Genomic DNA, 57,671 nt, shown 5'->3' with positions numbered 1-57,671 from the left:
CATGCTTGAAAAGACAACGCCAACACAAGCAATGGGAATCTACTTGGAACATGCCCGAGAAATGTTCGCTGTCTTGGCAAACCAAAATGTTCAAGCCGCTGAAGCAATGGACTTGCTTGCCGCAATTTATCTCGGTCGGAACGACCCGGCGACAATGCCAACAAGCACTTCACTATGCCTGCGTCGCGCGGCACTTCAAGGACAACCGACCAATGCCAACTTGGCTTCGCGTTTGGGTGTTCAACTTGCGAAAATCGGACTACTTGGCGAATCACGACGAGTGCTGGAGCATTCGCTATCCATGCGGTACGACCGTGATACTCAATTGGCGTTGGCCCATGTGATGCGAACTTCGGGACAACCCCAATTAGCAGCCGCCCAACAAGCCGAGCATCGGCAATCGTTCGATAAGATACCTCGAAAGCTTCCCGTTCCCGAAGTCATTCAGCTTTCGCCGGAAGCCTTCGCTGCTGTTTCGCCATCCATCATTCCACAGGGAGCGATTCCCATGAATCAGTCTCCCACGATGCAGAACACAGTAGCCCCGACACAAGAAACCGCAAACGCCACGCGGCCTATTCAAGCCAAAGCAGTGTCATACCGCATGGCGACACCCGCAGACGATTCGGTCAAACTACCACAACAATCTGCTACGGACGAAGCGACAACGGAATCACCGATTCGCCGAACCCTGCAAACCATGCGGAATTGGTGGTAACAAACTCATGCAACAACCCAACTACGAAGTCGACAGACGTTTCCCCACACCGATTTCGGCGACGATGGACAACACGATCATGACAAGTCGAATGGCCTGGTTGCTTTGGATGACACTTGGCTTAACCAGCCTATGGGTTACACAAGCGAGCGGCCAAACACAACCTGTAACTGCAAACCACTCCTTTGCTGCGGCCCCGTTCCTTGCGGCAGAGCCTATGGCCGGGCAATACTCAAGTGGTCCACACATGCAGAACGAATCATGTGCATGCCGAAACGTCCCCGGTGGGTACCCATGCACAACGACATGCAATCGTTGCATGATGGGAGTGGATTGCGCCGACGGTTGCGGAGGCGAACTGCGCTGGGAAGATTTCCGCCCAATGACGTTCGACGCCTATGGCCCCGGGGGCTACGCGGGCCCTTCGCGATTGGCTCACTTGAGCCAATACCGATTGCGCCCCGGTGACGAGATATTGGTCTTCTACTTGATCACTCGCGCTCAGGCCAAGGGCGTGTATCGCTTGACCCCCGGCGACTCAGTGTTGATTGAATCGTTGACCAACGAAGAGTTAACGCGTGGGACACTCGAAAATGGACTTGTGATCCAACCCGATGGAACAATATCAGTTCGGATACTTGGCCAAATCCGTGCGGCGGGCATGTCGGTCAGTCAGTTGAAAGAAACGCTCAACGAGACCTACAAGAAGTACTACGACAAACCCGATGTGGACGTAACACCGGTCAAAACGAATACGTTAGCAGAAGACATCCGTGCCGCCGTTGGTGGTCAAAGTGGATTCACCCAGCAAGCGATCACCGTTCGCATAATGCCCGATGGAAAAGTGCGTTTACCTGGCATCGGCGAAGTATGCGTGCAAGGATTTTCTCTCAACGAAATGAAACGAGAGATTAATCTAAAGTATGGCGAGATCGTCGTCGGGTTAGAAACGGAGCCCATTTTGGCGGCCCAGGCACCTCACTTTGTCAACGTGCTTGGACGCGTTGGATCGCCCTCGCGAATCGAACTCGATGGCCCGACAACCGTGCTCGGAGCCATCGCGGCGGCCGGTGGCCATTTGCCAACTGCAAACATGAGGCAGGTGGTGATCTTCCGCCGTGCAGAAGATTGGCGACTGATCTCGACAATGCTTGACTTACAAGGTGCCGTCTTTGGCAAACGCCCTACGCCCGCGGATGAGATCTGGGTACGTGACGGAGACGTGATCATTGTTCCCGAACGTCCAATCGTACGATTCGACAATTGGGTGGATCAAGTCTTCACCAGCGGAATCTATGGATTGGTCCCACCGGGGGCTCAGTTTGACATAAATCCCTAAACCGAAAGTAGACTAGCGAGCTCAATTGAGCGTCGGTTTTTCAGGATGAACTCGACACCACCAAACGACGGCGGCGCCCCACAACCGATCCGAGCCAATCTTAATGCGATCGGCGTTTAAGCGATCGTTTGCTTTTCGGAACCTTGGGCAACCGCAGCTTGTTCTTCGGCCCGTCGAAGCGCGGTCTCAACGCGTGCGAGCAAATCATTCGAGCGATCGATATGTTGACAGCCATCGCTTTGAGCCGATGCAACAAATTCCGCGTTACAGTGTTGGCACGCCACGGTACAACCCAAAAGCGAAGCCCGAATTTCCACACGACGTCCACAGACGGGACAGGACTGGGTGAAGCGAACGCGATGAGAAGATGTCATTGTCAAAATCCTTGTAGCTGACGTAGTCCATTGCCGAAGTCGTGATTTTAACCCTTGAGGGCATTTAAGGCAAGGAAAAACCCTCAAGGGGTAATCCAGCTGGTGCCATTCGCCGCATCCAAATTGCAAACACGGAAACCACACAGCCACCCTCGCACCACTCCATAGGGGTACAGCTAGTGTATCCGAACTTGCAAAGTTCCAAGGTTAAAAATTGTGAATTTTCTGAAAAGTTGCATGCTATTATCCCAGTAAAAATCGCCTTTTTAGGTGCAAACGTCCACTACGGGTCGCCCATCCGAGCCAAGTGATGGCAAGCGTCCTTGCTGGCTGCATCGCAGGCTGCCTGGGGCTGCGATTAGGCCCCAACCGAGCCTTGTGTGGCGTATTGCCGCAGCCGCCGATTTAGAAGCTCTTGCCCGCACGGTCAGGCTGTTTTGACTTGCAACTCCTGGTTGATCCTGAGGGCTCCGCTGTGCAACCACTCAGACACGCGAGCTCAGAAGGAACTCGATGGATTTCTTGATGGATTTACAGAAAAAGCGGATTCGCAGAGAAAGCCTTGCCAAGGACATTCCTGGTTTCATCCATACCCGATTTCGTCGGACTGGTTTCGCGAAGTGGCCAAAGCCCTTAACATCTTTAGCACTGTGATAACCTGTTTCGAATCGGCCTCTTAGGAATCGGTCGCCGGATCATGGCGTCCCTTAATTCAATGTCCAAACGCGTCTTGTTTGTTTGTATGGGAAACATCTGCCGATCGCCTGCGGGCGAAGCGGTAATGAAACGCTTTGCTCAAGAGTATGAAATTGACGTCGAAGTCGATTCGGCGGGCACGCACGGCTACCATATTGGCAAAGCGCCGGATTCGCGGATGTGCGATGCGGCCGAGTCCCGTGGCTATGAATTAACCAGCCGAGCGAGGCAGGTCACTGCACAAGATTTGGAACCTGGGCAATTCGATTTGGTTTTAGCGATGGATGCGGACAACCACGCGGATCTGCATCGATTGGCGAAAAGTTCGAAATTGCACATCCGCATGTTTGGGGACTATCTTGACGATAACTGGCCCAAGGATGTACCCGACCCATACTATGGTGGCGAAGAGGGCTTCTCGGACGTGCTCGACATGCTCGAAGAAGGTTGCCCTTTGATCCTACAAACGCTGGCGGGCGAGGATATTTTCCAGGACGATTTTGATGATTGAGAGACTATGCGAATCCTTTTTTTGGGCGACCTCGTTGGCAAGCCTGGTTACACAGCGATGCACCAGCAAGCCCAAATTTTGCGCAAAGAATTATCTCTTGATGCATTAGTTGTTAACGCCGAGAACGCGGCCGACGGATCGGGATTGACCAATCGCCAATTTCGGCGACTTATCGATTCAGGCATCGACGCGATCACGATGGGCGACCACATTTATCGTCAGTGGGAATTGGCCAAAACCCTTCGCAGTAGCGACAAGATCGTGAAACCTGCGAATTTCCCTGCCGATTCGCCTGGGCGATGTTGGACGATCGTACCGACCAGCGACGGCGGATCGCTAGCAGTGGTCTCGCTACTTGGACGCGTCTTTATGCGGCCCGTCGACTGTCCGTTCCAAGCGATCGATCGAGCGCTTGACGAGATCGGCGATCAAACCCAACATATTTTGGTTGACATTCATGCCGAAGCAACAAGCGATAAACAAGTGATCGGCCGCTATCTTGATGGTCGCGTTTCCGCAGTCATCGGAACGCACACGCATGTGCCGACTGCCGACGGATGTATTTTTCCTGGTGGAACAGCGTTCCAATGTGACGTCGGAATGTCGGGAGCGTACGAGAGTATCATTGGACGCGATATCGAACGAGTGACTTTGACAACGCGAACAGCCGAGCCGACCCATTTCAATGTCGCGACAAGAGATGTTCGGTTGTGTGGCGCAATCGTTGATATCGACAGCGAGGGTCAAGCAATCTCGATCGAACGATTCGAAAAACGGATCAAGAAATCACACTCTTAACGTTTGCGTATTCAATGCTTGCTCGCTGCTGCCCCATGTTTGCCTTTTTGCTTTTGTCGGAAATTACTGCGCGACTTAACGGCTCGTTCGGCTTGCCGATGCTGTTGCTTCGGGTTTTCGTACCGTTGGCATTAATCGTCTATTTCTATCGGCGTGGCGAATACGGGGAATTGCATTTCCGTTTTTCACGCATGTTGCTGGTGGACGCATTGCTTGGGATTGTGCTTGCCGCGACGTGGATCGCGCCTTTTGTTATTTTCCCTTCCATGCGGCCCACCGGCGAGGGCATTGCTTTTGATCCTGCGCTGGCAGGCGTGTCGGCGATTCCTTTGGTTTGCTCGCTACGAATGATTGGCTATGCGTTTGTGACACCAGTCATGGAAGAGTTGTTTATGCGTAGTTTCCTGATTCGCTTTGTTGATGTGTTCGATACAGGAGACGATTTCCGCAGTATCAAGATCGGAACTTTTTCGTGGCAAAGCTTTCTGGTCGTCGTCGCTGTTTTCCTAGCAACGCACACACTATGGGAAGCCCCGGTCATGCTTCCTTGGGCAGTGATAACAACACTATGGTTCTATTACCGCAAAGATCTGCTCGCGGTCATCCTCGTCCACGCGGCAACAAACGCGGCAATCCTTCTCTCCGCAATTTTCTTAAGCAACACGTTCAATAGCGGCAGCGGGGAGCCGTTGTCATTATGGTTCTTTGTGTAGTGACAATCATCGCCAAGTAATCCATAATTCGTTCGCTATGAAAAATTCCATCGTCGTCGCTGCGCTCTACCGATTTATTCGATTACCGGACTTTGAAAACCTCAAATCGCCGATACTCGAAACCATGATTGCTGCGCAGGTGCGTGGCACGCTACTACTAGCAAGTGAGGGGATCAACGGCACCATCGCGGGAACTCGCCAAGGCGTCGACGCGGTGATTGCTTATCTGAAACAAGACGCTCGTTTTGCTGACCTTGAAGTGAAAGAATCATTGTGTGACACCACACCCTTTAAGCGGTCTCGCGTTCGACTCAAAAAAGAGATTGTCACGCTTGGAGTCGAGGGGATTGACCCGAACGATTCGGTAGGAACTTATGTAGCCCCAGAGAATTGGAACGACTTGATTTCGGATCCCGACGTGGTCGTGATCGACACACGCAATAAGTACGAAGTAGCGATCGGAACCTTCCAAGGGGCGACCAACCCGGAAACGGACACATTTCGCGAATTCCCGAAATTCGTCGATGAAAACTTGGACCCGAAAAAACACCCCAAAGTCGCAATGTTTTGCACCGGAGGGATTCGTTGCGAAAAGTCGACGGCTCTGTTAAAGAAGCGAGGCTTTAAAGAGGTATACCACCTTCGCGGCGGCATTTTGAAATACCTCGAAACCGTTCCCAGCGAACAATCAAAGTGGAACGGTGATTGCTTCGTCTTTGACCAACGGGTCGCGGTTTCGCATGGATTGCAGGTTGCGGACCATTTGATGTGCTTTGCTTGCGGTTGGCCAGTCGACCAAGAGGCTCGACAGCATCCAGACTATGTCGCGGGGATTCATTGCCCGCATTGCGTCGATACGATCAGCGATGATCAGAAAAAGCGATTTGCCGAGCGGCAACGCCAGTTGGACCAGGCAGCGAACGATTCGCAGACCTAACATCGTTTGGTGATTCGCACACTATTACGTGCACAACGGCGTGAAAACACCTATTCTCGATCGATTGGTTTGCACCCAATCGGTAGATCACGGCTTTTATGATACAATTTCAAGATTAGGGCAGAGGGAAACACAATGGTAAACTCCAAACCGAGCGACCCGCCCTGTTTTGTATCCACGACTTACGAGGAAAATTGATGGCGGATTCGGAAACGGAAAACAAAGCGAACGAGGCTGAGCAAACACCCGAGGAAGCGGTACAGCCACTGACGCTTGCGGATATCAAGGCATCCCCCGAGGATATGGACGAAGACGGCTTTGTTAGCCTTTGGAATATTGCGTCTCATACTTGTGACCAAGACATCGTTCAAGCTCGTGAATTGGCGTCGAAGCTGCTTTGCTTTCTTTGCAAGAAGAACTGCGATTTCGTTGTCACTAGCAGCACGAATGCTCAGTACCTCGACGAGTGGTTCGAACGCGATACAAAGATCTTGTACGACTGGAAACCTGGAAGTGAGTTGGTTGACGTGGTTGCGCAGCATGCCGAGGTGCCTTACGAGCCATTCCGATCGTTTTTGACCAACCAAAAGTTTGTTCCGACGACCGCAAAGTACACCGCTACGCGAAACGCTCGAGTAGAGTGGTTCCAACAAATGTGGTGCGTGGGCTAAGGACCAGAAATTGGTTTCGTGAACCGGAGCAAGTTGGCACAAGTCGGTGCTAATGCAAAATGAATGACATGCCCACCAACAACGGTTCCGAGAGGACAAATTCCCCCGAAACACTAGGTCCCCCGCCAGTCGAAAATAGCTCAAAGGGGTGCTGCCTTTATGGATGCCTTGGCGTAGTACTCTTCTGCATCGGTACGGTGGTTTGTGGAGGTGTAGGAACGTTTTGGTTTCTTTCTAGCCAAGTCGAAAAGTACACGGCCAACAAGCCTTCAAAGTTGCCAACGGTTGTGTATGCCCCCGAGGAAATTACGAAACTCGAGACCGAAATCGAATCGTTTACCGAATCGATTGAAAATGAAGCCCCCACCCCGAAGAGTCTTGTGCTTTCGGCGGACGACATCAATGCGTTAATCAGCCGGAACAAAGATCTGCGAGGCAAAGTTCACGTCGAAATCGCCGATGGCAACATCAGCGGGGATGTCAGTGTCCCGACCGACGCGATCCCCGGCGGCAAAGGGCGTTTCTTTAACGCCAAAGCGTCGTTTGATGTGTCGTTTGAAAACGGAGTACTGATCGTCACATTGGCTGCAGCCACAGTTCAAGACAAACCTGTGCCGAATCATATCATTGAGGCAATGTCAGAGGAGAACTTGGCCAAAGATCTCTACAATGATCCCAAAGCGGCGAAATGGATCAGCCGGTTTGAAAGCCTTCGCATCGAAGAGGACAAAATCATCCTGACGCCACATGCCCCGAAAACGTCTGATGATCCGGAACAGCCGAGCGAGGAAACCAACGCGGAATCCAGCGAGGAACTCACAGCAGAAGCCGAAGCGATTGATTTGTAACCCGTTAATCCGCGTGGCCTTGCTTTATGGCCCTTGCTTGACGGATGCTCGCTTGACGGATGCTCGCTTAACGGATGCTCGCTTAACGGATGCTCGCTTAACGGATGCTCGCTTAACGGATGCTCGCTTAACGGATGCTCGCTTAACGGGCCCTCGCTTTACGGGCCCTCCGTTAACGAAGCGATTCCAGCGGTGACAAGCGAATCGATTTCATCCTGAGCCTGTTGGATCGCTTCCTTCTGTGCAGGAGACACAGGCACGCGTCCGCTTCCCAGATCCCAACCGCGTGATCGCGCACCGCCACGAAACCCTTCGGGAAATTCGCCGACACCGAGCATGGTGTCAAACAGCGGAAGAAGCCGGTACTGCAACCGTATCGCGTATTCAATATCGCCTGCTTTCACTGCCCGATGGATGGCGCGGGTCAATTCTGGCACCACGCCACTCGACGCGTTGGTCCCTCCGTCAACACCGGCGATAAGCATCAAGGCCAACGATGAATCCCATCCCGTCAAAAAGGAAAAGTCGTCTCGTATCGGGCGGATCGCTGACATCATTCGCATCATCCAAGCAATGTCGCCGGTGCTGTCTTTGATGCCAATCACTCGCGGACACTCCGACGCAAGCCGGATAACGGTCGGCAAATCGATTGGCGAAGCAAATAGCGGAATGTTGTAAAGTGTCACGTCAACGGAGACCGAATCGGCAATCTCGCGATAATACGCGTAAACCCCTTCGCTGCTGAGCCGGTAATAGAATGGCGCAACGATGGCCACCGCGCGAACTCCCATTTCACCGTAAGCATCACACGCAGCGATCGTCTCCTTTACGTTCTCTTCCGCGGCTCCCGCCAAAACGGGAACGCGGCCAGCTGTCTGATCCACGACGATCCTTACGATGCGGCGGCGTTCCTCGGGATTGAATCGAACGAACTCACCCGTACTGCCGTTGGGATAGAGCCCGTCGACGCCGCGCTCGATCAGCCAATCGATATACTCTCGCAACCGGTCTTCATCTACACGGTCATTGGAGTCAACGGGCGTTAAATGGGGCGTCAGAATTCCGGTGATGCGATTCATATTATCATTTGGTTGGCCCGCCACGGAATGACTCACTCAAGAGTTGATGCAGAGCAACGACAGGTTGATAACCACGTCGATGCCCAACCACCTTGCCTTCGGGTGCTCCAATCAGCGTGGTCGGATAAGTATCTACTTTAATGCGTCTTAGCGTGGCTTCATTTTGCTCCGGTGTCAAATGAATCGCGACAAAATCGCGGCCAAGTCGTTGCCGGATCGACGAATCGCACCAAGTATCCCGCTGCATCGCCTCGCAATAAGAACAATTGTCACTCGAAATATAGATCACCATGGGCACATTTCGACGAACCGACTCACGCCATCCAGCTCGAAAATCCCGAAACCACGAGACTTTTGCCGTCTCTCCATTTGGCGAATTTGTAGCTGAGGCACGCGATGTCACATTGTGGACTCCAGCAAACACCGAGGTCTCGCCTTGGGCAATATCCGCATCGAAAAGACAACTAAAAATACACACCAAAAACGCGGTGACGACCACGGGGGACACCGAAATCCACTTCGCTGAGTGAATTTGAAAAATAGCAACTCTTTCCATGATAAGAATCGTCTCCTGAGAATAGCAAAACGCTAAATCTAGGTGGGAAAAACAGGGGTACCAGTCACAACCAAAGCCATTCATCAACACGCGTAAGCAGCCTAAATGGCGGCTCCGCCATAAGCAAATGTCTAAATGGGCGCACTGCGCAAGAAATGCAAGAAAAACAGAATGCGGTATTCAGGTCAATCACTGAGCGGTTGTTTCGTACCCTTGAAGCCACCACTCCACTAAGCCACCGGTAAACCACTAGCGGCTGATGCCAACACCGATTCACAACGATCAACATGCGTGAGGCTCCCCCCCCCACCGTTCGCCACCGTTCGCCACCGTTCGCCACCGTTCGCCACCGTTCGCCACCGTTCGCCACCGTTCGCCACCGTTCGCCCAGCCGTGACTTGATGATGCCCACACGCCCCAAACCAGTCACGTGTTTTTATTGAGCGCGCAAACAGTGAAGTCTCACCCCCGACAACCAAGCTCTTAAATTCTTTGAATTGCATTTTTCTTCATGGGCCATTTCCAACTGCAAGGCGGCCACATTGGTTCTTCCACTGCCTGTTCCACAGTAGCACTATGCTTTATCATTCGGCCCCCACAATTTTTTTCATCTAAACGCGATGAGTTATGGCTTCTCTGTTTGTCGTTCGAGGACGTGACCAAGGAAAACACTTCCCACTGAGTGGCGAATGTGTCCGTATCGGACGTGATCATTCTAGCACCATACAATTGCTCGACACCGAAGCTTCGCGGTCACACGCCGAAATCCATATCGACCGTGCTGGACGGTGCGAATTGGTCGACATGAAGAGCAGCAACGGGACGCTTGTCAATGGCTCCCGTATCGATCGCCATCGTTTGGCGAGTGGCGACAGAATCGAGATTGGGGGTACGCTTCTGATTTTCACCAATACAGGAAAACCGAGTGCGATTGCCGCCGCGCACGGGGTCGACATTGTTTACCAGAGCCACCAAACCGACGGCAGCCGAATCGTCTCGTCGATCGCGCCACAATCGGGAACCTTTCGGAGCGGCCCTAACTTCGGCGGTGACAGTACCAATAAGGCTGCCCCGACACAGTCGGACGCTGACCGGTCCCTCGAAGTGATGTACCGAACCGCGATTGCAGTTGGACGGACCGACGACATTGGCCAATTACTTAATCGAATTTTGTGGCTCGTATTCGATTGGGTAGAAGCCGACCGTGGTTGCGTGATGCTTCGCGATAACGAATCAGGCCAATTTCAACCCGCAGCGCGGTGTGACCGCGAAGAGAGTGATCGGGCGGAGAACACGAACCAAGATTCTTCGTCGCGAAAAAATGAAGATGACAAACGCATTTCAATCAGCCGTACCATCTTGGACTATGTCCTTGAACAAAAAGAAGGGGTCCGTACGAGTGACGCGGGTGACGATGCACGCTTTGCTTCGGCCGCGTCGATCGTCACCGCGGGCGTCCGCGAGGCGATCTGCGTTCCACTGCAAGGACGCTACGATATCGTCGGTGCCCTATACGTCGATACTTACACCAACCCCAGCCAAATGATCGCTCGCGATTACGCATCCCGGTTTACCGACGACCACTTGCGTTTAATCACTGCAATCGGACATCAAGCGGCGTTGGCGATCGAAGACACGTTCTATTATTCGGCGCTTCTGCAAGGCGAACGTTTAGCCGCAATGGGCCAAACGATTGCGACACTATCGCATCACATCAAGAACATTTTGCAGGGAATCCGCGGTGGTAGTTACTTGATTGAAGCCGGGTTAAAACGAGATGACACGGACGCGGTTCGTCGTGGTTGGAGAATTGTCGATCGCAACCAAGATCGGATTTCGAACTTAGTCCTTGACATGTTGACCTTCTCAAAAGAACGCACGCCCCAACGGGTTGACGGGGATCTAAACGATACCGTCCGCGACGTGGTGGAGCTGATGCACCCGCGGGCGGAAGAGATGGAAGTGAAGCTTTGCTGGAAGCTCGCGGAAACGATGCCCGAAGCGTCGTTTGATCCCGATGCTTTTCATCGAGCGGTATTGAATTTAGTGACCAACGCAATCGATGCCACCAGTGAATATGCCAAAGCGATCGCGTTGGAACAGCAACCAGATGAGTCTGTCGGCGAAGACCGCTATGAAGCAACGATTGAGGTGCTTACTCAATTCGATTCAGTCGAGGGTTGGATCGTCGATGTGATTGACAATGGCCCGGGCGTACCCGAGGAAGATCGACAAAAGATTTTCTCACTGTTCGAATCGCGCAAAGGAGCTCGCGGGACTGGCTTGGGTTTGCCCGTAAGCGCAAAGATCATGGACGAACACGGCGGCAGCATCCAAGTTCTAACACCCCAATGTGGCCGCGGCAGTTGCTTCCGCCTGAGACTCCCGACGATGAGCACCGACACGGGCGAAACCATGTCCCGCTAGTCTTGCCAGTCCGACGGCTAAAACGAAAACGCCTCATTCCATTCATGGCCATTTTGGGGAAACGAACATCATGTCGATTTTGATGAATGCCTACTGCACGGTTCGAGATCCCATCGCCCTAACCTTTGACACCGAATCGCTGAGTTATCGTGACCGATCCGATCCTGAAGTGGGGGATCACTTAGATGGATTCATTGGTTTTATCATGGAGGGGGGCAAGCGAGAGATGACGCAATCGCTTTACGCGGTGATGCGGCATATCGAACGAGTGAAACATCATTTTTCGTTCGTTGTCAGCGAATCTCAATTGGAACAGGTAGCGGGTTGGGCATGGGAAAACAACGCAATCCTGTTCTATCCCGATTCTTCGGTACGTGATCCGGCAGGCAACGTCCTTGTCGATCCAACCACAGGCGAGCCAGACGAAGAGGCACAAATCCCGTATCCCCCAGATTCTCGAGAGCGCAAACTGCGGAGTGAAGTGATGCTCCGCAATCGTCTGATCGATACGCCGGATACTTTGCCACCGGTCGTCGGGGCATCGGAACTTGAGCTACGCGACGCCGACGAAGTAGCGTGGCGTACCTTGGCGTTGTTCATGGCAGCGGTACGAGCCGAATCGCTCGCTTCGGAAAACCCAATTCCTGTTGAAAAGCTCCGCGCAAAATCACCGATGGCCTTTGAAGCTCTGAGTCCTGCCGAAGCTGCATTTCTTGGCACCGAGTCGCCTAATCCCCAAACGGTATTTAACTTTGTTTGGCGCTACGAGGCGTTGTTTACCTTGCAGTGGGCGCTGGGGTTGCACAACGACATGCCGTTTGCAGACGCAATTTGCGATGTACCGCTGGTCGCTCAATTGCAAATTGCCCAACCCAATCGAGAACGAATCTCGAATGCGAAACTTCGCCCAGCGGGCGAGATACTCGACGCACTCGATTTGAATTACCGGTTGCTCTGGGCCGCACGTGAAGCACAGCAGCAAAAGCGTGAAGCCCCGGCATCGATCGATGGCGGAGTCTTGAGCGAGCGGCAACATGCACTCAATTGGTTAGTACAATTCCAAAACGCCGATTGGGACGAAATCGATATTCCATCGTAAACGATGCCGGTTGCGTCGGCGATCAAAGACGATCTTCTGAGCGGAAGTCAGTAATCAGATTGACGTCGGCTTGACGTTTTTGAAACGGAGGATGCTGCAAATGCGAAATCACAACCGTTTGAGCGTTCACTTGATTCGCACTTGGAACAACCGTCATCCCTGGCACCGATGCATCGATCCTGGCCACCATACGGGACGAGGATGGCGGCATCGATTCGGCACGCAACAGACGGCTCATCAATTCCGTTGTCTGCAACGGCAAATCACTCGGTACCTTCACTCTCCGATCACTCGAAAAACGCATCTTCGTCTTGGATCCTGCGGATACGGTACCGACTACTGCGACGGACGATTTGGATGCAGCATCACGTTCGACCACAATCGCCTCGAGAAACTCGTAATCGCTCTCGTTGATCAAGTCATCACCACTGCGGTAAATTCCTCCACCAAGGTCGACCACTTGTTCGGTGCGGACTAACTGCGTTTGATTACTGCCCACGGCAACCCCACTAAGCGAAGGCCCTTCCTCAAAGTCAGTGCGAAAGACCATGGTCGGCGCATCATTCGCTTTCGCTTTGTCGGGAATCACGTCCGCCACAGCATCGACCGTCTTGAATTGAAATTCGTACGTACTCGATAATGAATTATAGATCGCAACCATTCGCGACAAATGTGCACGAGGATAGTCCGCTTGCGTTTCAAGAATCGCAATCTCGGTTTGACTTCGCGCGAACCCAATGTCAAGCCTTGCCGTGTGCGCAACCCATACGGCGCCAACGATCGAAATCACCGGAACCGCCATCCACGCGTACTCCAACCGTCCGATCAAACGGAACAACAGATAGTTCAGCGGCACTAAAGCAATTAAATAGTAACCAAGCGACCAAATCACCAATCGAGAACGGGGGATTTCAATCCCCGATTCGCTGCGAAGAATTCGTTTGAAAATCTCACTTGCATCACTATAGCCCCCCCAGCCACTCGTACCGGTCACCGGGTCGGAGCGTGTGAATGGGTCCAGGTTGGAACGCACCGTCGTAGTTGCATCACGCTTCGTCTCATCACGCTTCGTCGCATCCGCATCCGCATCCGCATCCGGCGAGTAAATAAGGCTATCACGACTGAACAAGCGAAACTTCGAATTGATCGTCGGCACCGCATCGGCGATCCCTAAATCCGGATATTGGTGGGTCGGCATCTCCATTTCGGATGTAGCGATCAGCTTCCGGCGAGGCCGATCGAGCATCACCGCATTGAAGAAACTATCGAATGATTGCCAATTGGTGAACCAATCACTCGTCAAATCGAACCGCGACTGGACGACTCGACCTCGGCCAAGTTGTCGGCTCAGAATTAACCCGCCGGTACTCTCGATTGGCTTCGCATCTCTTGCAAGGGATCCGTCGATCGCAATGCGACCTGATTGGCTTCGAAGCAGCGCAATTTGTTTCTGCGTTGATCGATCCGAGGCAACCGACCAATTTGAGAGCAACTCGCTGCCCGCGTCGGAATCCAACTCGACGTTGCCTTTAGGATCCAAAGGCAAGACATCGTGCAAAGTCGAATTGGCGATCGCCTCTGATGCATCCGATCCATTAACGAGCAATTGGCCACCAAATCGAACCCAATCGTTGATTGCTTGAAATTGTCCGGGAGTTAACGCATCGGAGGAAATGTCATCCCACAGAACCACCGCCGTGCTAGTCCAATCAAGCATCGTTTCGGAGAGTGGCAATAATTCCCCGCTTTGAGGGATCACGATTCGATAGTTGGCCGACTGGTTATCAAACTCCAATTCCGAGCGAAATGGTTTCCGCCAATCAGCGACCTGCAATTTTGCGAACCGCTCGGGCCGCGTGGTCAAAATCACGAAGAAGTATTCTTCGTAGGACAACGTATCGAAAGGCTGGGAAAGGGTTTCATAGGTGCTTGATCGATCCGAAGCGACAAATGAACTTCGCAGTCGTGATCGAGCATTGGTCGTGCCTACCCGAGGAGCCAAGATGCGATAGTCAAATCGGCGACCTTGCCCTTTGGGCAAGGTGACAGGTCGAAGGTTGGCGACGCGACCTTGGATCGACTTGTTCGTATCATCACTCTCAACGTTTGCCCCGTCCGACGAGTCATTGATCGGTCTGCCGAACGATAGACCCGTCACCACATCGATATGACTTTCCAATTCGCCGCGGCGATCTTCCTTGTTGCTCTTGAGCGACTGAGATGCCGTGAACCAGTGGCCTGGTTTGATTGCGCCACCGATCACACCTTGATCGTCGGGAAACGTTTGTGCAGGCGCCGACGAAAAATCCTGTATCGGTATTTTGTTCTTCTCTTTTTCTGCATCAGCCGACTCATCGCGGCAACCTTGGCAACCAACGATCAGCGGAACACAGAGCAGAGCAAGCAGGAGAGTGAAACGCATAGAAAAGCGGTGACGGGGGAGCGTTCAGCGAAACCCTGTTAGCAGTCCAAACACGACCAGCTATCAGCTAAATGAGCTGATAGCTGACATCCAATATCTGACAGTATTTCTACCAGCCCATCACCATGTTCGATTCGATCGCTTTTCGCGCGTGTTCCAAATCGCTGCCGGTTTCCATGCGATAGAGGCGGATGGCATTGACTTTATCGCCAGAAGATCGGCTCAGGCATTCGCGAGCGATTGCACATGGGTCGGATGCGGTATTCGTCAACCCAAGTGCTCCCTTACTGATAACCCATGTATCACGTGGGCGTTTGGTTAACCGGGCGATCTCATCGCTTGGGTATGCCTCGGCGACGACCGCACGGGCTGCGTCCTCGTCTTCGGCCCACGTGATCAAAATGTGTGAATCGGTTTCAACCTCGAACAGTGGCATCGGAAAGCTCCTTAAGCAGAGTCGGCAATTCGGTGATGTGGTAGTGAATCCACCACACTGAGACAACTTAATGATACCGCTATTACAGCCCGATGCAAAGTTTAGGAGTCCAGTAACGACAGATTCTTACCCAGTTTTCTGCCTGCTCAATGGGAAGGCACGGTTTTGGTTGTTTTTGCCGGGGGGGGGTCTCAAGATTGTTGTATCCAAAGATCGTTTCCACCGCTGCGTGTGGCGAGCTCGCGTCTATCGACGGATCGCGTGTCCCTTGAGACACAGAAAGCCAAATGCCACGGCACATGCAGACAGAATTCCCCATTGGGTCACGTTCATATGGTTGAACCCATGTACGATTTCATGGATGCCATCACGAAACCATTCGGTGATCGAGAACGCGAAGAGTGATTCTTGGAACATGATGAACCTGTCGAACGGATGAGGGGCGGTATCGGGCTGTGGCTACCTATGGTCGATCAATACGACGCACGATGAAAAAAATCTCGACCAGGTTCCATCAAAGCCTAGGTTTGATCGACGAAAGAAAGACCAAGAAATTGTCATTCGCAACACGAAAATGTACTAAAACCCGCCCTTTTCCCTTGCAACCGGCACAATCGCACCCCAAGTCACCAAGTTCAAAAAAGTTCTTTGCAAAGGTGACTTGCAGCGATAACCGTGACCGATATAATCTGCCTCACAACAACAGTGATCGCCATCGAAATGGCATCACAGTTAGAAAAGAAAGTGCTCCAAGCCATCTTCTTTTTCCCCAAGTTGCTGACGGTACATCCGACAGCCCCACGGATAGGAAAAATGACAATCAAATGGCGCGGTAGCTCAATTGGTTAGAGCCCCGGACTGTCGATCCGGAGGTTGCGGGTTCGAGTCCCGTCCGCGTCGCTTTCTTTCGTCTTTCCTAATTTGCAGTATCGATTCGATACTTGCCAAATTCTTCTAGGCACGTTTTTGAGTGTGCATGATAGGAATTTTCCGCCCCCTCAGCATCTTGGGGGCGCAGTCGCAGCTCAGGGCCAGTGTATCTTCACTACGACTCGCGACGCAGCCAAGGTTGGACCTATTCCTCGACCGACAGCCATTGCACCGCATCAACAATGACGTGACCGTCTGCGTCTGTATTACTGATGATGACAAAGCTTTGTTGGGAACATTCGAATTTCCCCAGGCTTATCCATTGATTTTGGATCGGTGGTGATTTTCGCTGGTTTATGCTTTTGGTAACCAGACCCGCTGTCGATTCGATCGACACCGAAACATTGGTCGCTCGATTCTCATGCACTGAATAGGCAACCCGAATTTCGTATCTGCCCGTCTTCGGTAACTTGGCTTTAAACGCCGCAGTCATGTTTTGATGACTGTGTCCATCGTGAGCATAGCCAACACCTATGTACGGCCGCGTCGACGAAGAGTGCTGCCAATCGCCCGTCAATTCTGCTTCCGAGTCATCGACAACGAAGCCCGGCAAGTCCTCCGGCAGGTCAGATGCGAGATCGAGGATTTGTCCTTCCCTTTCTAGTTGAGCTTTCAATTGCTCATACGAGACTTCTTGCACCGCGATATTTTGATCAATCGCTATTCCCGCGGCAGCTGCAGCCGAGTGACCAAGGATCATGAAAACCGGCTCCATTCGAATGGAACCGAACGCGATATGACTGGACGAAGCGCAGATTGGCACCAACAAGTTTTCGCATTGGCCTTGTCTAGGAACCAGCGCCCCGTAAGCAATTTGATAGGGCCGATTGATACGAACTCCGATATCGCCTTCATTTTGAATAAAGCCATCGTCTTTGACATATCGCTGAACATTGTGTGAATCCAACGTGTAGGATCCCATCCCGATCGGCTCAGGAGTTTTTCGATTTCGAAAACAATCCGCTTCGGTCATCACATACTTGCCGACCATGCGTCTGGCTTCGCGAACGTAGATTTGATGAGGCCAACCGCCATTGTCGATGAACTCGTCATCAGCCAATCCCCACTCGTTGAATTCTTCTCGCACGTCGTCAGGAACTTCAGGATCATTGGCCAAGAAGTACATCAGGCCCTGTTGATAATTGACATGACGTTGAAGTATTCGCTTGCGTTGGTCGTATGATGCATCGGGATAGTCGTAGTTTTCACCAATGAAATCGGTGCTGAATGGTCCGTGATTATTTGTGTCCGTTTTATGATTAGGAATGGGATCAAACTTGCGAAACACATCACGCCAACCGGACTTCAGAACGCGTAAAAGCAACTGATAATCTTTGCGGTTGTAGTTTTCAGGTTTGGGGAACGGCAAGCGGTTGGCGGGCTGGTCGGTCAAACACATTCGATAACAGTAAGCCTGAACGCGATGATCTTCTTCGCCATAAGCGGCTGGCTTTTGGTCGCTGATGCCAAATAGCAGACCGCTGCTGGGATCATCGGGGATTTTGTAGGGGCTAATGGGATCTTTAAAGTGATGTCCGTGGTGCAAAACGCCGACTTGGCTACCATTCCACGCTTCGTTGTACGTCGAATTTGCTTCGCGTCCAACGTGATAGTCAACTCCGGCTGCCGCCATCAGATCGCCCTCGTAGGTGGCGTCGATGAAAACTTTGCCGATATAGTTTTCTCCGTTAGTCATCGTGATGGAAAGGATTTTCTGGGCTTCCATTTCAACGCCGTTTTCTCGATCGAGCCAACGGTCGCGATTGACCGGGATTTGAAATTCGGCCACAAAATCTGCAAAGACTTTTTCTGCAACGTGTGGTTCAAAAATCCACATGGTTCGTTGTTCCCCATCAATAGCCGCAGTCCCCTGCCCGCGGTTTCCGTACTCGTCTTGCTTTTGCCACTTCCATGTTTCCGGCTTTTGGTACTCCAGGAATACCCGATGATAGAATTCTCGGGACAAACCACCAATCGTCGCTTTGTTTCCCGTGTCAGTAAAGCCAAGTCCGCCAGCACTCAAACCACCCAAATGCTGATCGGGGCAAACAATCACAACGGACTTGCCCAACTTTTTCGCTTCCACCGCGCTGATGACTCCTGCGCTGGTGCCACCGTAGACGACAACATCGTACTGATGTGTGCTGGCTAAGACAGTTGGAAGTGTCAATGCAAAGGTAAAACAAGCAGTCAGGCAAGCGGTCAACATGACGGATGCGTGTCTCGCTACACTGGAAGAAAGTAGCATTGGCGGGTTCCTAGTGGTGTGATGGGTAGGGGCCCAGAGTATAACCATCTCGAATCCGTTTGTGAGCACGTCGGATGTGAAACTTGAAGATGATGTCGACACCATTGTCAACAAAGGTATGCCGACGAAGCCCTCGGGCCTCGCCAGCCCGGACAACTCATTGTGCAATTTTGAACAACCTATCGAAAAAGAGAAGAATTTTGAAATCCAATCACCGTCTTATTTCCGCATTGGGGCTCGCCCTGTGGACGATTGGCTCGGTAGTGGCCAACAATGCCTCGCGTCCGAATGTTGTGTTTTTCATCGCAGACGACATGCTACCGAAGCACTTCAACTGTCTGCCCCACGGCAAAGGGAAGAACCTAACGCCAAACATTGACCGGCTTGCCCGCGAGGGCACCGTGTTGACTCAGCAGCATGTCTGTTCCCCGATTTGCACCCCAAGCCGTTACAACGTGTTGACCGGTTTGTACGCAAGTCGCGCCAACAATGCATCATTCAAAGCAATCACCAAGCGGGAAGGCCAAACGATTGTCGAATTCAACACGCACATCATCAAAGGCGACACCACGCTGCAGGGATTGATGAAGAAGGCCGGATACGCCACTGGCATGGTCGGCAAAAATCATGTGGTCGAAGCAAAGGGATTGAGCCGATTTCCCGATTTTGATGCGAGTGCAAAAAGCTTGCACAACCAAGCCCAGCTAAAAGCAAATCACGATCATGTTTGTCAAGCGATTCGGCGAAGCGGATTTGATTTTGTTGACCGTGTCTACCACAACAATCCAGACTTTCTAGGGCTCCACGAAGTTGCCGTCCAGAACATGGATTGGATTACCGAGGGTGGAGTTGAGTTTATTGGCCAACCGCATGAGAATCCGTTCTTTCTCTATTTCGCGACCACCGTTCCCCACGGCCCAACGCAAAAGAATCGCTCTTGGAACGCAGATCCAAAGATCACGGCCATTGGATATTTAGACAACCCGCCCGTTGTCCAGCCTGCGCGGGATACGATCCCTCAACGATTGGCAGCGGCGGGATTTCCCGTTAATAACGACACGGCTAACATGCTTTGGCTCGATGATGCGGTGGGGGCGCTGATCGACAAGCTCGAAGAGACCGGCCAACTTGACAATACGGTTTTCTTTTTCTTCAGTGACCATGGCCAACGCGCCAAAGGAACACTTTATCAAGGAGGTGTGCACGACCCCAGCATCGTCTGGAAAAAGGGCGGATTCCCAGCCGGCGAGGAATGTGATTCGTTGCTATCCATCGTTGACTTTGCGCCGACGATACTCGATATCGCTGGAGTGGATTACTCCTCCGTTCCCTTTGACGGAAAAAGCTTTCTTCCTTCGCTCAACGGCCAAGAACAAGAGGCTGAACGGGTGCTTTACTTTGAACTTGGATATGCTCGCAGTATTCGCAAGGGCAATTGGAAGTACATGGCAATCCGCTATCCGGAGCATCTCGAAAACATGTCGATGGAGGAACGAGAAAAAGTGCTCGCAAAATGGAACGCCGAGAGACATCGCAAACATTTAGAAATCGTAACCGCAGACCCCACAGCCCCGTTCAGCCATCTAACGGCGATCCCTGGCGGCGGCCATGCCGAGAGCAAGTCGACCGGTTCCTATCCAGCCTACTTTGATCGAGATCAACTGTATGATTTGATGAAAGATCCCAACGAGCAGAACAATCTCGCCGATGCCCCGGAACATCGAATGAAGCTCGAAGAGATGCGGCATGAACTCAGCGAAATAATCGAGACTCTGCCCGGCCACTTCCCGCTGTAGGCACCAAGGCACACACGACCAACCCTTCGGACGTCTATCCCGGTATTTGCAAATGCTGTCTGCAAATACTGGTTGCAAGAGTGAGTGTTTTCGTTGGTTCTACGATATCCGTGCTTCTACGCATGCGCATGGCTAAACGCGGGCGGATCACTTGCCGGGAAGCTCTCGTCAAGCGTTTCGTCGATCATTGCTTCTTGTTCGCAGTTCTGCCATCGGATCGCAAGTTGTGCTGCGGCAGCAGTCCTGTTCAACAATTCGCGATACACTGCTGGAACGGTCTGGTCCGAGAATTGTCGAGCTTGTAGCAAGTAGTCGGATTGCTCCGTTTTATTCTCAGCGATCGCCGACGCACACTCTGTTAAGTGGTCGCATAACGTTGCCCACTCCCTTTCGATAAATGGATCTTTCATCTTCATAACCTACTTTCAGTTGTTTACGAGGAAAAGTGAATTGAAAACGAACAACTTGCATTGCACTGCAACTTAGGTACCGACTCACGTTAAGGCCAAATCGGCACTCCGTTGTGCACTAACGCACACTGACTGAGCGTGGTTGTCAAAAGAGCTTGCATGGGACGTGATGCCGCAACTTCGCAGGTTGGCGAAACTCGTAGGTAGTTTCAAACGAGCCATTCCTCAGCCTGCAACGATGGTGTTTTCGCCAAGCACTAGTCTTCCCGTGAACATCGCTTGCGACGCATTTCGGCCCCCTCTCAATTCCCGATTGCCCATTGGCACACACATTGCGTTGCCACTTCGCAACAGGCATCAAGACCGCGCAGGTCAAAGGCCCAGAAGTTCCTGTTTTCAAGCGGTACAAAAACACGAGCTGAATTCATACGACACTTAACTTCTCCTAAACGGAAAAATGAACACTCGACATTCGCTGACTTTGATTATTCTGTGCGTGATTGCGGCACTGGGCTACTATGCGTGGCATTACATTGAACCAGAGGATATGCCCGAAGGAATCGCTAGTAGCAATGGCCGTATCGAGGCGGTCGAGATCGATATTGCCACCAAAACACCGGGACGCCTTGTGGACGTGTTAGTGGACGAAGGTGACTTCCTAACCGCCGGGCAAGAAATCGCACACATGGACACCCGTGTCCTCGACGCTCAACTCGGTGAAGCCAAGGCGAACCTGCTTCGTGCCAAAAACTCCGTTGACGTAGCCAACAGTATTGTAAAGCAACAGCAGTGCCAAGAGACTGCCGCAGAGGCACTGGTCTCACAACGAAAAGCGGAGCTATCACTCGCTACGAAGAATTTCAAACGTGCCGAAGAACTCTCGCAAGAGAATGCGGTGTCGGTCGAAGATTTTGATACGAAGATGGCAGCGTTGTTCAGCGCAAAAGCAGGCGTCAGTAGCGCCGAAGCGAACGTAGCAACCGCAAAAGCGGGGATCACGGCGGCAAAGTCACAAGTGATTGAAGCAGAGGCGTCGGTCGCGGCGGCAGAATCCACAATCCAGCGAATTCAAGCTGACATCGATGACAGCACATTGGTGTCGCCGCGAGATGGACGGGTCCAGTATCGCGTTGCACAACCAGGTGAAGTTCTTGGTGCTGGCGGGACGGTTCTGAACATGGTCGATTTGTCGGACGTTTACATGACATTTTTCCTGCCGACCGAACAAGCGGGACGAGTCACACTAGGCGCGGACGTCCGTTTGGTTCTCGATGCAGTCCCACAATTTGTTATCCCAGCACAAGCCACATTTGTTGCCGATGTGGCTCAATTCACGCCAAAGACAGTGGAAACGGAGGTCGAACGCCAAAAGTTGATGTTCCGAATCAAGGCAAGAATCGATCCCGATTTATTGAATGATCATATCCGAAAAGTGAAAACCGGACTGCCTGGTATGGCTTACGTACGCTTGGGCGAACAGTACCCATGGCCAGATGACTTGAAGGTCAAGTTGCCAAAATGAATAAGGCAAAAAACAATGTGGTTCAGATCCAAGATGCCAGCTTAGTTTATGGCAAGACACTTGCACTCGATGCGGTATCTGTTGCATTGCCCGCGAGTTGCATGATTGGACTGATTGGCCCAGACGGTGTCGGAAAATCAAGCCTATTGTCACTTATTGCTGGAACGCGTCGCGTCCAAAGTGGGCGGATCGAAGTGCTCGGTGGTGACATAGCGGATCACGCTCATCGAAGTAAAGTATGTCCCCGCATCGCATACATGCCTCAAGGACTTGGCAAGAATCTATACCCAACGCTATCCGTAACCGAGAATGCCGAATTCTTTGGACGTCTATTTGGCCTGAGTCGCTGGGAACGAAAAAATCGGATAGCGAGACTTCTCGATAGCACTGGTTTGACAGCGTTCGCAGATCGGTCTGCCGGCAAACTCTCGGGAGGCATGAAACAAAAACTCAGTCTCTGCTGCTCGTTGATTCATGATCCCGATTTATTGATTCTGGACGAACCGACAACAGGTGTCGATCCACTTTCCCGGCGCCAGTTCTGGGAACTGATTGACGACATTCGCTCTCACTGTCCCGGCATGAGTGTCCTCGTAGCGACTGCCTACATGGACGAGGCATCTCGATTCGATTCGCTCATCGCGATGGATGACGGACGAGTGCTGGCGATGGGAACGCCGAGAGAACTACTTGAACGAACTGACACGCAATCGTTGGAAAAAGCGTTCATTGCATTGTTACCTGACGAAAAGAGGCGAGGTCATGTCGACGTGCGAATTCCACCACGCGATCGAGACGATCATGAAGTGGCCATTGAGGCAGAGAATCTAACCACACGTTTTGGCGATTTTGTCGCAGTGGACGGAGTGACTTTCCGAATTGAGAGAGGGGAAATTTTTGGTTTTCTCGGTTCGAATGGCTGCGGAAAAACGACCACGATGAAAATGTTGACTGGGCTATTGCCAGTCAGTGACGGCCATGCGTCATTATTTGGCCAGAGTATTGATGCGAACGATTTGAATGTCCGACGCCGCGTGGGATATATGTCACAAGCGTTCTCGTTGTATTCGGAATTGAGCGTTCACCAAAACCTAGTCCTTCACGCACGGCTGTTTCAAGTTCCTGAGTCTGAGATACCGGACCGGGTAAAGGAAATGGAAAACCGATTCGGACTAACCGAGATTATTTGCGCACTGCCGGACTCGCTGCCACTCGGGCAACGCCAGCGATTGTCTTTAGCCGTCGCGTTGATTCACAAACCGGAACTTCTCATTTTGGATGAGCCAACCTCCGGCGTCGATCCCGTCGCCCGAGACTCGTTTTGGAAACACTTGGTGGAACTTTCACGTCGAGACAAAGTGACAATTTTCATCTCAAGTCACTTTGTGAACGAAGCAGAGCGTTGTGATCGTATTTCATTGATGCATGCAGGACGAGTATTGGTGAGCGATACACCTGCCGCACTGGTTGAGAAGAGTGGCAGTGAAACGTTGGAGGACGCCTTCATCGGCTATTTAGAAAGTGGAGTAAACTCGCAGCTTGGGCTCGAGAAACCGCATCGTCGTGTTCCTGAAAGTGTTCAACAGCAGATGCAGCCTGCAGACACGCACATGGGAAGCATATCTCACTCGTTCAGCCTCCGCAGGATGATGAGTTACGTGATCCGCGAATCACTTGAACTCAGCCGTGATCCGATTCGGCTGACTTTGGCTGGACTCGGCAGCGTTTTGCTTCTGATCATTATGGGTTTCGGCATCACCATGGATGTTGAAAATCTGAAGTTTGCCGTACTGGATCGTGACCAAACTACCCTCAGCCGTGACTACGCCCTGAACCTATCGGGATCACGATACTTCATCGAGCAACCGCCGATCTACAACTACGACCAACTCGACCAACAAATGCGAGCCGGCAGAATCAGCATGGCACTCGAGATTCCGCCCGGCTTGGCTCGTAACGTTGCTCGCGGCGACGAGGTTCAAATTGGAGTTTGGATCGATGGATCGATGCCGATGCGAGCCGAAACCATCCGCGGTTACGTCCAAGGGATGCACGTCAAATGGCTTGCGACACAGGCAAAATACTGCTACGGACGGGATTTATCGACATCTGCCGCGACGATCGAGACCCGATATCGATACAACCCTGACGTCAAAAGCATTATGGCAATGGTCCCCGCAGTGATTCCACTGTTGCTAATGTTGATCCCAGCAATGCTGGCGGCATTGGCCGTGGTACGCGAGAAGGAACTCGGTTCGATCATCAATTTTTACGCAACGCCCGTCACTCGCTTGGAGTTCCTACTTGGCAAACAGATTCCGTACATCGTATTGGGAATGTTCAATTTTCTGTTACTTACAATGTTGGCAATATGGTTCTTTGGTGTCCCGATGAAAGGCAGTTTCGCAACGGAAGCGGTTGCCGCTTTGGTCTACGTTTTCTGTGCGACGGCAATGGGCCTGTTGATCTCGACGTTTATGCGCAGTCAGATCGCAGCGATCTTCGGCACTGCAGTTCTCACGATTTTGCCAGCCACCACCTTCTCAGGAATGATCGATCCCGTTTCGTCCCTCAAAGGCGCTGGGGCACTCGTCTCACAGGTATTCCCTACCACACACTTCTTGACCATCTCTCGTGGCACGTTCTCCAAGGCACTTGGATTTGCGGATCTCTACCATGCCTTCGTGCCCCTCGTGATTGCCGGCCTCGTGTTGATCAGTTTAAGTATAACGCTACTGAAAAAGCAGGAGGCATAGTTGATGCGGTTGAAAAACATCTACCGACTTGGGAAAAAGGAACTGTGGAGTCTGGTTCGCGATCCGATTCTGCTATTCCTCATTGCATTTGCATTCACAGTGTCTGTTTACACAGCGGCTACTGCGATGCCAGACACGCTAAATGAAGCCCCCATCGCGATTGTGGACGAAGACCAATCACCGTTGTCTCAGCGAATCATCGACGCATTCCAGCAACCCTATTTCCTACCACCAAAGCAAATCACGAGAGCGGAAATGGACCGGCGGATGGACTCTGGCCTAGACACGTTCGCGCTGGACATCCCGCCCGATTTTCAACGAGACGTGTTGGCTGGTCGCGGACCGACGATCCAGTTGAACGTCGACGCGACTCGTGTTAGCCAAGCGTTCACCGGTAGTAGCTACGTGCAAACCATTGTATCGGATGAGGTTCAAACATTCGTTCAGCGGTATCGCGAATCGACCACGATGCCAGTCGAGTTAGTGGACCGAGTACGATTTAACCCAACACTCAACAAGACGTATTTCGGCGCTGTAATCCAGGTGATCGACCAAATCACGATGTTGTCGATCGTACTGACAGGAGCTGCGTTGATCCGGGAACGAGAACGCGGAACGATCGAGCATCTATTAGCCATGCCGGTGACTCCTTTAGAGATCATGTCCAGCAAGGTTTGGTCCATGGGGTTGGTCGTTTTGCTCGCAAGCACACTTTCGCTAGTCTTCGTCGTACAGGGCTTGATGGCGGTCCCGATCGAAGGCTCGCTATTACTATTTCTTGGCGGTGCTGCGATGCATTTGTTTGCTACCACATCGATGGGCATCTTCATGGGAACATTCGCGCGCTCGATGCAGCAATTCGGCTTATTGATCATGTTAGTGTTGATACCGCTGCAAATGTTATCCGGAGGTTTGACTCCGCGAGAAAGCATGCCGGAAGCAATCCAGCATATCATGCTAACGGCGCCGACCACCCACTTTGTCATGCTGGCCCAAGGAATCCTTTACCGAGGAGCGAACTTATCAATCGTATGGCCACAATTCGCAGCACTCGCATTGATCGGAACAATCTTCTTCGGTGTCTCCCACGCGCGTTTCCGTATCGCAATCGGACAGATGTAGAGCATCGCAAGCTGAGAGGGCGTACGCGAGCAGCGGTGTTGAGGGGAAAAGACAAAGTATCTATAGTCCGTCTGACAATCCGGACGAGACGCGCCGTACCCGGTTAAGACAAGACGACGCTATTCCATTTCCAAGAACCCTGGGTACGTTGTCGTGAAGGTTTGGATCATTCTTTTGTTCGCCGGATTACTCGAAATCGGCTGGGCGATCGGTTTGAAGTACAGTGACGCCTTTACAAGGCTGTGGCCAAGCGTTTGGACCATCATTGCGTATATCGCCAGCATCGGACTGCTCTCGATTGCAGTTCGACATATACCGATTGGAACAGCCTATCCCGTGTGGATGGGCATTGGAGCGTTAGGGACAGCGATCTTCGGAATCGTTTTCTTGGGTGAGTCAACGTCGGTATGGCGACTGACGTTTCTGGTTCTCTTGGTCATCTCACTCGCCGGACTTAAGCTGTCGGCCGCAAATTGAGTTGCTCAAGGGTCAAGCCACCTAATGTTTGTCATCCAATTTCCGCGGTGGCAGCGAATGACTCCATTGGCTCAACGCATATCCGGGAAAGGCATCGTTTTTTCCCCGTAAACCTTTGCTGAGTCCGGCTGCGTGAGTGCTTCAAAACGCAATCGCTCCGCACTAACAGAGAGAGTTTATAAAGGAGTGGCAATGCATTAGCCGCAGGTGGTCTTGTCAAGCAAGATATTTCCTGAAGAAAGCGATGGTGCGTTCCCACGCTAATTCGGCGGCGGCTTTGTCGTAGCGCGGTGTTGTGTCGTTATGAAAACCGTGATTGACGCCGGGGTACACGTGCGACTCGAAGACGATGTTGTTTTCTGTAAGTGCTTGCTCGAAGGCGGGCGCCCCGGCGAGGATGCGACGGTCGAATTCAGCATTATGAATCAACAGCGGTGCTTTGATTTTCCCAACGTCACTCGCCTCGGGTTGGCTTCCATAGAACGGCACGCCGGCGTCAATGATGTCTGGAATACGAACTGCGAGCTGGTTGACCATTCCGCCCCCATAGCAAAACCCAACCGTTCCAACTTTGCCGGTCGAATAGGGATGGGTGTCGATCAGCTTTGCTGCAGCAATGAAATCTTGCGCCATTTCTTCGCGGTCGCGGCGACCCTGCATGGCTCGACCATCGTCATCGTTGCCTGGATATCCGCCAAGCGGCGCAAGCGCATCGGGAGCAAGTGCCAAGAAGCCTTGGGTGGCCAAGCGACGGGCGACGTCTTCTATATACGGGTTTAAGCCGCGATTCTCGTGGATCACCAACACTGCAGGAAACTTCGTGCCTTCGACCGGACGAGCGAGCAGACCACTCATTTCTTTTCCGTCCTGCTGTCCCGCGCCGAGCGGCGATTCAAAAGCAATCGTTTCGGTCTTAATGCGTGGATCGTCCGGTGCGACTTGTTGGGCCCAGGCATAGTTGGGACTGAGGCTTGATACGAGAGTTTCGACCGTCATACCACCAACCGCGAACGCAGCGAGCCGTTTGACATATTCACGACGATCGAGTCGCCCATGAGCGTAGTCGTCGTAAAGGTCGAGGACTTCTTGGTCGAAATCGGATGTGGGCTTGCGATTCACAGCATTTCACCTTGTTTTTGTGGTTGCGTTTCTTGTGGGGGCAAATTCACATTCCAACGTGAAAAACAGAGCATAGCCACGACTGTGTCGATACGTGCCTCCACTGAAACCCCGAACATACGAATAAGTTTCGCCAGAGATTCGGCAGAGAAAAGAGTCGTGAATTCCCGTTCCCAGCCGATACCCTCCGCTGCGACAGGGGTTCAATTCGCATTGGTCACCCGTCACCTAACTTTACGGGGGCTGTCAAACCGCATGGAGCTTGAAGGAATGGACCATAGCCATACTGTCGAAGTCACTTGCCCCTCGGGGCACTTGCTACGTGCTCCGGAGCGAGCGATCGGCCGAACGCTTCCCTGTCCGGTGTGCCAACAACCGGTTACTGTGACGCGTCCCCAAGACCCACTCTCCGATACGGGTGTGATGCGAATTCTGGGAAATCAAATCATGCCAATCGACTTGAGACAACAGCCGAGCCCGGCATCCACCAAGCGTGATGAGTTATCTGACACGGGCGTGATGCGCATTTTGGGAGACTACAAAACTTCGCAGCAGCCGGTCTTCACGGAGGAAATGCCAACCATGCGAAGGTGCCCGGTTTGTTCACGTGGTGTGCCGGACGCATCGTCGGTATGCAAGCACTGTCATTGTTACGTGGGACCATCGCCGGACTATATGCGATCACTGAATCCCCAACTCAAATAAGCCCCCAACTCAAATAGGGCATCGTGGATGCTTGCAGCTAGCCGTCTACCACATTGATCGGTGATAGAAGGTAAACGAGCCGCACATAATTTGTCCGAATCCGCACGCTTCGATTGCAAAACTTGCATAAATTCGACTTGGCATACTGGTTGCATTGAAAACCCGGTCATGAGTAAACAAGTACGTGCGATTCACCCGGTATACAATTTCCTCCCTACCGAAATCGACGGGTTTGATTCCCTCGCGGAATTAGCGCTCGACCTTCGTTCTTCGTGGAATCATGCAACCGACGAAGTATGGCGGCGGTTGGATTCTGAACTGTGGGAAATGACACAAAATCCTTGGGTTGTGTTACAGACGGTATCTCGCGAACAAATCGAACATGTACTTGACGATGCTGAGTTTCGCAAAACAATTGATGCGTTGATTAGCGTGCGCCGTCAAACAGCGGAACAACCCGCGTGGTTTCAACAAAGCTATCCATCGTCGCCGTTGACCTGCGCGGCCTACTTTAGCATGGAGTTTATGTTAAGCGAGGCGCTGCCGATTTACTCTGGTGGTTTAGGCAACGTTGCGGGTGACCAACTGAAAGCAGCCAGCGATTTAGGTGTGCCCATGGTCGCCGTAGGTCTGCTTTACCAACAAGGCTACTTTCGCCAAACGATCGACAAGAATGGTACTCAACAAGCGTTGTATCCCTATAACGACCCTGGACAATTACCAATCACTCCACTACGTGAAGCCGGCGGAGAGTGGTTGCGTCTGAACATTGACTTGCCAGGCTACTCGGTATGGTTGCGAGCATGGCAGGCCCAAGTTGGCCGCGTCAAACTCTATCTGTTGGACAGCAACGACGCTGCAAACTTCCCCGAGCATCGGGGGATCACAAGCGAACTGTATGGCGGCGGCCCCGAATTGCGTCTCAAGCAAGAGCTAATTCTAGGCATTGGTGGCTGGCGTTTACTCACCGCACTAGGCATCCAACCGGAGGTTTGCCACTTGAACGAAGGTCATGCGGCCTTCGCTGTGCTGGAGCGTGCTCGCTGTTTTATGCAAGAAACGGGACAGCCCTTTGAAATTGCACTCGCAGTTACCCAAGCCGGCAACCTGTTCACCACTCACACGGCTGTGGCCGCTGGCTTTGACCGATTCGCTCCCAACCTAATCGTCCAATATCTAAGTGGATATGCTCAAAAAGGCCTTGGGATCTCCGCGGATGAGTTGCTGGCTTTAGGGCGGAAAAACCCACGCGATGCGTCAGAGAGCTTCAATATGGCCTATCTGGCAATCCACGGAAGCGGTGCCGTCAACGGCGTCAGTCGTTTACACGGCAAAGTCAGTCGACGAATCTTCGAACCGCTGTTTCCGAATTGGCCCGAGGACGATGTGCCAATCGGACATGTGACCAACGGAGTCCACATGCCGAGCTGGGATTCCGCATCCGCCGATGAACTTTGGACGCAAGCGTGCGGAAAAAATCGTTGGCTCGGCACGAACGAAACGCTTGCCAGCGAAATTCGCGGCGTGTCCGATGAACAACTTTGGCGACTTCGCATCGATGCGACTCATACTCTCGTCGATTACGCACGCAAACGACTATCACGCCAACTGGCGGCTTCCGGTTCTTCGCCCAACGAAGTCGAAGCCGCAAAACACTTGTTTGATCCCAACTCATTGACGTTGGGCTTTGCCCGTCGCTTTGCAACTTATAAGCGACCAAATTTATTGTTACACGACCCGGCTCGGCTGATTCAACTGCTGACGAATCCGGAACGCCCCGTGCAACTTATCATCGCTGGCAAGGCTCACCCTGCCGATAAGGCTGGACAGGACTTGATTCGTCAATGGATCGATTTCACGCGCGATCCCATCGCACGACATCATGTGATCTTTCTGAGCGACTACGACATGTTACTCACGGAACAGTTGGTACAAGGTGTGGATGTGTGGATCAATACGCCGCGACGACCATGGGAAGCAAGCGGAACCAGTGGCATGAAAATACTAGTCAACGGCGGCATCAATCTTTCCGAACTAGACGGTTGGTGGGCCGAGGCTTACACGCCCGAAGTCGGATGGGCAATCGGTGACGGCCAAGAACATGATGACGAATCAACGTGGGATAAGGTCGAAGCGGACCAACTTTACGACTTGCTTGAACAAGAAGTGATTCCCGAGTTCTATGAACGTGACGACCATGAGATTCCGAGTAAGTGGCTTTCCAGAATGCGGGCAAGCATGTCACAATTGACGCCTCGTTTTTCAGCCGTTCGGACCGTGCGAGAATACACCGAACAACACTACCTGAGAGCGGCGGCGGCCTACCACGAGCGAGTCGCCTACAATGGTGCCATGGGGACGAGCATCGTCAACTGGAAACACTCACTGCGTGAAAAGTGGGGATCGCTGAAATTTGGAAATCTGAGCGTTCAATCCACCGAGTCGGAACATCTCTTTGAAGTCCAAGTCGATCTAGACGGCCTCGACCCAAGTTTCGTGCGAGTGGAACTGTACGCTGATGCGAGCAATGCCGACGAGGTCAATCCCGACACCGCGTTTCGTCAAGCAATGACGCGAGTCGAATCGCCTAATGATGGATCGCTTGATGATGGATCGCCTTCGCAGGCGACTGGCTGGGCAAGCTACCGCGGATCGGTTAATGCGACACGCCCCACGACGGATTTCACGCCGCGCATCGTGCCCACGCATGTCGGTGTCGCGGTGCCATTGGAACTTGGTCTAATCTGCTGGCAACGATAAGCCATTTCCTCACGGCTAAATGCGTTCACGGAGGATCGTGAGCAAGCTTGGCCGAATAAAATAGCCCGAAAAGTCACGTTTTGCACATTACCACTACATCTCAATCGCAAATTCGTTTCGATACTCGCGTGACAACAATGCGTTCGCAGCCTCGTCTCCAATGATCTGCTCGTTTTGCGCATCCCACCTGATGGGACGGTCGAAACGAGCTGACAAATTCGCTAAATGACAGATGTCAATCGCTCTTAAATGACTTGTCACATCCGAAATCGGTTCCATCCGCTCTCGAGTACAGTGAAAGAAATTGGCCCAGTGATTCGGGTGCTGGTTGAAAGGGGTCGGCATACCTCGATACGTTTTCGATATCGCATCCTCAGGCAGCGGAAGATCCTTCAATTGCTCAACGGGGGCGCCCGTCAAATCACCGCGACTAACGAAAATGCGACCTTTGGTCCCTTCCAACAATACACCGTTGCGACCTTCGCTAGTGATAAGTAGTTCCGTGCCATCACTCATCATCGCCTTCAACGAAAACGAGCTCGCAGTGTTGTACTGATCCCGAAGCGTTGGATAACCGTTTTTGTACGGAACCGGTAGCTTAGCTTCACCACCGATCGAAACCAATGTGTCCGATTGGCCTGCTGCACGAAGCGCCCAACAGGCGATGTCCACATGGTGTGCGCCCCAATCGGTCATCTTCCCACCGGAATAGTCATACCACCATCGGAATTGTTGATGGCCATTAGTTTTTCCAATCTGCCACTCATCTTTCAAGTTTGGATCTTGAATCCAACGGAACGGTGACTTGGGGGCCGGTCCCAGCCATTGATTCCAATCGAGCCACTGCGGCACCGCATGCTCAGGAATCGGGCCCGAACCGCTGCTACCGCCGATTGATGCGGTCGCCCGCGTAATCCGTCCTAAACGTCCTTCGCCTGCGATCGCAACCGCCTTCACAAACAAATCCAAATAGCTCCGCTGCATGGTGCCGACCTGAACAACACGGCCCGTTTTCTTTTGCACTTTGCGAATCACTTTTCCTTCGTCCACCGTCAACGTCAAAGGCTTTTCGCAATAGACATCCTTTCCGGCTAGCATCGCTTCAATCAGAATCTTTGCATGCCAATGATCGGGCGTGGCAATGTAGACGACATCAACACTATCCATTTCCAAAATATGCCGATAGTCGTTATAGGCTTTCGCTTTGCCGTCGCTCAAGTTTTGTTGTGCCTTTTCACGATGGTTCGTGTCGACGTCACAAACAGCGACCACATCACACATGCCTTTCGCAAATCGCATGTGATTGTGCCCCATCCGTCCGGCACCAACCAAACCTAAACCGGGCCGATCGTTTGCCGATTCAGGTGTTGCAGCAATGGAACTTCGCAGATGCGTTGGAATCAAGGCAGCCGATGCGATGGCAGCGGATTGGGCAAGAAAACGACGGCGGGAGGGGGCAGGCTTCTTCATTGAGATTAAAGTGGTTAGCGTTAGTGGTCGATCGGAGCCGGTGACGTATTCACGATCGCGAGCTCCGTCGTTGCCGTGTCATCGGCATGTAAGTCGCCCAAGGCGTATTGAATGCCGGCGAGATAATGTGTTAGCACCATCGGATGCCAATACGTTGTGTTGTTATGCCCGAGATTCGAATAGAACACGCGACCCTCACCAAAGCGATGAATCCAGGCAACCGGACGATGCGGTTTCGCGTTGGTCCGATCACGCAGCGATTCTCGCAGTGAAGGCGAATCATGATTTTCTGACTTGGTGAGGTCTAACGACACGAGTTCTCGCGATTGGTCGGGTGAGTGTGAACCATCACGATAGGCATAGACTTCATCTCGAAGCCAGAATCCTTTTCCCTCAATCGCTTGATTGATGGGATGCTCAGGCGATTGCAATTGAAACGCCCAAGTTCCAGTAGGCAGCCAGGGATGGCACGAGAATATCCCGTTGATCAACCGAGCTCCGTCTCGCCAACCCTTGCAACTATCCGCTGCTGCATGAATTCCGATCAGCCCTTTTCCGCTGCGAACGAAATTCAAAATCGCCGCTCTACCGTCTGCGCCAACCGTGACATCAAAGTCGGTTGTATTATTCAGTAGCAGCGCATCGTATTGCGATAGATTGCTTGTCCGTATCAATGCCGGATCGTCAGTCAACATGATATCGAACGCATCAGTCGCCTTTGCCAATTGCTGATAGGCAAAATTCGCCGTCGCAATCGACGCATGAGGATACTGACAACGATAGAACACCAATAGTTTGCGTTTATGTTCAGGCTTCACAATTGGAGATTGCGGAACCGCTTCGACGATGAATTGTTTTTCTTGCTCGCTTGGCCCATAAAAGCCAAAAAGCACATCTCGTTTTTCGGGCCAATTAAATGCTGGCCAACCGCTGGGCGCTCGCCCGCGTGGGGTCCCTTCCGCTCGCAACTTGTCTAATGCAGCGGTATCCAAATCGGATACCAGCTCGGAATTCACCGAGTGTTTTACTCCCTGAGAAGATGAATGGGTGTTTGCTTTCGACTCGGTTCCGGACGCAACCGGGTTCGCCCCGCTCACATCTCCAATCGATATCAAAAAAGAAATGGCGACGGTGGAGAGTCGGAAAGTCAACGATCCAAAGATGGCTGATGCCATAACATCACGATGTTTTTGGGGAGGGAATTCAGGGGAGGGACTAGCAGTGGAGGCAACTAGCTGTGCTCATGCATGCAACTATCTGTGCTCATGCAAATCGAACGAGATTGCGTTTATCGCATCCGCATGTAACGGATCGGTTCAACGACTATCGCCCAACACCTCCACCACGCAGCTTACTACTCAATTTCACTGATCTTAAACGTCCATGCATGTTGGCAAGGCATTTTTGACGGATTGAGCTTTGGCATAGTAATGACAACATCATCACCAAATTGCTTCCATTGCAATTCTCCCACACCAAGCATCGATACCGTTGCGTCATTGCTGGCTTTGACACCTTTCAATACCAATTCATCTTCAGGAAGCAGCGCGCAGATGGCGTAAAGCGTGTTCTCTTTGCGAGTAAAGACCACTTCCTTTCTTGCCAGGCCACTCCGATTGCCCTTCATTAAATTCACGACATCGTATTTGACTCGGTAGTTTCCTTTGCCTAGCTCAACTTGCTTGCCTTCGCTCCATTGACATGTCGTGTGATGCGTGATCGTGCCGTAAATCGCTTCGCCATTGACATCAAGCCAATCGCCGATATCGGACAACCGTTCTTCCATCAAAGGTGGAATTCGCCCATCCGCGGTCGGTCCGATGTCAAGCAAAAAATTTCCCCCGCGTGAAACGATATCGACCAACATCAAGACGAGGGTTTCCGACGAGTTGTAGTCCTCGAACCGTTCGGTGCGACTATAGCCGAACGAATGGGCCATTCCACGATTCTCTTCCCAAGGGTTCTCACCATTGGGCAATCCGGCACCATACTCGGTCGTGTAGTAACCACCGTGCTTGTGCCGATCCCCCTTGCCCCAACGGTCATTGATGACGACTTGATCTTTGCAGGGCGATTCATCGAACAGCCAAGTCAACATCTCAGCTGACTTCCAAGTAGCGGCGGGGTAATCCCATTCACCATCGGTAAAAATGATTGCTGGCTCATATCGATTTACCATGTCCTTAAATTGAGGGACCAAATGCTCATCGACGAATCGGTCAACCCCGGAAAGATACGACGGGTTGTACCACTCGTACAGAGAGTAATAGAGCCCCATTTTCACATCGGTTTTACGAACGGCGTTGGTAAGCTCCCCAACTAGGTCTCGGCCCGGACCGGAGTTCGTACTGCACCAAGGGCGTCCCCATGACTGATCCGATTGCTTGCTTGGCCATAGGCAGTACCCATCGTGGTGTTTGGAAGTCAGGACCACATACTTGGCCCCTGATTCTTCAAATGATTTGGCCCATTGGTCGGGATTAAATAGTTCACAACGAAACTGTGGAACGAAATCGCTGTAAGCAAAATCTTCGCCGTACACACGATCGTGAAATTCTTTTACTTCACAGTGGGAGCTTCTTTTCGAGTTAACGAGATCGCACCAATACCACTCCGAATAAGTGCCCACCTTGGAGAACGATGGAACGCTATAGGGTCCCCAATGAATGAAAATCCCAAACTTAGCGTCTCGCCACCATTGAGGAGTGGGCCGACTATCAATTTTTTGCCATTGCTCCTCTTCGCTGGCTGGCGTTTGCCGTGTGGCAACCGAGGCAGTTTGCTGTGCGGTCACTTGTGTGGTCCAGCAAAACAGGCCCATCAGAAAAACGATCGATATCCGTGTTTGTAAACGACTATTCATTAGTTGAGTCAAGCAAGAAGGCGGGAGTGAGGTAAATGGGGAAGGAGGATCAACGATTAAGATTTAGGGGCAACCTGCAGCGAACAAGTCCGCGATCTCTTGGTGGCTCAGTGCTCGTTGGAACATTGCGAACTCGTCAATACGTCCATTGAAGTTTCGAATCAGCCACTGGTCGTACTCTCGCGCTGGACTCCAATTCCCCAAATCCGAAGGCCCAAAACGAAGGGCAATGGGATCAAGCGAAACCACTTGGCTACGACTCAGCCCAGGGTGAATTTCATGTCGGCTAACTAGTTTTCCGTCAAGATAGTGTGAAACAAAGCCCGACTTTTGATCGACTACGGCTGCAAGGTTTATCCAACTACCAAGGTCATCGTATCCCAATACCGAAGACGACTGATACAGCCGGCGATCGCCCTCAGGCGGCTTAAGCCCAATGTTGAGTTTGCCCGATGAAAGAATTTGCCAATGAATATTTCCTGGTTCAAATTCATCGCTTAACAAAATCGAATTGAATTTGCGGTCAAACCCATCGATTCGTAACCACGCCATCAGCGTTATATTCTCGTACGTACCAGGCAAATTCAGACGCACACGATTACTTGGGCGCTTAAAGTCTAAAGCTCCCTTTGACTTCCAACGACCGGTGGACCACTCGCAGCCAAATACCGAACCGTGCAACTTATCTTGCTTTAGGTTCGCTAGCTGGCTACGTCTTCCCTCGGTGGGCTCAAAATCGTAAAGCACAACCAACTCGGGATCATGACGCAGGCGTTCCATATGCTTTCGCCAAGCTTGGTACTGTTTTTCATCGTGCTGCAAACTGCGATCAAGCATTTCAACGCCACCGGCAAATTTGTCAGCGTCCGATGAGATAGTTTCCCAGTTTCCATCTTGGTTAGGTCGATTCAAACCATAGCCCGACTCAATCAACTTGGGAGGCCCATCCACTCCACGAGGGTGCACTTCCACTTCACCGTCAAATACGTGCAACTCCTCGCGTCCATCGAGTGTGACCTCCACTCCGAATTCCGTTCCCAGGTCCACATACCGTGTTTCCGTGGTTTCCAGGGTAAAACCTTGTGCCGCTGGGGGCACAAAACAACGTACTTTCCCATGATGCAGAACCCCACGAAGCCTTGACACCAATTCCAACTTAGCAGGACCATCGACAATCACGGTGGCGCCATTCAAGAGAGCCAATTCGACCAGTCCACTTTCCAGGTGAAGCGTGTGAGCAAACACTTCATCACCGACACGGATAGGCATTTGGTCGGCAGCCCAGACGGCATCGACGGAGTCACGTAGCAGTGCAATCGAGTCGAGTCGCCGAGTCGACAATACCGTGGGCGTTTCAACGTAGTTGTCGTCGTCGGATTGCTTTGAAGCGACCACTTCGGTGGTTGAAATTACAATCGGACGCTGAATCTTTCGCGAAACAATCGAATCGGCTTGTCTCCAAACCACGCCTGCCAAAAGCAATGCGGAGGTACTCGCGATCGCGGCCATCGCCATCCAGACATACCCGTATCTCGAAGAAGTCTCGGAACTCGTTTCGAGGCGAGAAACGGACTCGGGTTCTGGTAGCGACACGAGAAGATCTTCCGCGGTATCATGAATGATGCCTGCGTCGACATCCGCCAATTCGTGCAACTCAGCATGCAGACGGATCACCTCAAAATAGCGACTCCGAAACTCTGGGTTATCGAGCAACATTGATTGCAGCTCTTCCAACTCGGACCGCTCAATCAGTCCAGCGCAATAGCGATCGATCAGATTATCTAATTTTGCAGTCATATGGGTTCGTTGAAACATGACAGTTCGTCGTCTAAGTTGATTGATTCTGAACGGTGTTCTTGCTTAATTTACTCTCAGCCCCGCCAACACTAAGTAAACATGATTGTCTCTTAAAAAGGCTAACTCGTTGAAAGTTTTGAATCGACGCAATATTTGAGGCGTCGCCTGAGCCGACCGAGCGTCTTGTACAGACTATTTGCAGACAATTCGAGTCGCTCTGCCAAAGCCTTGATGTGAGTCCCATGACCGTATGCGGTCATCAGCAAATGATGCTCCGATTCGTCCAGTGACTTAAGGCATCCAATCAAACATTGTCGTCTCTCATCGCCATCCTGATCTGGTAAGTGCTTACTGTACTCATCCGCCAACTGACTTAGCACGTTCTCATCGAATACCAACCGATCGCGTGCCTGTTGGCGACGGAACATGAGCACTTCAAAACGGGCCACAACGTACGCCCATTTAAGGAACCCCTCGTCGTCCTCCAATTGGGCGAACTTCTTCCACAACACAATGGAAATCTCTTGCATTAGTTCGTCGACTGTATCGCGATTCACGACAAGGCTAAACAGAAATGCGCGCAGTCGCCCTTCGTTGGCTGTCAACAATTTGACAAACCGAGTGACGTCTTCATTTGATGAGCTGCCTGACTCTTGCATGCTTTCGGTTCCCAATTGCAGACCAGCATAAAACATGTACCTTAGTGCAGTGCGATTTACTTGCCTGCCGTATTCACCGAAGGCACCCGCCGGGGCCGCGTTGCAAGTTTACTGCCGGCCACTCAGAAAATGGCCCGACAAAATCGCGAAACAAATATAGCAGGCGGCACTTACGAGCGTCCTTATTTTGCATGAAGAAGGCTACACGATAGTTCCTAGCCCCTCTGGCGGAGAATGCAAGGTCCGTTGTTCCCTCCCTGGAAGGGGAGGGGGGGCTCGAAGCCGATTTTGCGGCCACTCGCTTGGGATCGAATTGCTAGACGAATTCCAGTTCATCATGCACCAGCCAGTTCACCATGCACCAGAAAAATGTGCCAATAGCTGGCATTTCGAAAAACCCGTCAAATTCAGGAGGCCGATATCTGTCCCGCCGGCAGTAATATGTACGGAAGATCCACTGATAGTCAGCGTCTGCTAGCAACGCCTCGCCCGTTGTGCATCGGAAAAGGCTGCAGTTTCACTCGCACTCGTCCCAGAATTTTTAAAACACCTCTTTTTGCCCGGAGCATTTTTGAAATGAAGAAATCCCGATACGGTTTTACCTTGGTGGAGCTTCTCGTTGTGATCGCCATTATTGGCGTTCTCGTTGGCTTATTGTTGCCGGCGGTCCAAGCTGCACGTGAAGCTGCGCGGCGTATGTCGTGCAGCAATAACTTCAAGCAGATCGGACTGGCGATTCATAATTACCACAGCTCTTACAGTCAGTTGCCGATTCATGGCTCTGGCACATGGCAGCCTAGTCATGCCGCAACGCAGAGATGGGGAGTATGTAGCCTGAGTTCAGCAAGCTATGACCGAGCAAGCAATGGTGGTCAGTTGAGTATTCACGTAGGTCTTCTGCCTTTCTGTGAGCAACAAGCGCTTTGGGAACAAATTTCGAATCCAGCGATCTACAATGGTGTTAATTTCAATGCGATGGGACCGAATCCGACCGGCAATAATAGCCAGTTGCTCGAATACAAGCCCTTTGTCACGGAGGTTCCCACGTTTCGCTGCCCGAGCGATCCTGGCGTTGGCTTGCCCGCGATGGCTCGCACAAACTATGCCCTCAACGGTGGGGATGGCCCCCATGAACTGGGGCGTGGTCCTTTTGCCCGTTGGTGCGTTACCGATGTTACCGCTCCCGGTAGTATGAGTCGCGATAATGCCATAAGAGTCGAACGGGAGCAGGTTCCTTTGTGCCGTGGTTTTCTTGTTCCACATATGCGGTCTGAATTCAGAGATGTTCTCGATGGCCTGTCCAACACGATCGCGATGGCTGAAATCAATACCGACCTGGGTGACCGCCACCGGACGACGGATTTCGTTCGAATGACAGACAACCGCATCCATGCATGCGATGTGCACTTGGACCCCGACCGTCCACAATTTTGGAATACATCGCTGCCGCAAGGATCAGGCGACAACGAGTTTGTTGCACTGGCGAATGAGCGTCGCGGGTTGCGATGGGCTTCAATGTCACCGAAGTACACGATGGTTACGTGCAACATCCCACCGAACTCAGCCAACTGCATTCGTATCATCATCGAGGATGAAGGCAATTACTCTGTCAGTAGTCGTCACCAAGGTGGTGCTCATGTATTAATGGCGGATGGTGCTGTGAAGTTTATTACCGACTCAATTGAATCGGGTGACCAGAACGCTTTACCTGTGTCTCGCGCTAGGCGTGAGGAAGGCATTGAGAGCCCGTACGGCCTGTGGGGTGCGCTTGGGACTCGCGCTTCAAACGAAGTGATCGACGTAGAGTTCTAATCCTGCTTGAGACTTGCCTGTTCTCTAACCATCGTTTTGTCGCCGGCGCCCCCTGGTTTGCTGTGGGGAAGCCGGCTTTTCTCGACCCACGTTCCTGTTCCGCTATTTAGCCAAAGAGGCGAAGTTCAGATGAAACCTATCCGTTTGATGTTGCTGTTCACTCTGCTTGCCCCAGTCGCTGTTTTCCTGCCAGGATGCAGCGGAAAACCAAAGGAAATTGAAATCACGGAAGAGGGGAAATCGCTCTATGACACGGCCGGAGAAAGGGTCGAAACAATGCAGAACGCTGCCATGAAGGAAGACGCGAAATAGTTAGTGATGCGTACGTGGATCGGATGCTGCCGTTCACCACCATGACACATCCTCCCACTGCTCGCTTTCTCCCACTGCTCGCTTTGTCTCACTGCTCGCTTTCTCCCACTCTCCGATTTTTTTTCGGGAGTGGCTTGCTTTGACTGCCACGAGGCCGATCCGTAAAGGTTCCGAAAGGCGGTGTGCGGGATCACTCAAGCGGCTAGCGAATGTAATCTCGATTTCCAACTCAGGATCTCAACCCTAGTTCTTACCAGGAACTGACTAAATTCAGAAAAAAGACTTTTTTACTAGCCAAAAAGTTTTTCCATGGCAGTAAAGAAGTACAGAGAGGGTGAATTTCACTTTAACCGCAACTTCTATCCAATTTTGGGATACCAAATCCAGTGCCAGTAAAACAATTGTCTCGACTCTCGTTTGGTTTCGCTGCCTTATTGTTGTCTGTTTGCCTTACGGGTTGCTCGGGTTCGACCGAAGCAGAGGTCGACTTGGATCCAAACGACCCTCGCTTGATCGAGTCCGACGAAGTGATCAATTTCGTACCCGAAACGTTCACGGATGAGGAAATCATGGGAGTTAAATAGCTGGCTCCTAGTCGTAGGGAGTCGGCGACAACGAAGGCGGCAAGGTTGAAGTAATGGTTGTCGCTGGTTTGCAATGGGTAGGACAGAAAGAACAGTGTCCTATGGTCGCCAATTAGTTTGCTTTTGTCTGTTCTACAGGCGGGATCAGGATTGAATCCGCGGTGACCGTGTTCGTTATACAAACTTGAAAGGTTGGAAATGATTATGAATGTACAAAAAGAACGTTTTCGCTCCGGCTTCACTTTGGTGGAGTTGTTGGTAGTGATCGCAATTATCGGAGTGCTTGTGGGACTCCTGCTTCCTGCGGTTCAAGCTGCCCGAGAGGCTGCTCGACGGATGTCGTGCAGTAACAATTTCAAGCAAGTTGGCTTGTCCATGCACAACTACCACGCTGCTTTCAACCAACTTCCGCCGTCCACCGGTGGAACCAATGGCTGGTCGGGCGTTACACGGCACGACGATGGCCCATCTGGTTCCAGTGGCAAGCCCGTGGGATCGGACCACGACCAAAACAATGCACAACTTGGATACATTGTTGGCTTGCTGCCGTTCTTCGAGCAACAGTCACTCTGGGAAACGATCTCGAACCCACTTCAAGTAGGAAGTGAGCGCTGGCCGGCGATGGGACCATCTCCCGAGCGTAGTACTGCGTATCCCGCTTATCGAACCGAAGTACCGACTCTGCGTTGTCCTTCCGATTCGGGCAAAAGCAGATCAGGATTTGGCCGCATCAACTACGCAGCCTGCATTGGGGATGCAGTCATTATCCCGAACTGGGCCTATCCCAATGGTATTCATAGGACAGCTCATCGTGGTGTTTTCAAGCCATTCCTTGGTCTCGGGTTTCGTGACATTTTAGATGGCTTGTCCAATACTATTGCGGGTGGTGAAATCGCAACAAGCCTCGACGATCGACGTTTACAGGGCACGATTCGGGCCGGCATGAACTCTGGTGATATGTATGCAAACCCTGGATCAGCTTGTTTCAAGAATTTCTCAAGCGTGATCGATGCTGAGCGACCAGCCTACTACCATAAGACCCAAAACTACTGGGATGGTAGCGACGTAAACAAGTACTTGTTCCGGCGTGGTAACAACTGGGGTAGTGGTGCAGTTGGCTCAAGTGCTTTCCAGACAATTGCCCCTCCCAATAGTGCTAGCTGTAGCGGCCACCGTGGCAACCCACGTGGCAACCCATGGCCTAACTCTGGCAATAGCTCCAACGGTGTCTTCTCGGCTGGTAGTTACCACAACGGTGGATGCCACGTTTTGATGGCAGATGGGGCAGTCAAGTTCATTACCGACAGTATCGATACGGGTGACAACGACGGTAACACAGTAGGTCGAAGCGTTGACACCAACTTGTCCGTATTTTCGCCAACCGGTACGGAAAGCCCCTATGGATTGTGGGGCAGTCTTGGTACTCGGTCTGCTGCTGAGGTTATCGACGAAGACTTCTAGTCTATCGATTGACTTGTCCATGCGAGTTTAAGTTGGGCGACCTTTGTTGAGCATGCCTCTGCAAGGTCGCCCTTCTTTTTTCCACGAATCAATTGACAACGAACAATTGCGGGCATCGAAACTCTCCCCCTGGCCGTGCTCGGCAAAAACAGAATGTTTCAAAAGGAGTTGACAAATTCGCGTGCCCCCTATCGACGGATGCGACAACGAATGTCACTCGTCCGCGATCCCAATCTCCCTGCCAATTTCCAATTGAACCTACTTCGTTTATCGCTGAAATCGATGTCATTGTGACACAATTCTAGCGTCCAACGGGAGCGAACGAACGCAACCCAATCGGTAGCTCGCTTCGCTTGCGGTCGCACCGCACTACGGTCAATTCCTACCACTCACCCCACTCATTATGAAACGTCGCAATTTTCTGCTTACGGCTGGAGCTGCCTCTAGCGCACTTGCATCTCCTTTCCTGAATAGTGCCTCTTTGTTCGCGCAGCAGACTGATGTCTCTGTTCGGTGGTTGAAAGATGGCAATTCTGGTCTATTCACATCGGTCGCCTGTGAAGGCAAACCGTTATCAGCGTCGAATGAAACACCGCTGATCAGAGCGATCTGTCGCGTGTGGAAATCACCGGACGCCTCCTCGTCAACACTTGAAACTCACCAACCAGATACGCCCCACGGACCGCTGGACATTGAATTGAAGCACCGACTTCAACGCAGTGGTTCGCAATTTGGCGAGGATCTGCTCAACGCGACCGTTCGCGTTCGTAACACTTCGGACCAAGATCAGCAGGTCGAGGTAACGTTTGTTTCTGAGGCCTGTCCGGATCCCACTAGCGTCGACCAAAGTCTATACATTCCGCTGAACGTGGCGGGATTCACGAGAGACAAGCGTTTTGCCTCGCTCGGCATGGAGAACTTTCTGAGTGATTGCAATGTTCAACTCGAAAGAAACGAACTGCGTTGTCACTATCTCGAACCGATGGCCAGTTATCCTAGCGAACGAACGACGACCGCCCTCATGTTGGTTCCCGTGGTCGATATCTCGTCTGCGTCACAGCCTTGGCGAATCGGCTTGTTCACGAAATCGGACGAGCCAATGCGTTTTCGATCGGAAGTGACGCCTGAAGGAAAACGGGTTTGGCACATCGGTCGTGTGATAACCATTCCCGCTGGTGAAACGATTGAAGAAGCTTGTTGGATGATGGTGCATCGTGGCGATGCCTCGGTCGCATGGAAAGCCTTTCACGAATTCGCTCACGATGATCCTTATCCTCGGATCGATTGGACACATGAATTCAAAGTCCATTACTATGATTTCCTCTCCTCCGCAGCCGGAAAAGACGGCGTGCGCGGCGACGGTTACGATGCGGATGTAAAACGGTTCCGCGAGTTTCATGTTGGCATGGGAACGCAGCACGGATTTTATCCCTATTTGGGTGACTTCATCCATCCCGATCGCAAAACTTGGTATGCGATGCAGGGGGACGAAAAGGGGCCCGCTGAAATGTCGCTCGCCACGATGGCTAGACGAATCAAGGACACGCGGGCTGCGGGCGCAAAGGCCGCGATCTACATGCACTTGACATTGTTCGATGATGCGTCACCGTTGTTTTCAAAATTGGCGGATTGCCGACGTGTCGATTCCAATGGCAAACCGATGACATTCCCATGGAATGGCCCAGATGTAAAAGGGCAATGTTGGTGGATGTCGATCGCATCGGAGCAGTGGCGAGATCACTTACTTGAACAAGCTCGATGGATCATGGAGATCCTCGGCCCCGACGCGATTTGTATGGACGAGACCTTCGCAGGGATTGGATACGACGAAGCACCCGATCGCGCGGGCCCCATCTCGCCACACGCAATCGATTTCTTTAAGGAGTTGCACGCGTTGGTCCGTTCCTTCGGCGACGACAAGGCAATCTTTACAAGCGATTGTTCGAGGTCCCCGTTCTGCCTATGGGCGGATGGCGATGTTGGAGATCACGCCTACGGTAGCTCACTAGGCAACCCGTTGTACCGACAAGAGCCGGTACGTTACTTGGCTGCCCTCGGTGACAAAGCGTGGCGTCCTTGTGCATGGCATTTCCGCCACATGTGGAAACCTCAAATGGCTTTGGCACGTCAAGTCGGCTCGGGAGTTGGTGTATCCAATGGCTGGATCGAGTACACCGGGTTGAATCAATTGCCAGCAGAGGAAAAAGACCGAATGATTCGCGATATTGAGTCACTACTGTAAAAGTGACTCATCCGATCACCGTGTGGTCTCCGAACGCTCTGGCCTCGCGCATGGTCGAGGCGTTTTGCCCGTGCAAGGCCAATTGTCGGGTGAACTTTGTTTTCATACGACAATTTTATGTAACTCGTTGGGTCTGCACCAAGAAAAAGACGGTCCCTGCGGAAGCCACCGCGTTACTTTCGATTCAGCGTTGCCTCTTGAAGGAATATCAACATGATTTTGAAACAACCTATCGGCCTAGTAGCTGTTTTGCTGACCATCACGTCGGTCACAACATGTGCCGAAGAAATCGCCAAACCCTCTCCTCAACAAATCCGTTTCGCTGACTGGGAAGTCGGCGCGTTCTTTCACTACACGCTCAACCCCTTTACGGACCAGGAACACGGCGATGGCCAGGAACCTCCGTCGAAGTTCAACCCAACGCAGTTGGACGTTGAGCAGTGGATCTTGACTGCCAAGAGCATGGGTGCTCGCTACGCAGTGCTAACGGCACGTCATGAAGGCGGCTTCTGCTTGTGGCCCTCAAAAACGACTGACTACACAATTGCGAATAGCCCGTTTAGAAACGGCAATGGTGACTTGGTTCGGGAGTTCGTCGATGCCTGCCGCAAACATGACTTAGCCGTCGGCCTTTACCACACCGCCGGGTTCGACGCGAACGCCGCGATCGGAAAGTATCAAGGCGATATGGAGCTTCCGCTTCAATGGAGCTCGACTTGGGGCAAGGCGGTTTCCGAAGCTTTTCGAAAAGACCCTACGCTGCGAGAACGTTTTAAGAAAAAGCAAGTCGAACAAATGCGAGAGTTGCTCACTTGGTACGGCCCGATCGATTTCATGTGGTCAGATCACTGGGACGCGACCGACCCCAACGGAGTCTGGAGGGCAGTGACCAATTTGGCGCGAGAGCTTCAGCCTGAACTCGTATTCATGGGGCCTGATACCTGGGTGCCGGGCAACGAAACAGGTCACGTGGTCTACCCAATGTGGAACGCCGTCAACACCGTCGACCGTACGGAGCATTCCCGGCCTGCCGCTGGGACGGGTGACCGGACAACCAAGAACAACTACGGGTTGCTTGAAGGTGACGTTCGCAAAGGAGATCCGTTTGGAAAGTTTTGGCGAGTTCGTGAATGCACCACTCATGCTGCATTTCATTATGGTGGCTGGTTCTGGCATCCGGATCATGTCAAAAAGACCTACCCGCGGCATACTTGGGAGCATCTTGACCTGTACTATCGAACGGTTGGGCTTGGTGCAAACACGATCATCAATTTGCCGCCTGATACTCGCGGGTTGATTCCCGATAATCTTGTTGCGGCAGCCAACAAGCTAGGCGATGAAATCCGCAATCGGTTTGCTCAGCCAATCGCAACAACCAACGCAGTCCAAACCGGCGACGTTGTTGAATTGAAATGGGAAGATCCCCAAGCGATCAATACCGTGGTAACGATGGAGAACATCGCAAACGGACAAAAGATCGCAAAGTACACGCTCGAAGCATTCGTGGACGGTAACTGGGAAACGCTTCAGCCACGTAACCGATTGGTCGCGCAAAGACCCTACAACGGCAATCCTGGTTACGAAACGATTGGGCACAAGAAAATCGACCGGGTCAAGCCCGTCACAACCAACCGCGTTCGATTCCGCTGTCTCGAATCGATCGCTAAGCCAGTTGAAATTCGCAGCCTCGCTGTCTTTGATTGTGATCCAATCACGCGCACGTTTGATGCTTCCTATCCATACCTAAGCGGCATCAACACATCGTTCGATGAAGCTCACGGCAATATGAAACGCGACATCGATTATCGGGGCGGGCCGCTCGAACTCAACGGAAAAACGTACGAACATGGGATTCTACTTTGCCCGGTCGGCGTGACGAGGATCGGCGTTGCCGAGTTTGACATGACTCCGATTCCAAAGGCGAAAGGAATCAGCGCCACCATCGGAATCGAAGACATGACCGGCAGCCAAGGATCATGCAAATTCATCGTCGAGGGCAATGTCAATGGAAAATGGCAGGCACTCTACAACAGCCCTGTGTTACGAGGCGGATCCAAGCCCATCGAGATAGCGGTCACATTCCCAAAAGGAATGAAGCAACTGCGATTGAGGACCACCGACGGCGGTGACAACGCCAACTCCGATCACGCCCTGTGGGCCGATGCGAAATTTTCAGAATAAGAAGCTTAAGAATGAAACATGCCTCGATTTGTACCGTCTCTATGCTGGTAACGCTGTATGGTGCATTGCTTGCTCAAGACGTCATCGCGGTTGATCCCAATTTGTACCACGAGTCGCTAAGGCCGCGTTTTCATTTCACTGCCAAATCCGATTACATCAATGATCCCAATGGGCTTGTGTACGTTGATGGCGTCTACCATCTCTTTTTCCAAACCGGTCCAATTTCAGCGAAGCGGTGGGGGCACGCGACAAGCCAAGACATGGTGCGATGGACCCAGCTTGACGACGCGATCTTACCGAAGGATGGGCATCCTGCCTTTTCCGGATGCGCTGTTGTAGACCGTAAAAACACATCTGGTTTACAAACAGGAGATGATCCACCGATTGTTGCGATCTTTACGAGTTGGGGCCAAGGACAATCGCTCGCGTACAGCAATGACCGAGGGGAAACTTGGACCCGGCATCACGAGAATCCCGTCCTAATGTTGGCGAAGGATTCCCAGCGTTCCTTTCCGTTATCCGCACGTGACCCGATGGTAATTTGGGATCCCGCAAAGGATCGCTGGACAATGATTCTCTACGACAATTTGAACGACAAAGTCTTGAGCAACCTAGCTCGTGACCGTCAGGGAGGTTTTTCGTTCTTCACCTCTGCTAACCTGATCGATTGGACCCGCCAATCACACTTGCCCGGGTTCTATGTTTGCCCCGACGTGATGGAGTTGCCAATCGAAGGGACAGACAAAACCGAGTGGGTCGCCATGGATTGGGCTCAGTACGTAACGGGACGTTTCAACGGATCGAAATTCACTGCCAACAGTACGCCCTATCCACTCGACTTTGGCAAAAACTTGTCGGCAAACCAAACATGGAAGAATCTGCCCGACGGACGGATCGTCCAAATCAGTTGGATACGTGGGGGCAAGTACCCGAAAATGCCGTTCGACCAACAGATGAGTTTTCCCACCTCGTTGACACTGCGTCAAATCGGCGACCATCGTCGGCTTTGCAAACAACCCATCGACGAGATCAAGACGCTCTACGGAAAATCGGCGAGTGCGGAGCGACTCGAGATGCCGCAATCAGTAACCCACAAACTTGATGTCGGATCAAATAGTGTTGACGTCGAATTTGAAGTGCAACTCGGCGACCGTTCCGAGTTGCAACTGTCGCTCCTTGGAACACCGATTGCAATGTCGCGCAATTCCATATCGGTGCTCAAAAACACAGTCTATTCTGACGAACCTTTGTCGCACTTGCGAATTTTGGCCGACATCACGTCTATCGAAATCTTTGCCAACCACGGCTCAAAGACCATCACATTGGCAATCCTTTCTGCGAATCACTCAACCGCTATCGAGCTCACGTCCGTTTCTGGAACGTCGGTGGTCGAGAACATTCGATTGCACGAGGTCACTAGTTGTTGGAACCGCTCTTCGATTGCGAATGATGACATTGACAACTCATTAGTGACCCCTGTCGCGCGGGAAAGGGGCGTTCAGGACTGATCCGGCTGTCCCCGACACAGACAAAACAAACACCATAGCACCACTTCAACCCTAGGAAATCCAAGATGCAACGAAAGCAGAAAACTCAATCAACATCGATGCACGTTCTCACTGCATTTGCGACAGTCGCCATCCTGTTAAGCGGAACCATGACCGCTTCCGCACAGCAACTGTCCGGTGATTCGCTGCTTGATTTCGTCAACACACGCTATCACGCCTACTTTCACTACAACATGTGCACGTTCAAGAACCTCGATTTGGAAGAACGTTCGGGGCGAACCATGGGCGATGACCCACCGACACGCTGGAACCCGACGGGGCTCGATTGCCAGCAGTGGGCACAGGTGTGCAAAGACGCCAAAATGGCCGGTGGTTGGTTGACCACGAAACACCACGGCGGTTTTTGTTTGTGGGACAGCAAGCTTACCGACTATGACGTCGCCTCATCGAACGTCAAAACCGATGTGGTCAAAGAATTCACTGACACCTTCCGCAAAGCCGGTTTGAAGATCGGCCTCTACTATTCGATTCTGGATTACCATCATGGTGTCGAAAACGGCAGTGTTACTCGTGAAGAAATTGAATTCCTAAAGGGTCAACTGACTGAACTACTGACCAATTATGGACCGATCGACTACATGAACTTCGACGGCTGGTCGACTTGGCCAACGACTCCCAATTTTGACGACGTTCCTTACGGAGAGCTTTATCGTACCGTGAAGGCGATACAGCCGGATTGCTTGATCGTGAATCACTGCTACGAGTCCAACCTGGCGCATGCAGACGTTCCTTTTGCCGACGCAGCGGGACGAGCCTATCCTTATCACCCCGACTACATGCGTCCAACCGCTGCCTCGGATACCTCCCAAGTCGGATGGTGGTGGGATAACAACGAAGACTATGGAGTCCGTCGCAGTGTCGATTACATTCTAAAACAACTTCACAGTTACAATTCACACAATTCGGTCTACGTGCTGAACCTCTCTCCCGGTCCCGATGGGCGAATTCCACAGGACGCGATCAGGCGAGTAACCGATGTTGCGAAAGCATGGAAGAAACCTGCCCCCCTTACCAAGGCTGGGGACAATTGGGGATTCCAATACGACGCCAGCAAAAACCTGGCGTTTCTTCGGCCTTGTTCGCAGTCGAGCACACACAAATTCATTCGCGACAAGCGAGCCTACCCCAGAGCCGAGATTGCCGTCGATGGTGTAACCGAAGGCGATGGAATGATGGAACAAACATCCATTACCAATGAAGAAGATGCCCCCTGGTGGCAAGTCAATTTGCAGCGAAATTGCACAATCAATCGGATTAGTATCTACGACCGAACGGACATCGACACCGACTTAACTCAACGTCTTGAAGTATCGATCTTCGACCCAGATGGTTCGGAACAATGGAAGCAAGAAATTGCGGTTACGGACCAACGTCCGCTATCGATTGAAGTCGACGGTGTTTTGGGACAAAACGTACGAATCCGCATGCTTGGCAATGGATCGTTATCCCTCGCCGAAGTGATTGTCGAGGGAACGCCTCAGTAGGTGTTCCTGCGTTGGGAATCCAGCTCAGACGGGCAACAGTACTAACACGTTTTTGAAAGCTCTTTGATGATCCGTTCCATTTTTGTCACCGCCATCGCATTGGCTACCAGCTTGTCATGTTTCGTCTCTATGTCGCAGGCTCAATCGGATGCCATAGACAAGAAACCATTGGCGGGTACTCAGAAATCATTACCTGAATTGCAGCTTGATTTCGCGAACACCCGCTATCAAGCATTTATCTGTTGGGACCTAACGACGTTTAAGAATGCAACGTCGGATAATTTCCATGGCCGTGCAATGGGAGACGAACCTGCTAGCTTGTGGAAACCGACTGGAATGGATGTCGAACAATGGGCACAAACCGTCATCGACGGCAAGATGGCCGGTGCCGTGCTAACCACGAAACATACCGCTGGGTTTTGCCTTTGGGACAGCAAGTACACGGACTATGACGTTGCCTCTTCGCCAGTAAAGACAGACGTGGTCGAAGCCTTCGTTAAAACATTCCGCGAGAAAGGACTGCAAATCGGACTGTACTACTGCATGTTGGACTACCATCACAAAGTAGGCCCTGGGATTGTTACCCGTGAAGGAATCGATCACCTAAAAAACCAAATCACGGAGTTGCTGACTAATTACGGACCGATCGATTACATCATGCTTGACGCATGGGCGACTTGGCCATCGTGCCCTTCGTTCGATGAAATTCAGTACAAGGAGATCCATGATTTGGTCAAGTCGTTGCAACCAGAGTGTTTGATTGTGAATCACACCTACGAAACCAACCTAGCACATGCAGAAATTCCTTTTGCAGATGCAGCGGGTCGAGTTTACCCATTCCACCCCGATTACAAGAGACCAACGGCCGGGTCCGACGTGATGCAGAAGGGGTGGTTTTGGGACGATGAAAACTTCTTTGTCAACAAACCAGTCGAAACGTTTCTGAAGCGAATCGAGAGCTACAACGACCATAACGGCGTCTATATTCTCAACAGCGCGATCAATACCGCAGGGCGAATGGACGACGATTCGGTGCAAATGTACAAGCACATCGCTGCGGCGTGGGAAAAGCCTGAGCCAATCCAAGAGGCCGGCGCGAATTGGGGTTACCAATACGATGTTGGCACAAACTTAGCGTTTCAACGCCCCTGTACACAATCTTCGCTACACAAATTCCTACGTGACAAGCGTGCCTATCCAAAAGCCGAGATCGCAGTCGATGGAATCACCGAAGGAAGTTGGTTGATGGAACAGACGTCAGGAACTCAAGAAGAAGAACAACCTTGGTGGCAAGTTGATTTGCAGCGAACGTGTCAAATTGACGAGATCACAATCTACAATGTTACCGACGACGACCAATCGGTCCTGAGCGACTTTACCATCTCCATTCTCGATGCGGATGGCAATGTCGCGTGGAGTTCGGTTGAATACGATTTCCCCGATCCCTCAATGAATATCAACATCAGCCGAAAGACGGGCCAATTCGTCAAGATTCAACTCAATAGTAACGGCTCACTAAAGTTGGCCGAGGTGATTGTGAAGGGAAGCCAGGTGACGGCAAAGTAGTTCTAACCGAACGCAGCCCTTTGCTTGTGAGCCGCTCTCCGTGCCTGATACGAGACTACTCCACTTCACGGCGGACGATAAACGCATCGATGACGACCAACTTGTCGCTGGCGTTGACCACATCAATCTGATGCTCGCCATCGGAAAGGTCACTCGACTGGTAAACAATCTGTTGAACATCACACGCATTACCGCGGGCTAAGTCCACCGTTTTGTCGAACTGGCCATCGATCAACACAACGAGGTCACCCGAATCAGAATTTATGTTCGAAACAATCTTGATACCAGTACCATTGAACTTGAACGTACATCGATCACCACGATTCCGAGAATCATAGACATCGTTGTTAAATTCGCCCCGGTCACGATTCACACGGTGAGTCCAGCCGTAGTAATGCACACCGGGATCATCATCGTTGACCCAGTCTTTGTCATGAACGATTTTGAAAACCGCAGCGATTGCGTTCGGTTGCGTCGGAGGCAATTGAACCGTTAGAGACTGCTCCGTTTGTTCAAACAAAATCTTGTCCGAGCTTCCTAAAAGTTCAATTTCGGAGACAACTCCGACTGTGGCACTACCAAGTCTCAACTCCGGCATTACGAGCTGCTGAGTCTGTGGCCACTTCAAACAAGATGCGTAGACGTGCCCGTCTTTCCGTGTGAAAAAGACAGGCCCGTTTTCAGACTTATAGACTTCAAAAGGTCGGCTTCCATAGATCCCCTCACCGTTGGTTTTTAACCATGCCCCAATATTGTGGCAAATCTCGACGGCTTCCGGATCCACGTTTCCCTGTGCCCGTTGCGGAATACCAAGCAGTAGGTTTCCATTCTTGCTCACATTCTCGATCAGCTTGTGGATCACCCATCTCGCGTCGTGGCTATAGGGTCGATTGACATCCATATGCCAGGGACCGATCGAATCGTCAGTCTGAAAGGGATAGGCTTCGATGCTGGTTTCCGTCTTCTTTTCGCTGTCCTTCACTAACGAATGACTCACCGTTTCCGCTTCTTCCTGCGTCCCTAAACTGTTTCGTTTGCCCCCAACTTCCTTGATGTTCAACACGGCAATCTGCTTTCCTTGGTTCATGGCCATGCTTTTGTTGTAATAGTTTGCCGCGATCTGTGGCGCGAGATGACCAAACCCCATCTTCACACCAAGATCGACTTGGTTCAAACCAACGGACTCATCAAAATAGAGAAGGTCAGGATTGTATTTCAGCAAATCATCCACTCGCCACATGAACTGATTTGCAAAGGGCGAGCTATTGGCATCTTGCTCTTTCACATGTGGCGGGCCGTAAAGATCTCGAGGATCAAGTCCTTCCCAAAGAGCCCCCTTTCCATCTTGCAGGGTCGCTGCCACTGCGTCATAAGGCACTCCCTTTTTGGGACCACTCTTGTCGCTCGTGTACCGCACAGACATGAATTGCCCCCACGTTCGAGCTGGGGTCGCATGAACGGTAACACCAAAGGGCAGGCCACGTTTGCGCGCTGCCTCGCCCCAGATTCCGATCACATCTTTCTTGGGGCCCAGATTCACCGAATTCCAGGGCTGGTATTTGGAATCCCACAAATCGTAGTTGTCATGATGATTGGCCAGCGCAGTAAAATATTTTCCGCCCGTTTCAACCGCAAGGTTCACGAACCCATCGGGGTCCCACTGATCGCACGTCCACAAACCACAGAGATCCTTGTACCCAAACTCAGAGGGATGCCCGTACGTTTTCAAGCAATGCTCATAGTGCCGTTCCCCTTCGATATACATCCGCCGAGCGTACCAGTCGCCTTGTTCGGGAACCGATTGAGGATCCCAGTGTGACCAGATACCAAGCTTTGCTTCGCGAAACCACTCGGGCACTTCGTATTTGCTCAGTGAATCCCAGTTGGCTTCGTAAGCCCCCGGATAGACCGGCAGTGGAGGAAGATTCCAAATGTCAACTTCACTAATCGGACGTACTTCGTCCTGCGAAATAGCAATCGAATTGAAGATCAATCCAAATGCGATTGCGCACAGATTGGCCACAGCCAAGTTTCGAAAAATCACGCTACTGACCTTTGTATTGAATGTTCTGCTGCTCAAATTAACCTTAGTGACACACTGGGATTCGGTGACTCACTTTATTTTTGTCTCATCCACTAAAACGACCGCGAGAGACCACTGGAATCGAAAATGAGAGTCGCTGCGAAGTGGCTGAAAGTGAGCGTCCTCATTGCATGTCTCATTCAGAATGCGTCCGTACTTTGGAGCGGCCGAGAGTCGGCAAATTGGTGGGCGAGGGCAATAAAGTATAGTCAAACGTGCCACCTTAATCTACCGATAGCCATACCACTCCATGGCAAAGCCGTGTATCAATTTTCGAGTAATCGATCGGTAGTACGGCATCGAGAAATTACAGCGGGAACGGAAGTGGTACGAAGTGTAGGTGAACCCATTTCCATAAACAGAGTCATCCCAATACAAAACTGCGAACGCGACAAAAGTAGGATTGAATTCGGGCGTCGCTAGCGTGACTCGTTTGCCACGAGCCCAGATTGATTCCGGACACCATCCGCACGCGGGCCGCGCATAAAAAACTTCGCATCCGGTGAAGGATGCGAAGTCAATATTTCAAATAGAGTTGTACGCTAAACGCTTACGCCTTGCGACGACGATGCGTTACAACCGCACCACCAACTAATGCCAACAGAGCAAACGAGCTCGGTTCAGGCACAGCCGAAGCAACCTCGAATCGAACGTCGTCCATAAGGGCACGCGAGTTGTCACTGGTGGATGTCACGAACAACAACTGCACGGTACTTGCAGCGGTGAAGCCAGCGCCGCTGCTGGTCAACACTATTTGGGGTTCAGAGCTTCCAAGCCCCGTGGTGGCGTCAAATAGAGTACCGGAATTCGCACCGTCGAGCACTAAGTAGGTCGAGATGTCAGCGGTACCATTGTCTGATCCACCCTGATACGAGATGTTAATCGTATCGCCATCGGCAATCGCCTGACTAAACGGATCAGATAGCATGAAAAACTCACCGGCGTTGGCGAACGCATGGCCATCCCCAGTGACATTAGCATCGCCCATGCGACCACCGTTCTCGAGAAGACCGAACGAATTGTTGCCCCCGCTATACGGTCCGCGATAAACTGTCCAACCGCTAAACTGGACACCCGCGTTGTTCGTGAAGTCGGAGATGCTTGATGCACTGCCGACGCCGCCGCCGTTGTAGCCATCATTGCCGTACTGTGCCAGAGCTCGCCCGTCCGCGTTAAAAAAGATGTTACCCGGCAGTGTTTCGTTGACCAGGGCCGCGCCTGCACTAAGTAGCTTACCGTTGCCAACGTTGCCCGCATCGAAATCGACAAGGACTGCGCCATTGGCGGGAACCGCAACGCAAATAATTGCAGCGGCAAGAAGGAAACTGATTCGATTCATCTAAGTGACTCCTGTAGTAGTAATGAACATGAAATCAAACAAATAGCAATCATGTCCATCCCATACCGACAATTCATAGAGTTTTTTCCCATGCCGGCAAACAGACACATCGGGTCATCGCTATTCGTAGTTACTAACATACCTAGTTCGATTGTCCGAACAACAGGTTTGGGGGATTTGGGAAAGGAGAAAGTGGGAATATAAATTCAATCCAAACCACCGCCCTGGCTATTCGGAACGCCAAGAGTAAGAGCTTGAATATAGATACGTCGGTGCATCGAATACCAACGTCGAATTCGATACGTTGCATGCTCTTTGGCAACAGCTCTCGATCAAGTCAAGCATGCTCACCGATTTGTGCGCAAGATATTCTTAGCGGTGAATGGCTGGCATGGACCCCTCCCACGCTTGTGAGTTGTGCAACGAAGGGCTTTGTTCGGCAACCACTGGAATTCGCTTCTAAATCCAGTTCTCGAATTTGTCTTTGGTAGTCGTTTTTCCACTGGTTTTGGCCTGCTTGGCTTTCTCCACGCAGTAGCTTGGAACATTAGGCTCGATAACCACACTGTGATGTTCTAAGCGATCGATTAATGCTGTCGCTAGCGTGACTCGTTTGCCACGAGCCCACATTGATTCCGGACACCATCCGCACGCGGGCTGCGCATAAAAAACTTCGCATCCGGTGGAGGATGCGAAGTCAATATTTCAAATAGCGGTGTACGCTAAACGCTTACGCCTTGCGACGACGACGCGTTACAACCGCACCACTAACCAAAGCCAACAGTGCAAGGGAGCTAGGTTCAGGAACGGCGCTGATCTCAGTGAACGATAGGGTCAAATACGCACCACGACCTGCTTCGCCGTTGCCTGCTTCAACTGAATTTCCACTGAACGCCGACACGCCATCAATGGTCGAACCAACCGACGCACCAAGCGCAACATCGTTGGCTCCCCAGAAGCTTTGGTTGCCAAATTCACCAGCCAAGACCAGGCCAGCGTTTTCACCAGCAACCCAGCTTGCGAGAATGCTTTGAATGTCCGATGCCGTTGCACCACCCTGAGTCAGGTCGATCGTCGCGGTTTCATCGCTAGTGCCGTCAACAAATGTGTGACTTACCCAAGAACTACCGTCACCAGTGACAGCAGGCGATGACAATCCGAACGTCAAGTCAGTCGCGCCATTGGATCGCTCGTCAACATTGTTGTTACCTGAAATGCCACCACCAAGGTTACCAGGCCGACCAGCGGAATTTCCGAACCAACTGTAAGTCGCCAAACCAGCAGTCGTCCAGTCGCTAACCTCAGCCGTATTGTAAAAATAGGCGCCAACGCGTCCCGACTGAGTCCCATTGTTACCGTCGCGACTGGCATCTTCTGTCAACGTTAGCGTTGCTGAATCCAGCGTCCACAACGAAGAATCGCTGAAGTCAGTTCCGCTACCAGTCAAAATTGCGGAATCGAAACGAGCGGCTGCCCATCGGCCTGGGTTGGTCCCGGTGTTATTTAGAATTAACTCGTCGCGGTTCGTGCTGTTAAACAGCCAACCATCTTCAATCACTTTCGATACGACGACGACAGGCGCAGCGGACGCCTGCGACGCAAACATTGTCAGCGACGCGATGCCGACAAACAAATACCTCATTAACTTCATTTGAAAAACACTCCAGTTGAGAACTAATGATCCATACAAAGACGGCATTCAATGCCCTAGTCTTTCCAATCCACATAATACAACCATTAATAATACTTGTTATCACCGCACATTCATAACTACTTTCGATAGGAAGTGCGAAAAAAACCAAGGATAATCGCCCCTCGATAAATCCCACTGGACAAAAACACCGCCTAAAGTCGCTTCCCCCCTCTATTCGCTGCGGAAAAGCGAATTATCGATTCGAGATCACGCAACGGCAGCAAGACGATTCAAGACTTTTTTGCTAATACATTTTACTGGACGCCGTTGGGCCAATACGCAGCTCGTGAATCCACTTGGGGAGGTGTGCCGTCTTCCGCGGTATCTTCGATCGAGTTTTCGACTCGTGCGCGCGGCATTCACCCCTTGCTGAAGCCATGCTCAGCTGGCTCACTTGCCGGCGGCTAACGAGTCTGTAAGAAAAGGCAAGACGCCCTCGGATGATGTGGGTTCGCCACTCAGCGTCGTTGCTAATAGGATCGACGAATCGCTCAATCCAAAGAGGTCGCGCTGCGAACGATGGCGTTTCCCAATCGATCGAAAATCCGGTGGCCCCAAAGCCAACAGGGCATGTTGCGTCACAGTGCACCTGTAGCTTTCGATTTAAAAGCGATACTGGAATGTACGCCGACGTGCTGTCAACGTTTCCGCGATTTGAACACCGCGATTGGAACACCGCGATCGGCACAAACGTGAGACGTCGCAAATGCCTATTTGGGTAGCCAAATTGACGCAGGCCATTGGAACAAATCATCGATCTACTTTTGCAGGTCCGTCTATGCAACTCCCCCGTCAGTGTGTATCGTCGAGTCTAAGTAAAGGACACGCTTCGTTGACTGAGCATGACCAACGCACACACGTTTGTCTCTCGCCGCGAGCCAGTCTTTATTTCCCACCCGAACCCCGCCACGATGAAAAGATCCTGAACGCATGAAGCCGCTTTTGGATACGCATCAAACATTTAGTGTTGTTGTGATTGTGTACGATTTGAGCGGCAAGACGTTAGCCGCCGGCTGATGCGAAAAAGACCGCAGCTAGCGTCTTTCAGCTCAGACAAATTGGCGGCTCAGACAAATTGGCGGCTCAGA

43 protein-coding genes, 1 tRNA gene and 1 riboswitch (1 of these 45 only partly in view) are annotated in these 57,671 nt (G+C 51.8%); of the genes, 28 read left to right on the top strand and 16 right to left on the bottom strand.

Annotation, left to right across the window (positions count from 1 at the left end):
* Together CA13_RS27740 and CA13_RS27735 are read left to right on the top strand one after the other, a co-directional pair.
* Positions 1–718, top strand: the 3' portion of a protein-coding gene (locus CA13_RS27740; RefSeq protein ID WP_146402243.1) for a hypothetical protein. The gene continues 785 nt to the left of window position 1, outside the view; only the last 718 of its 1,503 coding nucleotides appear in the window; the start codon falls outside the window, past its left edge; the stop codon is at positions 716–718.
* A gap of 7 nt (positions 719–725) precedes the next feature.
* On the top strand, positions 726–2,057 hold the full coding sequence (locus CA13_RS27735) for a polysaccharide biosynthesis/export family protein (RefSeq protein WP_419194917.1): 1,332 nt from the start codon (positions 726–728) through the stop codon (positions 2,055–2,057).
* A gap of 116 nt (positions 2,058–2,173) precedes the next feature.
* Here the strand turns inward: CA13_RS27735 and CA13_RS27730 are convergent, their stop codons facing one another.
* A complete protein-coding gene (locus CA13_RS27730) occupies positions 2,174–2,431 on the bottom strand; it encodes a response regulator (RefSeq protein ID WP_146402241.1) in 258 nt (85 codons plus the stop codon).
* Positions 2,432–3,146: 715 nt separating this feature from the next.
* Here CA13_RS27730 and CA13_RS27725 point away from each other — a divergent pair.
* From CA13_RS27725 to CA13_RS35745, 7 genes are all read left to right on the top strand, one after another.
* Positions 3,147–3,638, top strand: a complete 492-nt coding sequence (locus CA13_RS27725) for a low molecular weight protein-tyrosine-phosphatase (protein WP_146402239.1) — start codon at positions 3,147–3,149, stop codon at positions 3,636–3,638.
* A gap of 6 nt (positions 3,639–3,644) precedes the next feature.
* Positions 3,645–4,436: a TIGR00282 family metallophosphoesterase gene (locus tag CA13_RS27720; RefSeq protein WP_146402237.1), complete on the top strand. Its 792-nt coding sequence runs from the start codon at positions 3,645–3,647 to the stop codon at positions 4,434–4,436.
* Positions 4,437–4,471: 35 nt separating this feature from the next.
* Positions 4,472–5,149, top strand: coding sequence for a CAAX prenyl protease-related protein (locus tag CA13_RS27715; protein ID WP_419194916.1), 678 nt, complete (start codon positions 4,472–4,474; stop codon positions 5,147–5,149).
* Positions 5,150–5,186: 37 nt separating this feature from the next.
* The gene (gene trhO / locus CA13_RS27710; RefSeq protein ID WP_146402233.1) at positions 5,187–6,086 is read left to right on the top strand and encodes an oxygen-dependent tRNA uridine(34) hydroxylase TrhO; all 900 of its coding nucleotides are present in this window, start codon (positions 5,187–5,189) and stop codon (positions 6,084–6,086) included.
* 197 nt (positions 6,087–6,283) lie between these two features.
* Complete coding sequence (locus CA13_RS27705; protein ID WP_419194915.1) at positions 6,284–6,757, top strand: hypothetical protein; 474 nt, start codon at positions 6,284–6,286, stop codon at positions 6,755–6,757.
* Positions 6,758–6,825: 68 nt separating this feature from the next.
* Entirely contained in the window at positions 6,826–7,605 is a 780-nt protein-coding gene (locus CA13_RS27700; protein WP_146402232.1) for a hypothetical protein, read from the top strand.
* A 33-nt stretch (positions 7,606–7,638) separates the two neighbouring features.
* Positions 7,639–7,824, top strand: a complete 186-nt coding sequence (locus CA13_RS35745) for a Cys-every-fifth RiPP peptide CefA (protein ID WP_419194914.1) — start codon at positions 7,639–7,641, stop codon at positions 7,822–7,824.
* Here the strand turns inward: CA13_RS35745 and CA13_RS27690 are convergent.
* Together CA13_RS27690 and CA13_RS27685 are read right to left on the bottom strand one after the other, a co-directional pair.
* On the bottom strand, positions 7,764–8,684 hold the full coding sequence (locus tag CA13_RS27690) for a dihydrodipicolinate synthase family protein (RefSeq protein WP_146402231.1): 921 nt from the start codon (positions 8,682–8,684) through the stop codon (positions 7,764–7,766). The genes CA13_RS35745 and CA13_RS27690 overlap by 61 nt on opposite strands.
* A gap of 4 nt (positions 8,685–8,688) precedes the next feature.
* The gene (locus CA13_RS27685) at positions 8,689–9,240 is read right to left on the bottom strand and encodes a thioredoxin fold domain-containing protein (protein WP_146402229.1); all 552 of its coding nucleotides are present in this window, start codon (positions 9,238–9,240) and stop codon (positions 8,689–8,691) included.
* Between the two features lie 627 nt (positions 9,241–9,867).
* Here CA13_RS27685 and CA13_RS27680 point away from each other — a divergent pair.
* Positions 9,868–11,667, top strand: coding sequence for an ATP-binding protein (locus CA13_RS27680; protein ID WP_146402227.1), 1,800 nt, complete (start codon positions 9,868–9,870; stop codon positions 11,665–11,667).
* A gap of 70 nt (positions 11,668–11,737) precedes the next feature.
* Positions 11,738–12,766, top strand: coding sequence for a DUF4272 domain-containing protein (locus CA13_RS27675; protein ID WP_146402225.1), 1,029 nt, complete (start codon positions 11,738–11,740; stop codon positions 12,764–12,766).
* A gap of 22 nt (positions 12,767–12,788) precedes the next feature.
* On the opposite strand, the gene CA13_RS27670 is transcribed toward CA13_RS27675, so the two are convergent.
* Positions 12,789–15,188, bottom strand: coding sequence for a hypothetical protein (locus CA13_RS27670; RefSeq protein WP_146402223.1), 2,400 nt, complete (start codon positions 15,186–15,188; stop codon positions 12,789–12,791).
* 109 nt (positions 15,189–15,297) lie between these two features.
* Positions 15,298–15,624 carry a DUF6793 family protein gene (locus tag CA13_RS27665; protein ID WP_146402221.1) on the bottom strand — a complete coding sequence of 109 codons (327 nt, stop codon included), beginning with the start codon at positions 15,622–15,624 and terminating at the stop codon, positions 15,298–15,300.
* Positions 15,625–16,450: 826 nt separating this feature from the next.
* Here CA13_RS27665 and CA13_RS27660 point away from each other — a divergent pair.
* Positions 16,451–16,524 (top strand) — tRNA-Asp (locus tag CA13_RS27660).
* 175 nt (positions 16,525–16,699) lie between these two features.
* Here CA13_RS27660 and CA13_RS27655 read toward each other — a convergent pair.
* Entirely contained in the window at positions 16,700–18,802 is a 2,103-nt protein-coding gene (locus CA13_RS27655; protein ID WP_419194913.1) for an FAD-dependent oxidoreductase, read from the bottom strand.
* Positions 18,803–19,002: 200 nt separating this feature from the next.
* On the opposite strand from CA13_RS27655, the gene CA13_RS27650 reads away from it, so the two are divergent.
* The gene (locus tag CA13_RS27650; RefSeq protein WP_419194912.1) at positions 19,003–20,598 is read left to right on the top strand and encodes a sulfatase family protein; all 1,596 of its coding nucleotides are present in this window, start codon (positions 19,003–19,005) and stop codon (positions 20,596–20,598) included.
* 116 nt (positions 20,599–20,714) lie between these two features.
* Here CA13_RS27650 and CA13_RS27645 read toward each other — a convergent pair whose 3' ends face one another.
* A complete protein-coding gene (locus tag CA13_RS27645; protein WP_146402217.1) occupies positions 20,715–21,008 on the bottom strand; it encodes a hypothetical protein in 294 nt (97 codons plus the stop codon).
* Positions 21,009–21,465: 457 nt separating this feature from the next.
* Between CA13_RS27645 and CA13_RS27640 the strand changes: the two genes are divergently transcribed.
* The 4 genes from CA13_RS27640 to CA13_RS27625 all read left to right on the top strand — a co-directional run bounded on the left by CA13_RS27640 (position 21,466) and on the right by CA13_RS27625 (position 26,885).
* Positions 21,466–22,530 (top strand): HlyD family secretion protein, encoded by a 1,065-nt coding sequence (locus CA13_RS27640; protein WP_419194911.1) that lies wholly within the window; start codon positions 21,466–21,468, stop codon positions 22,528–22,530.
* Positions 22,527–25,286, top strand: a complete 2,760-nt coding sequence (gene rbbA / locus CA13_RS27635; protein ID WP_146402215.1) for a ribosome-associated ATPase/putative transporter RbbA — start codon at positions 22,527–22,529, stop codon at positions 25,284–25,286. Before CA13_RS27640 ends, rbbA begins: the two co-directional genes overlap by 4 nt.
* Before the next feature lie 3 nt (positions 25,287–25,289).
* Positions 25,290–26,408, top strand: coding sequence for an ABC transporter permease (locus CA13_RS27630; RefSeq protein WP_146402213.1), 1,119 nt, complete (start codon positions 25,290–25,292; stop codon positions 26,406–26,408).
* Positions 26,409–26,468: 60 nt separating this feature from the next.
* Positions 26,469–26,531, top strand: a riboswitch (guanidine-III (ykkC-III) riboswitch).
* A gap of 30 nt (positions 26,532–26,561) precedes the next feature.
* The gene (locus CA13_RS27625; protein WP_146402212.1) at positions 26,562–26,885 is read left to right on the top strand and encodes a DMT family transporter; all 324 of its coding nucleotides are present in this window, start codon (positions 26,562–26,564) and stop codon (positions 26,883–26,885) included.
* 216 nt (positions 26,886–27,101) lie between these two features.
* Here the strand turns inward: CA13_RS27625 and CA13_RS27620 are convergent, their stop codons facing one another.
* Positions 27,102–28,004, bottom strand: coding sequence for a dienelactone hydrolase family protein (locus CA13_RS27620; protein ID WP_146402210.1), 903 nt, complete (start codon positions 28,002–28,004; stop codon positions 27,102–27,104).
* Positions 28,005–28,163: 159 nt separating this feature from the next.
* Between CA13_RS27620 and CA13_RS27615 the strand changes: the two genes are divergently transcribed.
* Together CA13_RS27615 and glgP are read left to right on the top strand one after the other, a co-directional pair.
* The gene (locus CA13_RS27615) at positions 28,164–28,709 is read left to right on the top strand and encodes a hypothetical protein (RefSeq protein ID WP_146402208.1); all 546 of its coding nucleotides are present in this window, start codon (positions 28,164–28,166) and stop codon (positions 28,707–28,709) included.
* A gap of 168 nt (positions 28,710–28,877) precedes the next feature.
* Positions 28,878–31,469, top strand: coding sequence for an alpha-glucan family phosphorylase (gene glgP, locus CA13_RS27610; protein ID WP_146402206.1), 2,592 nt, complete (start codon positions 28,878–28,880; stop codon positions 31,467–31,469).
* Positions 31,470–31,562: 93 nt separating this feature from the next.
* Here the strand turns inward: glgP and CA13_RS27605 are convergent, their stop codons facing one another.
* The 5 genes from CA13_RS27605 to CA13_RS27585 form a co-directional block, all read right to left on the bottom strand.
* Positions 31,563–32,939 carry a Gfo/Idh/MocA family protein gene (locus tag CA13_RS27605; protein WP_146402204.1) on the bottom strand — a complete coding sequence of 459 codons (1,377 nt, stop codon included), beginning with the start codon at positions 32,937–32,939 and terminating at the stop codon, positions 31,563–31,565.
* A gap of 20 nt (positions 32,940–32,959) precedes the next feature.
* Positions 32,960–33,955: a ThuA domain-containing protein gene (locus CA13_RS27600; protein WP_419194910.1), complete on the bottom strand. Its 996-nt coding sequence runs from the start codon at positions 33,953–33,955 to the stop codon at positions 32,960–32,962.
* A 338-nt stretch (positions 33,956–34,293) separates the two neighbouring features.
* Entirely contained in the window at positions 34,294–35,802 is a 1,509-nt protein-coding gene (locus CA13_RS27595; protein WP_419194909.1) for an alpha-L-fucosidase, read from the bottom strand.
* 63 nt (positions 35,803–35,865) lie between these two features.
* On the bottom strand, positions 35,866–37,617 hold the full coding sequence (locus CA13_RS27590) for a LamG domain-containing protein (RefSeq protein WP_146402200.1): 1,752 nt from the start codon (positions 37,615–37,617) through the stop codon (positions 35,866–35,868).
* A gap of 101 nt (positions 37,618–37,718) precedes the next feature.
* The gene (locus CA13_RS27585) at positions 37,719–38,258 is read right to left on the bottom strand and encodes a sigma-70 family RNA polymerase sigma factor (protein ID WP_419194908.1); all 540 of its coding nucleotides are present in this window, start codon (positions 38,256–38,258) and stop codon (positions 37,719–37,721) included.
* A 576-nt stretch (positions 38,259–38,834) separates the two neighbouring features.
* On the opposite strand from CA13_RS27585, the gene CA13_RS27580 reads away from it, so the two are divergent.
* The 9 genes from CA13_RS27580 to CA13_RS27540 all read left to right on the top strand — a co-directional run bounded on the left by CA13_RS27580 (position 38,835) and on the right by CA13_RS27540 (position 51,468).
* Positions 38,835–40,070, top strand: coding sequence for a DUF1559 domain-containing protein (locus tag CA13_RS27580; protein ID WP_146402196.1), 1,236 nt, complete (start codon positions 38,835–38,837; stop codon positions 40,068–40,070).
* Positions 40,071–40,199: 129 nt separating this feature from the next.
* Positions 40,200–40,382 carry a hypothetical protein gene (locus tag CA13_RS27575; RefSeq protein ID WP_146402194.1) on the top strand — a complete coding sequence of 61 codons (183 nt, stop codon included), beginning with the start codon at positions 40,200–40,202 and terminating at the stop codon, positions 40,380–40,382.
* Positions 40,383–40,768: 386 nt separating this feature from the next.
* A complete protein-coding gene (locus CA13_RS27570; protein ID WP_146402192.1) occupies positions 40,769–40,966 on the top strand; it encodes a hypothetical protein in 198 nt (65 codons plus the stop codon).
* A 204-nt stretch (positions 40,967–41,170) separates the two neighbouring features.
* A complete protein-coding gene (locus tag CA13_RS27565; protein ID WP_146402190.1) occupies positions 41,171–42,427 on the top strand; it encodes a DUF1559 family PulG-like putative transporter in 1,257 nt (418 codons plus the stop codon).
* Positions 42,428–42,830: 403 nt separating this feature from the next.
* Positions 42,831–44,669 (top strand): hypothetical protein, encoded by a 1,839-nt coding sequence (locus tag CA13_RS27560; protein WP_146402188.1) that lies wholly within the window; start codon positions 42,831–42,833, stop codon positions 44,667–44,669.
* 213 nt (positions 44,670–44,882) lie between these two features.
* Positions 44,883–46,850, top strand: coding sequence for an alpha-L-fucosidase (locus CA13_RS27555; RefSeq protein WP_146402186.1), 1,968 nt, complete (start codon positions 44,883–44,885; stop codon positions 46,848–46,850).
* Positions 46,851–46,861: 11 nt separating this feature from the next.
* Positions 46,862–48,358 carry a glycoside hydrolase family 32 protein gene (locus CA13_RS27550; RefSeq protein WP_146402184.1) on the top strand — a complete coding sequence of 499 codons (1,497 nt, stop codon included), beginning with the start codon at positions 46,862–46,864 and terminating at the stop codon, positions 48,356–48,358.
* 65 nt (positions 48,359–48,423) lie between these two features.
* The gene (locus tag CA13_RS27545; protein ID WP_419194907.1) at positions 48,424–49,902 is read left to right on the top strand and encodes an alpha-L-fucosidase; all 1,479 of its coding nucleotides are present in this window, start codon (positions 48,424–48,426) and stop codon (positions 49,900–49,902) included.
* A gap of 66 nt (positions 49,903–49,968) precedes the next feature.
* Complete coding sequence (locus CA13_RS27540) at positions 49,969–51,468, top strand: alpha-L-fucosidase (RefSeq protein ID WP_419194906.1); 1,500 nt, start codon at positions 49,969–49,971, stop codon at positions 51,466–51,468.
* Positions 51,469–51,523: 55 nt separating this feature from the next.
* Here the strand turns inward: CA13_RS27540 and CA13_RS27535 are convergent, their stop codons facing one another.
* From CA13_RS27535 to CA13_RS27525, 3 genes are all read right to left on the bottom strand, one after another.
* A complete protein-coding gene (locus CA13_RS27535) occupies positions 51,524–53,512 on the bottom strand; it encodes an alpha-L-fucosidase (RefSeq protein WP_419194905.1) in 1,989 nt (662 codons plus the stop codon).
* 589 nt (positions 53,513–54,101) lie between these two features.
* Positions 54,102–54,890, bottom strand: coding sequence for a PEP-CTERM sorting domain-containing protein (locus CA13_RS27530; protein ID WP_146402180.1), 789 nt, complete (start codon positions 54,888–54,890; stop codon positions 54,102–54,104).
* A gap of 730 nt (positions 54,891–55,620) precedes the next feature.
* Positions 55,621–56,541, bottom strand: coding sequence for a PEP-CTERM sorting domain-containing protein (locus CA13_RS27525; RefSeq protein ID WP_419194904.1), 921 nt, complete (start codon positions 56,539–56,541; stop codon positions 55,621–55,623).
* Between the last annotated feature and the right edge of the window lie 1,130 nt (positions 56,542–57,671).

Source organism: Novipirellula herctigrandis (assembly GCA_007859835.1).
Lineage (GTDB): Bacteria > Planctomycetota > Planctomycetia > Pirellulales > Pirellulaceae > Novipirellula_A > Novipirellula_A herctigrandis.
Note: the sequence above shows the minus strand (reverse complement) of the source record. Positions and strands in the feature narration are given on the sequence as shown.

Bases quoted from the DNA above. Each gene is read 5' to 3' on its own strand.
- CA13_RS27665 (WP_146402221.1), bottom strand. From the start codon at position 15,624: ATGCCACTGTTCGAGGTTGAAACCGATTCACACATTTTGATCACGTGG.
- CA13_RS27555 (WP_146402186.1), top strand. From the start codon at position 44,883: ATGATTTTGAAACAACCTATCGGCCTAGTAGCTGTTTTGCTGACCATC.
- CA13_RS27705 (WP_419194915.1), top strand. From the start codon at position 6,284: ATGGCGGATTCGGAAACGGAAAACAAAGCGAACGAGGCTGAGCAAACA.
- CA13_RS27530 (WP_146402180.1), bottom strand. From the start codon at position 54,890: ATGAATCGAATCAGTTTCCTTCTTGCCGCTGCAATTATTTGCGTTGCG.
- CA13_RS27630 (WP_146402213.1), top strand. From the start codon at position 25,290: ATGCGGTTGAAAAACATCTACCGACTTGGGAAAAAGGAACTGTGGAGT.
- CA13_RS27655 (WP_419194913.1), bottom strand. From the start codon at position 18,802: ATGCTACTTTCTTCCAGTGTAGCGAGACACGCATCCGTCATGTTGACC.
- CA13_RS27595 (WP_419194909.1), bottom strand. From the start codon at position 35,802: ATGAATAGTCGTTTACAAACACGGATATCGATCGTTTTTCTGATGGGC.
- CA13_RS27715 (WP_419194916.1), top strand. From the start codon at position 4,472: ATGTTTGCCTTTTTGCTTTTGTCGGAAATTACTGCGCGACTTAACGGC.
- CA13_RS27670 (WP_146402223.1), bottom strand. From the start codon at position 15,188: ATGCGTTTCACTCTCCTGCTTGCTCTGCTCTGTGTTCCGCTGATCGTT.
- CA13_RS27685 (WP_146402229.1), bottom strand. From the start codon at position 9,240: ATGGAAAGAGTTGCTATTTTTCAAATTCACTCAGCGAAGTGGATTTCG.
- rbbA (WP_146402215.1), top strand. From the start codon at position 22,527: ATGAATAAGGCAAAAAACAATGTGGTTCAGATCCAAGATGCCAGCTTA.
- CA13_RS27585 (WP_419194908.1), bottom strand. From the start codon at position 38,258: ATGCAAGAGTCAGGCAGCTCATCAAATGAAGACGTCACTCGGTTTGTC.
- CA13_RS27525 (WP_419194904.1), bottom strand. From the start codon at position 56,541: ATGAAGTTAATGAGGTATTTGTTTGTCGGCATCGCGTCGCTGACAATG.
- CA13_RS27540 (WP_419194906.1), top strand. From the start codon at position 49,969: ATGATCCGTTCCATTTTTGTCACCGCCATCGCATTGGCTACCAGCTTG.
- CA13_RS27640 (WP_419194911.1), top strand. From the start codon at position 21,466: ATGAACACTCGACATTCGCTGACTTTGATTATTCTGTGCGTGATTGCG.
- CA13_RS27580 (WP_146402196.1), top strand. From the start codon at position 38,835: ATGAAGAAATCCCGATACGGTTTTACCTTGGTGGAGCTTCTCGTTGTG.
- glgP (WP_146402206.1), top strand. From the start codon at position 28,878: ATGAGTAAACAAGTACGTGCGATTCACCCGGTATACAATTTCCTCCCT.
- CA13_RS27690 (WP_146402231.1), bottom strand. From the start codon at position 8,684: ATGAATCGCATCACCGGAATTCTGACGCCCCATTTAACGCCCGTTGAC.
- CA13_RS27730 (WP_146402241.1), bottom strand. From the start codon at position 2,431: ATGACATCTTCTCATCGCGTTCGCTTCACCCAGTCCTGTCCCGTCTGT.
- CA13_RS27590 (WP_146402200.1), bottom strand. From the start codon at position 37,617: ATGTTTCAACGAACCCATATGACTGCAAAATTAGATAATCTGATCGAT.
- CA13_RS27735 (WP_419194917.1), top strand. From the start codon at position 726: ATGCAACAACCCAACTACGAAGTCGACAGACGTTTCCCCACACCGATT.
- CA13_RS27545 (WP_419194907.1), top strand. From the start codon at position 48,424: ATGCAACGAAAGCAGAAAACTCAATCAACATCGATGCACGTTCTCACT.
- CA13_RS27550 (WP_146402184.1), top strand. From the start codon at position 46,862: ATGAAACATGCCTCGATTTGTACCGTCTCTATGCTGGTAACGCTGTAT.
- CA13_RS27560 (WP_146402188.1), top strand. From the start codon at position 42,831: ATGAAACGTCGCAATTTTCTGCTTACGGCTGGAGCTGCCTCTAGCGCA.
- CA13_RS27565 (WP_146402190.1), top strand. From the start codon at position 41,171: ATGAATGTACAAAAAGAACGTTTTCGCTCCGGCTTCACTTTGGTGGAG.
- CA13_RS27575 (WP_146402194.1), top strand. From the start codon at position 40,200: ATGAAACCTATCCGTTTGATGTTGCTGTTCACTCTGCTTGCCCCAGTC.
- CA13_RS27700 (WP_146402232.1), top strand. From the start codon at position 6,826: ATGCCCACCAACAACGGTTCCGAGAGGACAAATTCCCCCGAAACACTA.
- CA13_RS27720 (WP_146402237.1), top strand. From the start codon at position 3,645: ATGCGAATCCTTTTTTTGGGCGACCTCGTTGGCAAGCCTGGTTACACA.
- CA13_RS27675 (WP_146402225.1), top strand. From the start codon at position 11,738: ATGTCGATTTTGATGAATGCCTACTGCACGGTTCGAGATCCCATCGCC.
- trhO (WP_146402233.1), top strand. From the start codon at position 5,187: ATGAAAAATTCCATCGTCGTCGCTGCGCTCTACCGATTTATTCGATTA.
- CA13_RS27605 (WP_146402204.1), bottom strand. From the start codon at position 32,939: ATGAAGAAGCCTGCCCCCTCCCGCCGTCGTTTTCTTGCCCAATCCGCT.
- CA13_RS27725 (WP_146402239.1), top strand. From the start codon at position 3,147: ATGTCCAAACGCGTCTTGTTTGTTTGTATGGGAAACATCTGCCGATCG.
- CA13_RS27645 (WP_146402217.1), bottom strand. From the start codon at position 21,008: ATGAAAGATCCATTTATCGAAAGGGAGTGGGCAACGTTATGCGACCAC.
- CA13_RS27680 (WP_146402227.1), top strand. From the start codon at position 9,868: ATGGCTTCTCTGTTTGTCGTTCGAGGACGTGACCAAGGAAAACACTTC.